The organism is Bosea sp. (in: a-proteobacteria) (assembly GCF_023953965.1).
Lineage (GTDB): Bacteria > Pseudomonadota > Alphaproteobacteria > Rhizobiales > Beijerinckiaceae > Allobosea.
In genome coordinates this window covers 845,045-902,152 of record NZ_JAMLIX010000001.1, presented here as the reverse complement: position 1 = coordinate 902,152, position 57,108 = coordinate 845,045, and the positions used below count along the sequence as shown (strand labels likewise).

Annotated in this window: 48 protein-coding genes and 1 pseudogene (2 of these 49 only partly in view); 16 read left to right on the top strand and 33 right to left on the bottom strand. The window is 69.7% G+C overall.

Annotation, left to right across the window (positions count from 1 at the left end; translation table 11 throughout):
• The 7 genes and pseudogenes from M9917_RS04245 to M9917_RS04215 form a co-directional block, all read right to left on the bottom strand.
• Positions 1–436, bottom strand: partial view of a Gfo/Idh/MocA family protein gene (locus M9917_RS04245; protein WP_297251142.1) — the start only. 710 nt of this gene lie to the left of the window's left edge; the window shows 436 of its 1,146 coding nt (coding positions 1–436); its start codon is at positions 434–436; the stop codon falls past the left edge of the window.
• A gap of 80 nt (positions 437–516) precedes the next feature.
• Positions 517–1,497 carry an arginase gene (rocF, locus tag M9917_RS04240; RefSeq protein WP_297251140.1) on the bottom strand — a complete coding sequence of 327 codons (981 nt, stop codon included), beginning with the start codon at positions 1,495–1,497 and terminating at the stop codon, positions 517–519.
• Between the two features lie 89 nt (positions 1,498–1,586).
• On the bottom strand, positions 1,587–2,411 hold the full coding sequence (gene efeO / locus M9917_RS04235; RefSeq protein ID WP_297251138.1) for an iron uptake system protein EfeO: 825 nt from the start codon (positions 2,409–2,411) through the stop codon (positions 1,587–1,589).
• Positions 2,408–3,727, bottom strand: a complete 1,320-nt coding sequence (gene efeB, locus M9917_RS04230; RefSeq protein ID WP_297251136.1) for an iron uptake transporter deferrochelatase/peroxidase subunit — start codon at positions 3,725–3,727, stop codon at positions 2,408–2,410. The genes efeO and efeB overlap by 4 nt, the downstream gene beginning before the upstream one ends.
• Complete coding sequence (locus M9917_RS04225) at positions 3,724–4,671, bottom strand: cupredoxin domain-containing protein (RefSeq protein WP_465246364.1); 948 nt, start codon at positions 4,669–4,671, stop codon at positions 3,724–3,726. Before M9917_RS04225 ends, efeB begins: the two co-directional genes overlap by 4 nt.
• Positions 4,672–4,734: 63 nt before the next feature.
• A pseudogene (gene efeU / locus M9917_RS04220) lies at positions 4,735–5,547 on the bottom strand (iron uptake transporter permease EfeU); the annotation flags it as partial.
• Between the two features lie 314 nt (positions 5,548–5,861).
• Positions 5,862–6,650 (bottom strand): class II glutamine amidotransferase, encoded by a 789-nt coding sequence (locus tag M9917_RS04215; RefSeq protein WP_297251134.1) that lies wholly within the window; start codon positions 6,648–6,650, stop codon positions 5,862–5,864.
• 39 nt (positions 6,651–6,689) lie between these two features.
• On the opposite strand from M9917_RS04215, the gene M9917_RS04210 reads away from it, so the two are divergent.
• The 4 genes from M9917_RS04210 to M9917_RS04195 all read left to right on the top strand — a co-directional run bounded on the left by M9917_RS04210 (position 6,690) and on the right by M9917_RS04195 (position 10,661).
• Positions 6,690–6,848 carry a hypothetical protein gene (locus M9917_RS04210; protein WP_297251132.1) on the top strand — a complete coding sequence of 53 codons (159 nt, stop codon included), beginning with the start codon at positions 6,690–6,692 and terminating at the stop codon, positions 6,846–6,848.
• Complete coding sequence (locus tag M9917_RS04205; protein WP_297251129.1) at positions 6,845–7,444, top strand: TRAP transporter small permease subunit; 600 nt, start codon at positions 6,845–6,847, stop codon at positions 7,442–7,444. The genes M9917_RS04210 and M9917_RS04205 overlap by 4 nt, the downstream gene beginning before the upstream one ends.
• Positions 7,445–7,581: 137 nt before the next feature.
• Positions 7,582–9,255, top strand: coding sequence for a TRAP transporter large permease (locus M9917_RS04200; protein WP_297254697.1), 1,674 nt, complete (start codon positions 7,582–7,584; stop codon positions 9,253–9,255).
• The gene (locus M9917_RS04195; protein ID WP_297251127.1) at positions 9,252–10,661 is read left to right on the top strand and encodes a sodium:proton antiporter; all 1,410 of its coding nucleotides are present in this window, start codon (positions 9,252–9,254) and stop codon (positions 10,659–10,661) included. Before M9917_RS04200 ends, M9917_RS04195 begins: the two co-directional genes overlap by 4 nt.
• Here M9917_RS04195 and M9917_RS04190 read toward each other — a convergent pair.
• From M9917_RS04190 to M9917_RS04180, 3 genes are all read right to left on the bottom strand, one after another.
• A complete protein-coding gene (locus M9917_RS04190; RefSeq protein WP_297251126.1) occupies positions 10,654–11,667 on the bottom strand; it encodes an Lnb N-terminal periplasmic domain-containing protein in 1,014 nt (337 codons plus the stop codon). The two genes, M9917_RS04195 and M9917_RS04190, sit on opposite strands and share 8 nt — an antisense overlap.
• A 34-nt stretch (positions 11,668–11,701) precedes the next feature.
• Positions 11,702–13,312, bottom strand: coding sequence for a phosphoenolpyruvate carboxykinase (locus M9917_RS04185; RefSeq protein ID WP_297251124.1), 1,611 nt, complete (start codon positions 13,310–13,312; stop codon positions 11,702–11,704).
• Positions 13,313–13,491: 179 nt separating this feature from the next.
• Complete coding sequence (locus M9917_RS04180; RefSeq protein ID WP_297251122.1) at positions 13,492–14,274, bottom strand: HugZ family pyridoxamine 5'-phosphate oxidase; 783 nt, start codon at positions 14,272–14,274, stop codon at positions 13,492–13,494.
• Between the two features lie 144 nt (positions 14,275–14,418).
• Between M9917_RS04180 and M9917_RS04175 the strand changes: the two genes are divergently transcribed.
• The 6 genes from M9917_RS04175 to M9917_RS04150 all read left to right on the top strand — a co-directional run bounded on the left by M9917_RS04175 (position 14,419) and on the right by M9917_RS04150 (position 20,870).
• Entirely contained in the window at positions 14,419–15,120 is a 702-nt protein-coding gene (locus M9917_RS04175) for a response regulator transcription factor (protein WP_297251120.1), read from the top strand.
• Positions 15,121–15,169: 49 nt separating this feature from the next.
• Positions 15,170–16,969 carry a sensor histidine kinase gene (locus M9917_RS04170; protein WP_297251118.1) on the top strand — a complete coding sequence of 600 codons (1,800 nt, stop codon included), beginning with the start codon at positions 15,170–15,172 and terminating at the stop codon, positions 16,967–16,969.
• Positions 16,959–17,417, top strand: coding sequence for an HPr kinase/phosphorylase (locus tag M9917_RS04165; RefSeq protein ID WP_297251116.1), 459 nt, complete (start codon positions 16,959–16,961; stop codon positions 17,415–17,417). The genes M9917_RS04170 and M9917_RS04165 overlap by 11 nt, the downstream gene beginning before the upstream one ends.
• A 108-nt stretch (positions 17,418–17,525) precedes the next feature.
• The gene (locus tag M9917_RS04160) at positions 17,526–17,927 is read left to right on the top strand and encodes a PTS sugar transporter subunit IIA (protein WP_297251114.1); all 402 of its coding nucleotides are present in this window, start codon (positions 17,526–17,528) and stop codon (positions 17,925–17,927) included.
• Between the two features lie 19 nt (positions 17,928–17,946).
• Complete coding sequence (locus M9917_RS04155; protein ID WP_297251112.1) at positions 17,947–18,261, top strand: HPr family phosphocarrier protein; 315 nt, start codon at positions 17,947–17,949, stop codon at positions 18,259–18,261.
• Between the two features lie 800 nt (positions 18,262–19,061).
• On the top strand, positions 19,062–20,870 hold the full coding sequence (locus tag M9917_RS04150; RefSeq protein WP_297251110.1) for a PAS domain-containing protein: 1,809 nt from the start codon (positions 19,062–19,064) through the stop codon (positions 20,868–20,870).
• 31 nt (positions 20,871–20,901) lie between these two features.
• On the opposite strand, the gene M9917_RS04145 is transcribed toward M9917_RS04150, so the two are convergent.
• Positions 20,902–21,936 carry an aldo/keto reductase gene (locus tag M9917_RS04145; protein ID WP_297251108.1) on the bottom strand — a complete coding sequence of 345 codons (1,035 nt, stop codon included), beginning with the start codon at positions 21,934–21,936 and terminating at the stop codon, positions 20,902–20,904.
• Between the two features lie 155 nt (positions 21,937–22,091).
• Here M9917_RS04145 and M9917_RS04140 point away from each other — a divergent pair, with 155 nt between their 5' ends.
• Entirely contained in the window at positions 22,092–23,288 is a 1,197-nt protein-coding gene (locus M9917_RS04140; protein WP_297251106.1) for a multidrug effflux MFS transporter, read from the top strand.
• Positions 23,289–23,300: 12 nt separating this feature from the next.
• Here M9917_RS04140 and M9917_RS04135 read toward each other — a convergent pair whose 3' ends face one another.
• Positions 23,301–25,457: a transglycosylase domain-containing protein gene (locus M9917_RS04135; protein WP_465246322.1), complete on the bottom strand. Its 2,157-nt coding sequence runs from the start codon at positions 25,455–25,457 to the stop codon at positions 23,301–23,303.
• A 249-nt stretch (positions 25,458–25,706) separates the two neighbouring features.
• Between M9917_RS04135 and M9917_RS04130 the strand changes: the two genes are divergently transcribed.
• Positions 25,707–26,093 (top strand): DoxX family protein, encoded by a 387-nt coding sequence (locus M9917_RS04130; RefSeq protein WP_297251103.1) that lies wholly within the window; start codon positions 25,707–25,709, stop codon positions 26,091–26,093.
• A 69-nt stretch (positions 26,094–26,162) separates the two neighbouring features.
• Here the strand turns inward: M9917_RS04130 and trxA are convergent, their stop codons facing one another.
• The 8 genes from trxA to ahcY all read right to left on the bottom strand — a co-directional run bounded on the left by trxA (position 26,163) and on the right by ahcY (position 40,536).
• Positions 26,163–26,483, bottom strand: a complete 321-nt coding sequence (trxA, locus tag M9917_RS04125) for a thioredoxin (protein WP_297251101.1) — start codon at positions 26,481–26,483, stop codon at positions 26,163–26,165.
• Between the two features lie 109 nt (positions 26,484–26,592).
• Positions 26,593–27,252 (bottom strand): DUF1345 domain-containing protein, encoded by a 660-nt coding sequence (locus tag M9917_RS04120; RefSeq protein WP_297251100.1) that lies wholly within the window; start codon positions 27,250–27,252, stop codon positions 26,593–26,595.
• Entirely contained in the window at positions 27,249–30,722 is a 3,474-nt protein-coding gene (addA, locus tag M9917_RS04115) for a double-strand break repair helicase AddA (protein WP_297251098.1), read from the bottom strand. The genes M9917_RS04120 and addA overlap by 4 nt, the downstream gene beginning before the upstream one ends.
• A complete protein-coding gene (gene addB / locus M9917_RS04110; RefSeq protein WP_297251097.1) occupies positions 30,719–33,826 on the bottom strand; it encodes a double-strand break repair protein AddB in 3,108 nt (1,035 codons plus the stop codon). The genes addA and addB overlap by 4 nt, the downstream gene beginning before the upstream one ends.
• Positions 33,819–34,559 (bottom strand): nucleotidyltransferase family protein, encoded by a 741-nt coding sequence (locus M9917_RS04105; RefSeq protein WP_465246321.1) that lies wholly within the window; start codon positions 34,557–34,559, stop codon positions 33,819–33,821. Before M9917_RS04105 ends, addB begins: the two co-directional genes overlap by 8 nt.
• 130 nt (positions 34,560–34,689) lie before the next feature.
• Complete coding sequence (gene tsaE, locus M9917_RS04100; RefSeq protein WP_297251095.1) at positions 34,690–36,246, bottom strand: tRNA (adenosine(37)-N6)-threonylcarbamoyltransferase complex ATPase subunit type 1 TsaE; 1,557 nt, start codon at positions 36,244–36,246, stop codon at positions 34,690–34,692.
• Entirely contained in the window at positions 36,243–38,654 is a 2,412-nt protein-coding gene (locus M9917_RS04095; RefSeq protein ID WP_297251093.1) for a sensor histidine kinase, read from the bottom strand. The genes tsaE and M9917_RS04095 overlap by 4 nt, the downstream gene beginning before the upstream one ends.
• A gap of 469 nt (positions 38,655–39,123) precedes the next feature.
• Entirely contained in the window at positions 39,124–40,536 is a 1,413-nt protein-coding gene (ahcY, locus tag M9917_RS04090; protein ID WP_297254693.1) for an adenosylhomocysteinase, read from the bottom strand.
• A 270-nt stretch (positions 40,537–40,806) separates the two neighbouring features.
• Between ahcY and M9917_RS04085 the strand changes: the two genes are divergently transcribed.
• On the top strand, positions 40,807–41,637 hold the full coding sequence (locus M9917_RS04085) for an N-acyl homoserine lactonase family protein (RefSeq protein ID WP_297251092.1): 831 nt from the start codon (positions 40,807–40,809) through the stop codon (positions 41,635–41,637).
• A 24-nt stretch (positions 41,638–41,661) separates the two neighbouring features.
• On the opposite strand, the gene M9917_RS04080 is transcribed toward M9917_RS04085, so the two are convergent.
• Positions 41,662–42,918 carry an NAD(P)/FAD-dependent oxidoreductase gene (locus M9917_RS04080; protein WP_297251090.1) on the bottom strand — a complete coding sequence of 419 codons (1,257 nt, stop codon included), beginning with the start codon at positions 42,916–42,918 and terminating at the stop codon, positions 41,662–41,664.
• Positions 42,919–43,156: 238 nt separating this feature from the next.
• Between M9917_RS04080 and M9917_RS04075 the strand changes: the two genes are divergently transcribed.
• The gene (locus tag M9917_RS04075) at positions 43,157–43,960 is read left to right on the top strand and encodes a DUF72 domain-containing protein (RefSeq protein WP_297254691.1); all 804 of its coding nucleotides are present in this window, start codon (positions 43,157–43,159) and stop codon (positions 43,958–43,960) included.
• Positions 43,961–43,963: 3 nt separating this feature from the next.
• Here M9917_RS04075 and M9917_RS04070 read toward each other — a convergent pair whose 3' ends face one another.
• The 7 genes from M9917_RS04070 to htpX all read right to left on the bottom strand — a co-directional run bounded on the left by M9917_RS04070 (position 43,964) and on the right by htpX (position 51,728).
• Positions 43,964–44,434 (bottom strand): YbaK/EbsC family protein, encoded by a 471-nt coding sequence (locus M9917_RS04070; protein WP_297251088.1) that lies wholly within the window; start codon positions 44,432–44,434, stop codon positions 43,964–43,966.
• Positions 44,431–44,709, bottom strand: a complete 279-nt coding sequence (locus tag M9917_RS04065; protein ID WP_297251086.1) for a hypothetical protein — start codon at positions 44,707–44,709, stop codon at positions 44,431–44,433. Before M9917_RS04065 ends, M9917_RS04070 begins: the two co-directional genes overlap by 4 nt.
• Positions 44,710–44,712: 3 nt before the next feature.
• The gene (locus M9917_RS04060) at positions 44,713–45,891 is read right to left on the bottom strand and encodes a low temperature requirement protein A (protein WP_297251084.1); all 1,179 of its coding nucleotides are present in this window, start codon (positions 45,889–45,891) and stop codon (positions 44,713–44,715) included.
• A 61-nt stretch (positions 45,892–45,952) separates the two neighbouring features.
• Positions 45,953–47,545, bottom strand: a complete 1,593-nt coding sequence (gene purH / locus M9917_RS04055; RefSeq protein WP_297251082.1) for a bifunctional phosphoribosylaminoimidazolecarboxamide formyltransferase/IMP cyclohydrolase — start codon at positions 47,543–47,545, stop codon at positions 45,953–45,955.
• Positions 47,546–47,630: 85 nt separating this feature from the next.
• The gene (locus tag M9917_RS04050) at positions 47,631–49,355 is read right to left on the bottom strand and encodes a heparinase II/III family protein (protein WP_297251080.1); all 1,725 of its coding nucleotides are present in this window, start codon (positions 49,353–49,355) and stop codon (positions 47,631–47,633) included.
• An 83-nt stretch (positions 49,356–49,438) separates the two neighbouring features.
• Entirely contained in the window at positions 49,439–50,800 is a 1,362-nt protein-coding gene (locus M9917_RS04045) for an RsmB/NOP family class I SAM-dependent RNA methyltransferase (RefSeq protein ID WP_297251078.1), read from the bottom strand.
• A 1-nt stretch (position 50,801) separates the two neighbouring features.
• A complete protein-coding gene (gene htpX / locus M9917_RS04040) occupies positions 50,802–51,728 on the bottom strand; it encodes a zinc metalloprotease HtpX (protein ID WP_297251076.1) in 927 nt (308 codons plus the stop codon).
• Between the two features lie 100 nt (positions 51,729–51,828).
• On the opposite strand from htpX, the gene M9917_RS04035 reads away from it, so the two are divergent.
• Both M9917_RS04035 and M9917_RS04030 read left to right on the top strand, forming a co-directional pair.
• Entirely contained in the window at positions 51,829–52,032 is a 204-nt protein-coding gene (locus M9917_RS04035) for a DUF1674 domain-containing protein (RefSeq protein ID WP_297251074.1), read from the top strand.
• Between the two features lie 88 nt (positions 52,033–52,120).
• On the top strand, positions 52,121–53,425 hold the full coding sequence (locus M9917_RS04030) for a class I SAM-dependent methyltransferase (protein ID WP_297251072.1): 1,305 nt from the start codon (positions 52,121–52,123) through the stop codon (positions 53,423–53,425).
• Positions 53,426–53,469: 44 nt separating this feature from the next.
• Here the strand turns inward: M9917_RS04030 and M9917_RS04025 are convergent, their stop codons facing one another.
• The 5 genes from M9917_RS04025 to M9917_RS04005 all read right to left on the bottom strand — a co-directional run.
• Entirely contained in the window at positions 53,470–53,787 is a 318-nt protein-coding gene (locus tag M9917_RS04025) for a DUF2853 family protein (RefSeq protein WP_297251070.1), read from the bottom strand.
• Positions 53,788–53,949: 162 nt separating this feature from the next.
• Positions 53,950–54,462 carry a L,D-transpeptidase gene (locus M9917_RS04020; protein WP_297251068.1) on the bottom strand — a complete coding sequence of 171 codons (513 nt, stop codon included), beginning with the start codon at positions 54,460–54,462 and terminating at the stop codon, positions 53,950–53,952.
• Positions 54,463–54,564: 102 nt separating this feature from the next.
• Entirely contained in the window at positions 54,565–55,389 is an 825-nt protein-coding gene (locus M9917_RS04015; RefSeq protein ID WP_297251066.1) for a heme ABC transporter ATP-binding protein, read from the bottom strand.
• Positions 55,382–56,461, bottom strand: a complete 1,080-nt coding sequence (locus M9917_RS04010) for a FecCD family ABC transporter permease (protein ID WP_297251064.1) — start codon at positions 56,459–56,461, stop codon at positions 55,382–55,384. The genes M9917_RS04015 and M9917_RS04010 overlap by 8 nt, the downstream gene beginning before the upstream one ends.
• 23 nt (positions 56,462–56,484) lie before the next feature.
• Positions 56,485–57,108, bottom strand: partial view of a heme/hemin ABC transporter substrate-binding protein gene (locus tag M9917_RS04005; RefSeq protein WP_297251062.1) — the 3' portion only. 324 nt of this gene lie beyond the right edge of the window; 624 of the gene's 948 nt are visible here — the last part of the coding sequence; the start codon falls outside the window, past its right edge; the stop codon is at positions 56,485–56,487.

Genomic DNA, 57,108 nt, shown 5'->3' with positions numbered 1-57,108 from the left:
AGATCAGCCGCGGCGCGCCGATCCGGCCCGAACGCAAGGCGTCCTCGACGAGGCGGTGCGCGTCGCTAAGGCCGTTGGCGGGGGCGGCGGCGAGCGTCAGCCCGGCGGCCTTCGCCTGCGCGACCAGGGCCTCGGCCTCGGCGAGCGCCATCGCCAGCGGCTTTTCGCAATAGACGTGCTTGCCGGCGGCGAGCGCGCGCCGGCTGATCTCGCAATGGCTTTCCGGCGTCGTCAGGTTGACGACGATCCCGACCGCCGGATCGGCGAGGAGCGCATCGAGGTCGCGATAGGCCGCCACGTCGTGGAAGGCGCGGAAGGCTTCGAGCCGCGCGGGATCGCGATCCCAGGCGCCGGCGAGCGACAGCGTCGGATGGTTCGCCAGCGTCGTCATGTAGTAGTCGGCGACGAACCCCGTGCCGACGAGCGCGATCTGCATGCCCTGATCCGTTCCGTCGGCCGCGCGCCGACAGGGCAGCCTCTATCAGGCAAGGGTGAAGATCGGCTTTCCGCGGTCGCTCAGGCCGGGCCGATCGCGTTGGACGGGGTCCGCCGGTCGGTGATCTGCTGGCCGAACAGGCTGCCGGCGAGCTCGACGGCCAGACGCGCCGTCTGGCCGCGATCGTCGAGGAAGGGGTTGAGCTCGACGATGTCCATCGAGCGCACCAGCCCGGAATCGTGCAGGAGCTCCATCACCAGATGCGCCTCGCGATAGGTCGCGCCGCCCGGCACGGTGGTGCCGACGCCCGGCGCCAGCGGCGGGTCGATGAAATCGACGTCGAAGGAGACGTGCAGCACGCCGTCGGCGGCGCGCACCTTGTCGATCACCTTGCGGATCAGCACGCCGACGCCGTGCTCGTCGATGGCGCGCATGTCGGCGACGTCGATGCCGCGCGCCTTCACCGCCGCCTTCTCGGGCGGGTCGATCGAGCGGATGCCGAACAGGCTGAGCTGCGCCGGCGTGACCGGGGCGCGCGGCTCCGCTCCGAGCAGGTCGTCGAGGCCCGCCTCGCCGCAGAGGAAGGCCGAGGACATGCCGTGCATGTTCCCGGAGGGCGAGATCGCCGGCATGTTGAAATCGGCATGGGCGTCGAGCCAGAGCACGAACAGCTTGCGGCCCTGCTCGCGCCAGTGGCGGGCGACGCCATTGACCGAGCCCATCGACAGGCTGTGGTCGCCGCCGAGGAAGATCGGGATGTCGCCGGAGCGCGCGATGGCGTAGGCGCGGGCGCTCAGCGCGCGGTTCCAGGCGGCGATCTCGTTGTAGAAGCGGGCGTTTTCGGGCGCCGGGCCGCTAACCGGCTCAAGGTCGCGCGGCAGGATGTCGCCATGGTCCTCAACCGTGTAGCCGAGTCCCTCCAGCACGCAGGCCAGGCCCGCGGTGCGCAGGCCCGCCGGCCCCATCAGCGCGCCGCGGCGCGAGGCGCCGACCTCGATCGGGCAGCCGAGCAGGGCGATGCGGCCCTGGGAAGCGGGAGCGTTGGCGGAGGAGGCGGTCATGCGGTGCCCCGTTTGCGCGATGTCGATGCGCCGTCCATGGCGTATCGGCCCGCACCTGTCGAGTGCCGTGCCGGCGCGACCGCCTCGCGTCAGCTGAGCCCGAGCACGCCGCGCAGCCTGGAGAGGTCTTCCGCCAGCGTCGTTATCATGGCGGCGAGCGCCTTGCGGTCGGCCTCGCTCAGCTTGTCGTAGGTCTCGAAGCCGCCATCCTTCAGCCGGTACTTGGCCAGCGTCTTGTCGACGGTCTCGAAATTCGCGTCGATCTTCGCCGCCAGCGCCTTGTCCTCCTTGGCGACGAGCGGCCGCAGCAGGTCGACGATCGTCTTGGCGCCGTCGACGTTCGCCTGGAAATCCCAGAGATCGGTATGGCTGTAGCGGTCCTCCTCGCCGGAGATCTTGGTGGCCGCGACCTCCTCGATCAGCGCCGCCGCGCCGCCCACCATCTTGTCGGGCGGAATCGTCAGCCCCTTGATGCGGCCCTGCAATTCGGTGACGTCGGCCATGAGCCCGTCGGCGAAGGGGGTAAGCCCCTCGGTGCTGTTCCTGGCGAAGAGCCCGTATTCGATGCGGTGGAAGCCGGTGAACTCAGGGTCCTCCTCCTTCTTCTCGTGATCGTCGGCGCGCGAATCGATCTTGCCGTCGAGATCGCTGAACAATTCCGCGACCGGCTCGATCTTCTCGTAGGAGACGCGCGTCGGCGCATAGAGCGCTTTCGCCCTGGCGAGGTCGCCGGCCTTGACCGCGTCGGTGAAGGTCCTGGTGTCCTTCACCAGCTGGTCGACGCCCTGCGAGACGTAGAGCTTGTAGGCGGCGACCGGCGCTACGAGGTCGAGCGGCGAGGCGGCGAAAGCCGGTCCTGCCGCGACGGTGGCGAAGAGGCCGGCTCCGGCCAGCCATGCGAAGCGCGAGCTCATCTTGAGTCTCCTGTCCTGCGGGGGGAAGTCGTGGCCGGGGCCGGCGCGGGCGCGCGCGCCGCCTGGATCAGCCCGGCGCCGAGATAGGTTCCGGTATCGGCCGCGCCGGGCAGGGCGAAGAAATAGCCGCCGCCGACGGGCTTGATGTATTCCTCCAGCGGCTCGCCATCGAGCCGCTTCTGCACCGCGATGAAGCTGCGCTCGAGATCCTGCTGGAAGGCGATGAACAGGAGCCCCATGTCGAGCTGGCCGGCGCGGGTGACGCCGTTCGAGTAGTTGAAGGGGCGGCGCAGCATGCGGCTCGATTCCGTCTCCGGCCGGCGCGGATTGGCGAGCCTGATATGGGCGTCGAGCCGGGTGCGCCTGCCCTCGGGGTCGTCGGCAAAGACAGGCTCTTCATATTCGCGGCTGCCCCCGATCGGCGCGCCCGACGCCTTCTCGCGGCCCATGATCGCCTCCTGCTCGCGCAGCGGCGCGCGGTCCCAGCGCTCGACGAAATTGCGGATGATCCGGACCGCCATGTAGCTGCCGTTCACCGTCCATTCCGGCTCGCCGGAGCCCGGCTGGACCCAGACCAGGGCGTTCATCAGGCCATCGTCGGCGGCGTCGGGATTGGCCGTGCCGTCGCGGAAGCCGAGCAGGTTGCGGGCGCTCGGCGCCGGCTCGCCCTCGGCGGGCTTGAGGACCGGCACGCTGCCCTCCTGCTTCCAGCGCAGCAGCAGGAGGTCGGGCGTGTTCTTCAGGATGTCGCGCAGCGCGTGGATATTGGTGTCGGCGGTGTTGGCGCAGAACTGGAGCAGGAGGTCGCCATGGCTGAGCGCGCCGTCGAGCGCGTCGTTGCGGAAGCGGGTCATCCGCTGCAGATGCCTCGGCTTCAGGGGCTTGAGCCCGAAGCGCCCGTCGAACAGCGAGGCGCCGAGCGCGACGGTGACGGTGAGGTTGTCGGGCGCGATGACGGGGCCGAGAATGCCGCTGTCCGGCGGCGGAAAGCTTGGATCGGCGGTCGGTGCCGGCCCGCCCTGCATCAGGAAGGCGATGCGCTCGCTGATGAGCCGCAACAGCCGGTCGAGCTCGTCGAGCGAGGTCGCGGTGACGTCGAAGGCCGCGACGAGCCCCGTCGCCGGGCGCGGCGTGACGATGCCGGGTTGACGGATGCCGTGGAAAGGCTGGCGCTGGGCGGTGGTGTCGCTCTCGGGCGCCGCCGCCGGGTTGCTGGCGGGCTCGCTCGCCGCCCGCGCCCATGAGGGGCCGCCAAGGGCCAATGCGCCGCCCGCCAGCAGCGCCCGCCGCGAGGGTGTGAAGCCCGGCCCGGTCATGATCTGCGCTCCGTTTCGGGCAGTGCGAGCGCCTTGCGCATGGCCGAAAGGTCGTCGGCCAGAGGCCTGAGCGCTTCGCCCGGCGGGGCCTCCTTCGGCAGGGCCGCCAGCGCAGCCCTGGTCCGTGCCGCCAGATCGGGGTCGATGCGCGCCGTCAGCGGCAGCAGCAGCCGCGCGATGCCGCTTGCGGCGGCGATGTCCTCGGGCGAGGCGGCCGGGGAGAGAAGCCCGATCGCGCCGGCCAGCATCGTGTCCGGCAGGATGGTGCGCCGGTCGAGCGCGGCGCTGAACGCCCCGGCCGCCTCCCCGAGCCCGGCAGGCGCGATGTCCGCCTCGCCGGCGAGCGCCGTCTGCATGCGGCCGAAGAGCGTCGCGAGTTCGGCATCGCCCGCGGTTGCGGGGCGCAGGCCCGCAAGCAGCGCGACGGCCTTCCGGCGGGCCTTGTCCGCGGCCGGGGCGTCGCCGGCACGGCCGGCCTGTTCGAGCACGTCGAGCGTCGCGGCGAGGGCGGCTCCCCGCTCGCTCAGGAAGGCGCGGTATTCGGCGGCGGGGCCGACCATGTCCATCAGCGTCAGGGCCGGATGCGGCTGCGCCGTCGAGGCTTGCACGACGAGCCGGCCGCGCGGCGCCGAGAGCAGCCCGCAGGTGATGGCGTATTCGCCCGGATCGAGCTTCGTCGTCAGCCGGCGCGACTGGCCGGGCGCGATGTTCTCGCGCTCCTCCAGCACCATGACGCCGTCGAGGATTTCCCATTCGAGCACGCGCTCGCCGCGATTGGTCACGACGAAGCTCAGCCTGCCGGCCGGAACCGTCAGCGTCGCGGGCTCGCAAGCCTTGTCGGTGATCGCGACGGCGATCTCGGTCGTGCCGGCCCCGGCGCCGCGCCTTGCGCCCGTGCCGGCTGCATAGACGAAGGCGCCGATGCCGGCGCAGGTCAGCAGCACAGTGACGATGCCGGCGAGCTTCAGCCGCGGCGAGCGCCGGGCTTCGGCGGAAGGCGCCGGGCCCGTGGCCTCGCCCCGCCGGCCTGCTCCGAGGAAGAGCGCGAGCATCGGGATGAGGAAGGCGAGATAGGCGACGACCTCGCCCAGCGCCGCCCGCTCCTGATAGCCGAGGAAGCCGGAGAGGATCGCGCCGAGCGGCCCGTCGGCGGGCAGGACGGTGCCGAGATCGTAGACGTTCTGCTGGAGGTGGTTCCACAGCCCCGCCTCGTGCAGCGAGCGCACGGCGTTCGCGACCAGCCCGGCTGCGACGAACAGGATCAGGATGCCGGTCCAGCGGAAGAAGGCGCGCAGATTGAGCTTCACGCCCAGCGCATAGATCGCATAGCCGACGACGCCCGCGAGCAGGAGGCCGGCGCCAGCCCCCAGCACCGGCGCCCAGCCGCCGCTCTGCTGGAAGACGGCGAGCAGGAAGAACACCGATTCCAGCCCCTCGCGCACCACGGCGAGGAAGGCGAGGCCGACCAGCGCCAGGCCCTGATGCTCGCCCGAGAGCGCGGCGTCGACCCCGGCCTGCAGCTCGCCCCTGATCGAGCGCGCCGCCTTGCGCATCCAGAACACCATCGAGGTCAGCATCGCGGCGGCGACGAGGCCGATGACGGCCTCGAACAGCTCCTGCCCGCGCTGGGGCAATTCGCCGACGAGGATGTCGAGCGCCGCGCCTGCCGCAAGGCTGACCGCACAGGCGAGGCCGACGCCGAGCCACAGCGCCGGAAGCCAGGCGCGCCGCCCTGTCCTGACCAGATAGCTCGCGACGATGCCGACGATCAGCGCGGCCTCGATCCCCTCGCGGAGCATGATGAGAAACGGAACGATCACGGCGGCCCGCCCGGTTGCGCGTCGCGGTCGACTATTCGCGGCGCAGGCAGACCGTGCCTAGGCAGTCATCGCGCAAGGGTCAATCGAATCCTGGCAGTTTAGAACGATCGTAAACTTCAGGGGGTCGCATGGATACTTGCAAAGCCCTGCTGCGACCATGCGTCGTCTTGTGCGGCCGCGCCGCCCTTTCCGGGCCGAGACGATGTTCCGAAAAGAACCACGGGTCATCCCGGGTCCCCCTGCGGTCGTCCGGGATGGCCTTTCATGAAACGACAGCCCGAACCCTCGAGATGGTTTGGCGGCGCCGCTTCGACTCAGGCCGCCTGCTTCAGCGCGATCTCGAAGGGGGAGAAGGCGACCGCGCCGCCCTGTACCGTGACGAGCGAGTTGCGGGGCAGGGCCTGCCAGCATTCGCGTGCGGCATCGACCGGCTCGGAGGCGATGACGACGCTGTCGGCCCGTGCGCAGACATAGAGGCTCGGCGGCCGGGCGTCGGAGGACCAGCGGATCGCATGGATGCTCTCGCCGTCGGCGAGCGCGGCCGCGCAGCGCAGCGGCTCGCGGATGCCGGCCTCGTCCATCAGCGAAAGCGCGTCCGAAAGCGCTGCGGCCAGCGCCTCGGCCGGCGCCATGCCGTCCGCCAGATGGGCGAGCGCGAGCAGGAAGACCGCTTCCGAATCGGTCGAGCCGGCGCGCGCGCCGTAGAGGGAATCGGGGATCAGCGCCTCGAGCCGCCGGCGGATCCGGCCATAGCCGCCGATCTGGCCGTTATGCATGAAGAGATAGCGGTCATGGACGAAGGGATGGCAGTTCGCCCGGGTCGTGGCGGTGCCGGTCGCGGCCCTGACATGGGCGAAGAACAGATGCGAGCGCACCTGCCTTGCGATCGAGAGCAGGTTCTCGTCGGACCAGGCGGGCCTGACCTCGCGATACTGGCCGGGCTCCGGCCGCTCGCCATACCAGCCGACGCCGAAGCCGTCGCCATTCGTGCCGGTCTTGGCCTCCTCGGCGTGGAGCGACTGGTGGATCAGCGAATGGCAGGGCGAGGCGACGAAGTCCTCGAGGAAGACGGGAACGCCCGAATAGGCGAGGAAGCGGCACATCTGCGCCTCGAATCGCGGTGGAAGGAGCCGGGAGGGATCATGGCCCGCGAAGATGAACGCGGTCATAACGCGCTGCCCTTTCGCCTAATGGATGAGACCCGCGCCGTCTTGCGTGGCGTGCAGCCCTCCTATACCGATCCAGCCGGTACAGCGGCGCAAACGGCACAAGACCGCGTGCTCACGGGAGAGGGAATGTGAAGGGTCTCCTCGCCATCAGCCGGGTCATCGATGCGGTGAACGGGTTCATCGGCAGGAAGGTCGCCTGGCTGATCCTGATCGCGGTGATCGTGGCGGCGGTGAACGCGATCGTGCGCAAGGTGTTCAACGTCTCGTCGAACGCCTGGCTCGAGCTGCAATGGATGCTGTTCGGCGCGGTCTTCCTGATGTGCGCCTCCTGGACGATGCAGGTGAAGGAGCACATCCGCATCGATATCGTGAACGCGATGCTGCCGAAGCGCGTGCGGCAATGGATCGAGCTTCTGGGCCACGCCCTGTTCCTGATGCCGTTCTGCCTGCTGATCGTCTACCATTCCTGGCCGTTTTTCATGCGCTCCTACGCGATCGACGAGCAGTCGCTCTCGGCCGGCGGCCTGCCGCAATGGCCGGCCAAGGGCCTCGTCTTCATCGGCTTCGTGATGCTGACCTTCCAGGCCGTCTCCGAGATCATCAAGCAGATCGCGATCATGCGCGGCGATCTGGAGGACGACGAGGCCGCGCTCGGCCATGCCGCGGCGGCTGAAGCCGAAGCCCAGCGCCTGCTCGACCAGGCCAAGGAACAGGGCCTCGCCTCGTGAGCCTTCCCATGCACGCTCCCCGCCTTGCACGCGCCGGCGGCCTCCTCATCGCGCTCACGCTCCTCGCCTTCCTCGGCCTCCATACCGGCGAGGCCCTGGCGGCGGATGGCGGCATCGGTGACTTCCTGCGCGTCAACATGGCGCCGGTGATGTTCGCCGCCCTCGTCGTCTTCCTGCTGCTGGGCTATCCGGTCGCCTTCGCGCTCGCCGCCAACGGCCTGCTCTTCGCGCTGATCGGCATCGAGCTCGGCCTGTTCCAGGAGAACTTCCTGCAGGCGCTGCCCGAGCGCATCTACGGCACGATGAACAACGACGTGCTGCTGGCCGTGCCGTTCTTCACCTTCATGGGGCTGATCCTCGAGCGCTCCGGCATGGCCGAGGACCTGCTCGACACCATCGGCCAGCTCTTCGGGCCGGTGCGCGGCGGGCTTGCCTATGCGGTGGTCTTCGTCGGCGCGCTGCTCGCCGCCACCACGGGCGTCGTCGCGGCCTCGGTGATCTCGATGGGCCTGATCTCGCTGCCGATCATGCTGCGCTACGGCTATGACCGGCGCCTCGCCTCGGGCGTCATCGCGGCCTCGGGCACGCTCGCCCAGATCATCCCGCCCTCGCTCGTCTTGATCGTGCTCGCCGACCAGCTCGGCCGCTCCGTCGGCGACATGTACGAAGGCGCCTTCATCCCCGGCCTTGTGCTCTCGGCGATGTATGCCGGCTACGTTTTCCTCGTCACCATGATCTATCCCAGCCGCGCGCCCGGCCTGCCGCCGGAGGCGCAGACGCTGCGCGATGCCGACGGCAAGACGAGGCGCCTGTCGCTGCTCGTCGTCACGCTGGTCTCCTTCGCCTGCGCCTATGCCTATATGAAGCTGTTCACCGGGCTGAAGGCGGGCGCCGATTTCGTCGTGCTGACCATGTCGCTGATGGTCGCGATCTCCTTCGTCATCGCGCTGGTCAACAAGTTCCTCGGCCTCAACCTGCTCTCGCGCATGGCCGAGCAGGTCGTCTTCGTGATGGTGCCGCCGCTGGCGCTGATCTTCCTGGTGCTCGGCACGATCTTCATCGGCGTCGCGACGCCGACCGAGGGCGGCGCGATGGGCGCGGCCGGCGCGATCCTGCTCGCCTACGGCAAGAAGCGCATGACCTTCGAGCTCCTGAAGCAGGCGACGGAATCGACCGCCAAGCTCTCGGCCTTCGTGCTGTTCATCCTGGTCGGCGCGCGCGTCTTCTCGCTGACCTTCTACGGCGTCAACGGCCATCTGTGGGTCGAGCATCTCCTGGTCGGGCTGCCCGGCGGCGCCACCGGCTTCCTGATCGTCGTCAACGTGATGGTCTTCCTGCTCGCTTTCTTCCTCGATTTCTTCGAGCTCGCCTTCATCGTCGTGCCGCTGCTCGGACCCGCGGCGGAGAAGCTCGGCATCGACCTGATCTGGTTCGGCGTCATCCTCGGCGTCAACATGCAGACCTCCTTCATGCATCCGCCCTTCGGCTTCGCCCTGTTCTTCCTGCGCTCGGTCGCGCCGAAGAACCCTTACAGGGACCGCGTCACCGGCAAGATGATGGAGCCCGTCACCACCGGCCAGATCTACTGGGGCGCGGTGCCCTTCGTCGTGATCCAGTGCATCATGGTCGCGCTCGTCGTGCTCTTCCCCAGCATGGTGATGCACTACAAGGCGTCCGCCGTGCAGCTCGACCAGAAGGAGATCGACAAGCAGTTCGAATCCATCCAGATCCCCGGCCTCGGCGGACCAGGACTGCCCGGCGGCTTCGACCTCAACGCGCCGCCGTCGATCGGCGCGCCGCCCAAGCCATGAGACGGGGCGCGATCGCCCTATTCGCGCTCCTCGCGACGCCCGGCGCCGCCCTGGCAGCCGGCGATATCGGCGGGGCGGGCATGGGCGTCGGCTGGGCCCTGCCCTTCGCCGGCATGCTGCTCTCGATCGCGCTCGGTCCCGTGCTGTTCCCGCATCTGTGGGAGCTTCACTACGGCAAGTTCGCCGCCTTCTGGGCCGGGCTCACGCTGCTGCCGCTGGTCTGGCTTCGCGGCTTCGATCCGGCGCTGGGGGCGCTGCTCCACACTGCTTTGCTCGACTATATCCCCTTCATCATCCTGCTCTTCGCGCTCTTCACCATCGCCGGCGGCATCCTGATCAGCGGCAACCTGCGCGGCACGCCGGCGACCAACACGGTGCTGCTGGCGATCGGCACCGGGCTTGCGAGCCTCGTCGGCACGACCGGCGCCTCGATCATCATGATCCGGCCGGTGCTGCGCGCCAATGACGACCGGCGCTTCAACGTCCATGTCGTGGTGTTCTTCATCTTCCTGGTCTCGAACATCGGCGGCTCGCTGACCCCGCTCGGCGACCCCCCGCTCTTCCTCGGCTTCCTGCGCGGCGTCTCCTTCTTCTGGACCACGACGCATCTGCTGCCGGAGACGGGCTTCGCCGTCGTCGTGCTGCTCGCGCTGTTCTATGCGCTCGACAGCGTCCTCTTCCGCAAGGAGGAGGGCTATCCCAGGCTCAAGGACCCGACGCCGGACCGCGCCGTCAGGCTCTGGGGCAAGGTCAACATCCTGCTGCTCGCCGGCGTCATCGCGGCGATCCTGATCTCGGCGAGCTGGAAGCCCGGCACCGCCTTCACCGTCCACGGCGTCGCGGTCGAGGGCCAGAACCTGCTGCGCGACCTCGCCCTGCTCGTGCTGGCCGGCCTGTCGCTGAAGCTCACGCCGCGCCCTGTGCGCGCCGGCAACGAGTTCAGCTGGGGGCCGATCCGGGAAGTCGCAAAACTCTTCGCCGGCATCTTCGTCTGCATCATCCCGGTGCTGTCGATGTTGCAGGCGGGCAAGGACGGCGCCTTCGCGGCGCTGGTCGGGCTCGTCACCCATGCCGATGGCAGCGCCAACACGGCGGCCTATTTCTGGCTGACCGGCCTGCTCTCCTCCTTCCTCGACAACGCTCCGACCTATCTCGTCTTCTTCGAGCTGGCGGGCGGCGATCCGCAGGCGCTGATGACGACGGGCGCGCTGACGCTGGCGGCGATCTCGGCCGGCGCGGTCTTCATGGGCGCGAACACCTATATCGGCAACGCGCCGAATTTCATGGTCTATGCCATCGCCAAGGACCGGAAGGTCGCGATGCCGAGCTTCTTCGGCTACATGCTCTGGTCGGGTGCGATCCTGATCCCGCTCTTCATCGTCCAGACCTTTCTCTTCTTCATTTAGGCCGCCCGGCCGGCACGTCTTCCCGGATCTTCGCCGAGAACAGCGGATCGTCGGGCGATAGCGTGCGGGCGTGCTCCCCGATGCGGGCGCGGCGCACGAGTTCGGTGAGCGGGATATCCTGCCGGATCGCGCCGATGCTCTGGAGATAACCCGGCAGATAGCCGGAAGCGAGTACGCGCGGATCGAGCGGCAGCGAGAACGCCCAGCCCGGCGAGACGCTGTTGACCAGATGGAAGACCACGGTCGTGCAGTTGGTCGTCAGCGTGTTGTACCAGCGCGGCTCGATGGCGAGCTGGTTGATGTCGGCGATATAGGCGATGAGGAGGTCGCGCGCCTGCTGCGCCGAGGCGGTGAGGCGGAAGAGCCTGGCATCCTCGCGCCGCGCATGGGTGCGCAAGACTACGATGTCGCGCTCGTCGGCGGCGACATAGGCCATCTCGTAGCTGCGGAAGAAGCCGGCGAGCGCCGACCACTCCTCGCCCTTCTCGCGCCTGACCTCGATCGAGACGACGAGCGGCACCGAATCCGAGAAGGTGAAGGAGACCATCAGATGCGCGATCGCCTCGCCCGACCAATAGGTCAGGAAGATATCGGCGCCGGTGATCGCCGAAAGGTCATAGCCCCGCGTCTCCCAGCGCTGGTCGTAATCGTCTTCCGTGCGCCAGCGGAAATGGCGCAGGTTCGTGACCGTCAGCGCATCGCCCTCGCGCGCGATCTGCGGCAGCCGCGCAAGCTCGGGGATCCAGTCGCGCTCATGCGAGGGCTTGAAGCCGCTCCACCAGGTGAGGAGCCCGGCGAAGACCGCGGCGAAGCCGAGCGGCAGGCGCGCATCGCCCGTCCAGATGCCGATGAGCCCGGCGAGCGCCGCGAAGCCAAAGCCGGCCGCGCCGATGATCGCGCTCGCGCCCGTCAGGCGAAACAGGAGGAAGCCCGCCCCCCAGAGCGCTGCACCGAGAACGACGAGGGTGAGAAGGAGTTTCAGCACGACGAGGAAGAGGCGGCCCATGGCCGCCTCTTAACACGGTCCGCGGGGTTTTGTTTCAGGCCGCGATCGAGGTCGTCGGCGCGGCCGCTTTCACGGCGTCGTCGACATGGTCCTCGAACCTGGCGAAGTTCTCGGTGAACATGCCGACGAGGTTCTTCGCGGTCTCGGCGAAGGCGGCTTTGTCGGCCCAGGTCTTCACCGGATAGAGGATGTGCGGCTCGACACCGGGCACCGAGCTCGGCACCGCGAAGCCGAAATAGGGGTCGCGGCGGAAATCGGCGCGGTTGAGCGAGCCGTCGAGCGCGGCCGAGAGCAGCCGGCGCGTCACCCGGATCGGCATGCGCCGGCCGGTGCCGTATCTGCCGCCGGTCCAGCCGGTGTTCACCAGCCAGCAATCGACATGGTGCTTGGCGATGAAGTCGCGCAGCAGATTGGCGTATTCCGACGGGTGCCGCGGCAGGAAGGGCGAGCCGAAGCAGGTCGAGAACTCGGGCTCGACGCCGGTGAGCCCCCGCTCCGTGCCGGCGACCTTGGCGGTGTAGCCGGAGAGGAAATGGTACATCGCCTCCGCCGGGGTGAGCTTGGCGATCGGCGGCATCACGCCGAAGGCGTCGGCGGTCAGCATCACGATGTTCTTCGGGATGCCGGCGCGGCCGGTGCGCGAGGCGTTGGGGATGAAGTCGAGCGGATAGGCCGAGCGGGTGTTCTCGGTCTTGCTCTGGTCGTCGAAATCGACCTCGCGCGTCAGCGGATCCATCACGATGTTCTCGAGCACCGTGCCGAAGCGCAGGGAGGCTGCGTGGATCATCGGCTCGGCCTCGGCCGAGAGGCGGATCGTCTTGGCGTAGCAGCCGCCCTCGAAGTTGAAGATGCCGTCCTTCGACCAGCCATGCTCGTCGTCGCCGATCAGCGTGCGCTCGGGATCGGCCGAGAGCGTGGTCTTGCCGGTGCCGGAAAGGCCGAAGAAGATCGCCGAATCGTCCTTGGAGCCGACATTGGCCGAGCAGTGCATCGGCACCACGCCCTTGGCCGGCAGGGTGTAGTTCAGATAGGTGAAGACCGATTTCTTCATCTCGCCGGCATAGGCCGAGCCGCCGATCAGCACGATCTTGCGGGTGAAGTCGATGGCGACCACGGTCTCGCTGCGGCAGCCGTGGCGGGCCGGATCGGCCTTGAAGCCCGGCAGGTCGACGATCGTCAGCTCGGGTACGTAAGCATCGATCTCGTCGCGCGCCGGGCGGATCAGCAGGTTGCGGATGAACAGCGAATGCCAGGCGAGCTCGGTATAGACGCGGGCCTTGACGCGATGGGCCGGATCGGCGCCGCCATAGAGGTCCTGCGCGAACAGCTCCCGGCCCTCGGCGTAAGCCTGGAAATCGGCGAGCAGCGTGGCGAAATGCTCAGGGCTCATCGCCCGGTTGTTGTCCCACCAGACGGTGCTCTCGGTCAGGGCGTCGCGCACCGTGAACTTGTCCTTGGGCGAGCGGCCGGTGTGGCTGCCGGTATCGGCGCACAGCGCCCCGCCCCGCGCGAGCCGGGATTCGCCGCGGGTGAGCGCCTCCTCGTAGAGCTGCGGCGCCTCCAGGTTCCAGTGCACGGCCTTCAGCTTGCGGAAGCCGAAGCCCTCGGCGCCGTGGGCGGCGTTGAACTGACCGATATTCTCCACTGGATTCCTCCGGAGGCCGCTCTTGCCGTCGGCGGCCCGTTGTCTTCACGAATGCGCAAGGGCCGCTGGCGGGGCCGCTTGCGTCGAAGGGTGCGGCCGATCAAGGCCAGCATGGTCTTTACGGCGATGCGGCTTTTCGCTCAAGCGGTCGGCAGCGTCCGGCCGCGCGCCGGCGCTCCTTAAATCGCTTGAATCTCACCCTGTGGTAAATCGCCGCGCGCCTTTACGGCGAGCTTCGCCAGGACGTCCCTGAGGCTGGCGGGACCGTCGACGGAGGCCGGGAAGGGCAGGCGCAGCGCCGTGCTGCCGAGCGCCATGTCGAGCCCGTCCGGATCGAGCCCGATCGCGCGCCACGCTCCCGTCTTCGCGCCGATGAGCCGCGTCGCATAAAGCCCGATCGCCTCGGCATGGTCTTCGTTCATGTGCTCCACCGCGCCCTCTTCGACCTCCGCCAGCGCGGCGGCATGGGCCGGGTCGCTCTTGAGATCGGCCGGCGTCGGCGCGAAGGCGCGGGCGAAGCCGCCATTGAGGCTCGCGCCCTCGATCTCCAGGGCGAAGAAGGCGAAATCCGGGAAATCGGCATAGAGCGCCGCCTTCGGCTGGCGCGCCAGATAGCGCCGGCGGATGCGCAGCCCCTCCTCGCTCTCGCGCACGACCTTGCGGGCACGGACCTTCAGCGTGATGCGCGCATGGGCGAGCGGGTCGCCCTTGCCGCCGGGCGAGATCAGGAGCGAGGCGCGCGGATCGGCGGCGAGATGGCCGGTATGGGCGGCAAGCCCCGAGACCAGGATGACCGGCGTGCCGTCGATGTCGGTGGCGAGCCCGACGAGGCTGGCGAAGGGATGGCCGTCGGGGCCGAGCGTGGCGAGCGTTGCCGAGCGCGCCCCGCGCAGCAGGCCCTTCGCCTCGGCCCGCACGGCCTCGTCCATCGGCTGAATCACGTCCTTGCCGTCCCTGGCCATGGAACCTCCTCCCGCTTTCCGGCTTGTCGATTTTGAGGACATAGGCAAATCGCCACGCCCCGGCTAGATTGCCGCCACGCTTTGGCCCCTCTCGCGCGAGAGGGGAACCCGTTTGTCGCAACCAGACCAAGAGATGAAAGCCCTATGCCAACGATCGCGCTGGTCGACGACGACCGCAACATCCTGACGTCGGTTTCGATCGCCCTCGAAGCCGAGGGCTATCGCATCATGACCTATACCGACGGCGCCTCGGCGCTGGACGGGCTGAAGCAGAACCCGCCCGACCTCGCCATCTTCGACATCAAGATGCCGCGCATGGACGGCATGGAGCTGCTGCGGCGGTTGCGCCAGAAATCCGACCTCCCCGTCATCTTCCTGACCTCGAAGGACGAGGAGATCGACGAGCTGTTCGGCCTGAAGATGGGGGCCGACGACTTCATCCGGAAGCCGTTCTCGCAGCGCCTCCTGGTCGAGCGCGTCAAGGCGATCCTGCGCCGGGCCGGCGCCAAGGATGCAACCGTCGCCGCCCGCAGCGAGGACGCCAAGGCGCTGGAGCGCGGCCTGCTGCGCATGGATCCGGAGCGCCACACCTGCACCTGGCGCGGCGAGCCGGTGACGCTCACCGTCACCGAGTTCCTGATCCTGCAGTCGCTGGCGCAGCGCCCCGGCGTGGTCAAAAGCCGCAACGCCCTGATGGACGCCGCCTATGACGACGAGGTCTATGTCGACGACCGCACCATCGACAGCCACATCAAGCGCCTGCGCAAGAAGTTCAATCAGGTCGATCCCGATTTCGACATGATCGAGACGCTCTACGGTGTGGGCTATCGCTTCAAGGAAGTCTGAAGGCAAGGAAGACGCCGCCGTCTTCCCGAGCGGAAAGCAAGCCGCAGCCATGGCAACCGTCGACAACGAGGCCAGAGCGTCAACATCGCCCGCAGGCTGGCGCGCCGCCTTACGCCGCCGCGCCGGCCTCGCCTGGCGCCGGCTGGCACGGGCGGTCTCGCTGCGGGCAGCGTCCAGCCTGACGCGGCGCATCCTCGTCCTCAATCTCGGCGGCCTCGTCGCGCTGCTGATCGGCTTTCTCTACCTCAACCAGTTCCGCGAGGGGCTGATCGAGGCGCGCGTCCAGAGCCTGCTGACGCAAGGCGAGATCATCGCCGGCGCGATCGCCGCCTCCGCCACGGTGGAGATCGACACGATCACCATCGACCCCGACAAGCTGCTCCAGCTCCAGGCCGGCGAGAGCGCCGGCATCGCCGAGGATCCGCTCGATTTCTCGATCAATCCCGAGAAGGTCGCCCCGCTGCTGCGCCGGCTGGTGACGCCGACCAAGACCCGTGCGCGGGTCTACGACAAGGACGGCATGCTCACCATCGATTCGCGCAGCCTCTATTCGCGCGGCGACGTCCTGCGCCTCGATCTGCCCCGCGTCGGCGAGCCCGACGAGCCGCCGCTGCTCGAGCGCACCTGGAACATGCTGCGCCACCGGCTCGGCCGCGCGGATCTCCCGGCCTATGACGATTTCGAGAACGCCAACGGAAAATCCTATCCGGAGGTTGCCCGTGCCTTGAACGGCGCGCCGGCGAGCGTGGTGCGCGTCAACACCCGCGGCCAGACCATCGTTTCGGTGGCGGTGCCGGTGCAGCGCTTCCGCACGGTGAAGGGCGCGCTCCTGCTCTCCACGCAAGGGGGAGACATCGATGCGGTGATCGCCTCCGAACGCTTCGCCATCTTCCAGGTCTTCGCGGTCGCCGCGGGCGTGATGATCGTGCTCTCGATCCTGCTCGCCGGCACCATCGCCGAGCCGATCCGCAAGCTCGCGGATGCCGCCCAGCGCGTGCGCCGCGGCGTCAAGTCGCGCGAGCAGATCCCGGATTTCAGCAGCCGCCACGACGAGATCGGCCATCTCTCCGGCACGCTGCGCGAGATGACCCGGGCGCTCTACAGCCGCATCGAGGCGATCGAGAGTTTCGCCGCCGATGTCGCCCACGAGCTGAAGAACCCGCTGACCTCGCTGCGCAGCGCCGTCGAGACCCTGCCGCGCGCCCGTAACGAGGAATCGCGCGCGCGCCTGCTCGCGGTGATCCAGCACGACGTGCGCCGGCTCGACCGGCTGATCTCCGACATCTCCGACGCCTCGCGGCTCGATGCCGAACTCGCCCGCAACGATTCAGCCCCCGTCGACGTGGCGCAGGTGCTCGCCGCCGTGGTGGCGATCCAGAACGAGACGCGCCGCGAGGGCCAGGCCAGGATCGAGCTGAGCAGCGACCGGCGCAGCCAGCGCCCGGGCGACGACGCCTTCCTCGTGCTCGGCCACGATTCCCGCATCGGCCAGGTCCTGGTCAACCTGATCGACAACGCCCGCTCCTTCTCAGCCCCCGACAAGCCGGTGAAGGTCGTGCTCTCGCGCGTCGCCAACGACGTGCTGGTCACCGTCGAGGACGAGGGGCCGGGCATCGAGCCGCATGCGCTCGAACGCGTCTTCGAGCGCTTCTACACCGACCGCCCGAACGAGGGCTTCGGCCAGAACTCGGGGCTCGGCCTCTCGATCTCGCGCCAGATCGTCGAGGCGCATCGCGGCTCGATCCGGGCCGAGAACCGACTCGGCCCCCTCGGCCCCGACGGCGAGGCGCCGCGGCTGGGCGCCCGTTTCATCGTCTGCCTGCCGGCGGCCCATCCCCATGCGACCTGAGGCGAAAACCCGCATCCATGCCACCGTCGTCGCGATCGGCGAGGCGGGCATCCTGGTCCGCGGCGCCTCCGGCAGCGGCAAGTCGTCGCTGGCGCTGGCGCTGATCGGGCTTGCCCGGCAGGCCGGCCGCTTCGCCAGGCTCGTCGCCGACGACCGGGCGGAACTGGCGGTGAGCGGCGGCCGGCTGATCGCGCGCCCGGTCGCGCCGCTGGCAGGCATCGTCGAGCGGCGTGGGCTGGGCCTCACGCCCGAGCCTCATATCGCGGCGGTCGTGGTCAGGCTCCTCGTCGATCTTGCGCAAGAGGAGCCGGCGCGGATGCCGGAACCGGAGGACCTCGTCGACACTCTCGCGGGCATCGACCTGCCGCGCCTGCGCCTGACGGGACGCGCCGGCGACGAGCGGCTCGCGCTTGCCGCCCTCGACTTGTTTACAGAGCCGGGCGGCTGACCATGATTTTGCCGGCTTTGACATAGGACAGCTTGCACATATCTCGCTCCTGCCGCATAAACCGCGACCTTCTCCGGGCGCTTGTGGCGCTCTGCGGTGCTGGATTGAATGATCGGACTGGTCCTTGTGACGCATGGGCATCTCGCGACGGAGTTCCGCGCCGCGCTCGAGCACGTCGTCGGCCCCCAGAAGAGCCTCGCCACCATCGCCATCGCCCCCGATGACGACATGGAGAGCCGCCGCCGCGACATCATCGCCGCCGTCGAGGCGGTCGAGGCCGGGGCCGGCGTCATCATCCTGACCGACATGTTCGGCGGCACGCCCTCCAACCTCGCGATCTCGGTGATGGAGCCCGGCCGCGTCGACGTCGTCGCCGGCGTCAACCTGCCGATGCTGATCAAGCTCGCCAGCGTGCGCGAGGAGAAGACCCTCGACGAAGCCGTCACCTGCGCGCAGGATGCGGGGCGGAAATACATCACCGTCGCCAGCCGCGTGCTGGCCGGCAAGTAACCGCGCGGAGAGGTGCGGGATGGACGAGGACTGCGACTGCCCCGAGATCGAGATTCCCGCCGGCGCCCTCTACGGCGAATTCCAGATCGTCAACAAGAAGGGGCTGCACGCCCGCGCCACGGCGAAATTCGTGCAATGCGCCTCCCGCTATGATGCCGACATCACGGTGAGCCGCTGTGGCGAGACGGTCGGCGCGACCTCGATCATGGGCGTGCTGACGCTTGGCGCCGGCATCGGCTCGACGATCACCATCGTCGCCGCGGGCGCGGAAGCGAAGCCGGCGCTCGACGCGCTCGCGGCGCTGATCGCCGACAGGTTCGGCGAGGGCGAATGACGCGCCGCCGGCCCCGCGCTTAGATCATCGCGCGCACTGCCGAACGCGGTAACGACGATCTATCCCATTGTCGGATAATCGGATTCTTCCGGAAAGTGGAATCCATCTTTCGGTCCGATGCTCGCGCGGCGCGGAAGCGGAAATCCCGTTGGATCGGGATGATCTTGCTCGGCAACACGCCGGGCCGCCCCGGGCTTGACCCGGAATCCATGCCGGAGCGCTCGCCGGATAGGTCCGGGCATGGATCCCGGCTCTGCGCCTCGCTGCGGCCGGGATGGTCCGCTGCTCCGGCAAAACGGCATGCTCATGCCCTCTCGGCGCGCACGGGTAATTTCGCTTTATCGTACGGGTTTTACAACTTATGCACGAAATTTCAATTTATCACTGGCGGAATCCCGTCAAGACTGTCATGGATGAGCGCTGCCGGCAGAAGTAAGACGAAGGCATTTTACGCCGGCTGACGGCCGGCAGAAGCATGGTGCTTCGATACTGCTGAGAATTGCCGCGATCATAAGGCCTCGAGTTGCGGATCATACCGGGATGCCTCTTCGGCAGGATCCAATACATGGCCGGTTCTATACCGGGCGTTTGATTATACTCTCGCCATAAGCGCTTGCGATATGGTGGATTCCCTGTGATAATCCAAAAAGGATCTCATGATCCCAGGTAGACTGGTTTTTTCGACGCATCGGAGGAAGCGGGGCCGGGGGGCAGCGCGATGCTGACGCTTGCTTCAAGCGACAGGGAGCGCGCGGGTGCCCGAATCTATTTTTGAGAGCCTTGCTCATGTGGATGCCGCAATGCTCGGCAGCATGATCAAGCCGGATCTGGTGCGTCAGTTCGATTGGGCAGCGACATCGGCCGGCCCGATCGAGCAATGGCCCGAACCGCTCAGGCATGCGGCGCGCTTCGCGCTTCTGTCGGCCGAGCCCATGGCGGTGCTGCTCGGACGGGAAGGGCTCATCGTCTGCAACGATGCGGTGCATCACCTGTTCGGCGCCCATTACGCCGGTTCGCTGGGCAAGCCGATCGAGGCGGTGTTCCCGGACTACGCCGCCTTCTGCCGCGAGGCGATCGACCTGTGCTTCGACGGGATCGGCAGCCAGTTCGACGACGAGCCGATGCGGATGTACCGCAACGGCGCGTGGGAGACCGCCTGGTTCCATGTCTGCTTCACCCCGCTCGCCGACGTGAACGGCACCGTCTCGGGCGTGCTCCTGAACATCAGCGAGACGACGGCCTCCGTGCTCGCCCTGCGCGATGCCCGCAACTCGCGCGAACGCCTCGAGATCGCGCTGGATGCCGGCGGCATCATCGGCACCTGGGATCTCGACGTCGCGGCGAACCGGCTGACCTGCGACGAACGCTTCGCCCGGCTTTTCGGCATGGGCGCGGAAACCGGCCGCGCCGGGATCAACAACAATGCGCTCGCCGGCCTCGTGCATCTGGACGACAGGGCACGCGTGCGCAACGCGCTCGCCGAAACCGTCCGCACCGGGGTCGACTACAAATGCCGCTACCGGATCATCACGGCGCAGGGGGATACGCGCTGGTGTTTCGATGCGGGCCGGGCGGTGCGCGACGAGAGCGGCGCGATCGTCAAGCTGTGCGGGGTCGTCATCGACCTCACCAGCCAGATCGCCGCCGAGGATGCCCTGGCGGACAGCGAAAGGCGCTTCCACGGACTGATCGAATCGATCCCCCAGATCGTCTGGAGCGCCGATCGTGAGGCGCGGCACGACTATTTCAACGCGCGCTGGAACGAGTTCACGGGGCTCGATCCGACCAGGCTGGACGCAGCCGCCTGGGAGAAGCTGGTCCACCCGGAGGACTGGCCGCGCGTGTCGCAGCGCTGGAGCGAATGCGTCGCGACCGGCCTGCCCTATGATATCGAATACCGGTTTCTCCATCATTCCGGGCAATATCGCTGGCTTCGCGTGATGGCGCTGCCGGTGCGCGGCGCCGATGGCGAGATCATGCGCTGGTACGGCACCTCCACCGATATCGAGGAGAGCAAGGCCATCGAAATGGAGCGCGAGCTCGTCGCCGACGAGCTGGAGCACCGGATCAGGAACCTGTTCGCGCTGGTCAACGGCCTGGTCACGCTGTCGGCGCGGGAGGACGCCGCCTCCGCGGCCTTCGCGGATCGGTTCCGGCGCCGTCTTTCGGCCCTGCACAAGGCGCATGAGTTCATCCGCGGCCGTGCGCCCGTCCATACGGGGGCGAAGTCCGTCCAGGCGCTCGCCCGGGCCATTCTCGCACCCTATGACGACCATGGGCGCATCGCGATCATGGGCGAGGATGTGACGCTGCAGGACCATCTGGTCACGCCGCTGGCGCTGGTCTTTCACGAGCTTGCGACCAATTCCGCCAAATACGGGGCCCTGGCGAGCGATGGCGGTTCGCTGTCCCTGACCTTCCGCTGCGCCGACGAGAAGACCATGCTCAGCTGGGTGGAGGCCGAGGTTGCGGCGCGCTGCCTCGAGGCCGACGGCGGCGGCTTCGGCTCGAAGCTGCTGACCCAGACCATCGAGCGCCAGCTCAAGGGACGTTTCTCGCGCGCGGTGACACCGGCGGGGCTGTCCTTCGAGATGGAGATACCGACCTGACCGATCCCGCCCGCCCGTCCGGGCACCGCCTTCAGCCTTCGGGGACCGGCGCCTCGGCGGCGATGAGCCCTTGCGCCTTCAATTCGCGCCAGAGCGCGGCCGGCACCGGCCGCGCGACGAGATCGAGATTGCGCCGGACCTCCTGCGGCGTGACGGCGCCGAGCACGATCGTCGCGACCGCCGGGTGCGCCGCGCAGAAGGCGAGCGCCGCCTGCGGCAGCGCCACGCCATGGGCGGCGCAGATCGCCTCGATGCGGGCGACGCGCGCCATGACCGCGGGCGGCGCCGGCTCGTAGTTGTAGAAGGCGCCGGGTTTCGCGCCGGTCGCCAGGATGCCGGAGTTGAAGACGCCGGCCAGCATCACCGCGATCTTTTTCTCCAGCGCCAGCGGCAGGAATGCGGCGAGCGCACCCTGTTCCAGCAGCGAGTAGCGGCCGGCCAGCATCATCACGTCGAAATCGCCGGCCTGCGCGAAGCGCACGCACATCTGCGCCTCGTTGACGCCGACGCCGATCGCCTTGACCGCGCCTGAGGCGCGCAGCTTCTCCAGCGCGCGATAGGCCCCCTCCATCGCCTCGGTGAAGCGCTGCTCCACGCCCGCGCCATGGGTCCAGGCATCGACGTCGTGGATCAGCAGGATGTCGACATGGTCGGTGCCGAGCCTGAGCAGCGACTGTTCGAGGGAGCGCATGGCGCCGTCATAGGAATAGTCGAACACCGCCGGATGGGGCAGGCCGCCGGCATAGCCCGAGCCGTCGTGCTTCTGCGCCCCCGCCTGCATCCAGCGGCCGACCTTGGTCGAGAGGATCACGCGCTCGCGCGGCAGGCTGCGCAGCGCGGCGCCGATGCGGTGCTCGGAGAGGCCATGGCCGTAGAGCGGCGAGGTGTCGACGAGGGTGATGCCGGCGGCAAGCGCGGCGCGCACCGTCTCCTGCGCCGTCACCTCGTCGAGATGGCCGTAGAGGTCGCCGAGCGGCGCGCCGCCGAAGCCGATCAGGCTGGGCGCGAGGCCGGCGAAAGGGCGGCCCGGCGGGACGGGAGCGGAAAGATCGGTCGCGTTCGCCATGGGGAGCAGCCTTGGGACGAGGACCGGCAGGGTCGCGGATCGGCGCTGGGCGCGCAAGCCCCGAAGGCCTGTCGAGCGCCTGAAGCATTGCCGGATCACCGGCGTCGGCGTAGCAGGGGCACGCGGTCCCGCTCCGGCCGCGCCGGAGGCCGTGCATGACGCTTCGTCCCGATACGCTGGCGATGACAGCCGTCCTCGCCATGCTGACGGCGCTCGGCCCGCTCTCGACCGATTTCTACCTGCCGTCGCTGCCGGAGATCGTGCGGGTGATGGAGACCGATGTCGCCGGTGCGCAGGCGACGCTCTCCTCCTTCCTGTTCGGCTTCGCCGCCGGGCAGATCGTCTGGGGGCCGCTGTCCGACCGGCTCGGACGCCGGCCGGTTCTGCTGGCGGGGCTTTCCCTGTTCGGACTGGCGACGCTGGCCTGCGCCTTCGCGCCCTCGATCGGCGCGCTGACGCTGGCGCGGGCGGTTCAGGCGCTCGGTGCCTCGGGGCCGATCGTGCTCGGCCGCGCCATGGTGCGCGACCTCTATGACGGAACGCGCGCCGGGCGCGAGCTCGCCCGCATGGGCATGATCATGGGGCTGGTGCCGGCGGTGGCGCCGGTGATCGGCGGCGTGCTGCAGACCGCCTTCGGCTGGCGCTCGACCTTCCTCGCCTCGCTCGTCTTCGGGCTGGCGCTCGCCGTCCTCATCGCCACGGTGATGCCGGAGACGCTACGCGCCCGCTCGTCGCAGCCTTTGTCCCTCGTGAGCATTTTCCGTGGCTTCGGGACGCTGCTGCACCACCGCGCCTTCCGTGTCTATGTGGCGCTGACGGCGCTGGCCTATGCGGGGCTCTTCGCCTTCATCTCGGGCTCGTCCTTCGTGCTGATCGGCGTCTACGGGCTGACGCCGGTCGAATACGGCTTCTCCTTCGGCTTCGCCGTGCTCGGCTACATCACCGGCACGATCATCGCCCAGCGTCTGGTCGGGCGGCGCGGCATGGACGGGGTGATCGCCATCGGCGTCGCCTGCCTCGCCGGGGGCGGGCTTTCCATGCTGGCCGGGGTCCTGACCGGCTTCGGCGGAGCGGCCGGCGTCGTCGTGCCGATGGCGCTCTATGCCTGCGGGGTGGGGCTCACCATGCCGCAGGCCCAGGCCTCGGCGATGATGCCCTTTCCGGACCGGGCGGGCGCCGCCTCCTCCTTCAACGGGCTGTGCCAGATGCTGCTCTCGGCCTGCGTCGGGCTTCTCGTCGGCCATCTCCTGAAGAACGCGGCGCTGCCGCTGCCGCTGGTGATGTCGGCGCTGGGCGTGGCGTCGCTGGTGATGTTCCACGCGACGCGGGACATCCGGGCGGCGAAAAGCTGAAGAGCCTGCCGCTCAGCCGCCGAACAGCCGCTCGAGGAAGTTGCGCTCCTGCGGCGCCGGCGGAACCCAGGCCCGGTCGCCGGCCGGCTGGACCGGCGCGGCGGGACTGCGCGCATCGGCGACCGGCGCGCCGTCGCCGATCGGCTTCGGCGCGCCTTGCCAGAAGCCGCCGGGCAGCGGCACCGGCTGCGCGCCGACATGGGCCGCCTTCATGTATTTGCCCCAGATCTCGGCCGGCAAGCCGGAGCCGGTGACGCGCCTCATCGCCGAATTGTCGTCGTTGCCGACCCAGACGGCCGTGACCAGCCGCCCGGTGAAGCCGACGAACCAGGCGTCGCGATAGTCCTGCGTCGTGCCCGACTTGCCGCCGACCTCCCAGCCGGGCAGGTTGACCTTGCTGCCGGTGCCGCCGGTCATCACCGCATGGAACATGGTGTTCATCATGGAAACCGTCTGCGGCTGGATCACCGGGCCGAAACTGTTCGCCTTGCGGGCATAGACGACCTTGCCGGCGGTGGAGCGGACCTCGCGGATCACGTAAGGCAGCACCGACTGGCCGCCATTGGCGAACGAGGCATAGGCCGCCGTCAGCTCGAGCGGCGTCACCTCCGAGGTGCCGAGCGCCAGCGACAAATTGGCCTGCAGGGGCGAGGTGACGCCGAGCCGCTGGGCCGTGCGCACCACCTCGCGCGGCGTGACCTCCTGGATCAGGCGGGCCGCGACGGTGTTGAGCGAATGCTGCATCGCGGTCCGCAGCGTCACCGGGCCGCGATAGCTGCGGGTATAGTTCTCCGGTTCCCAGCCCTTGATCGAGAACGGGGCGTCGTCGCGGATCGTATCCGGCGTCATGCCCTTCTCGATCGCCGTGAGATAGACGAAGGGCTTGAAGGACGAGCCCGGCTGGCGGTGGGCGGCGGTGGCGCGGTTGAACTGGCTCTTGGTGTAGTCGCGCCCGCCGATCAGGGCGCGGATCGCCCCGTCCGGCGCGAGCGAGACCAGCGCGCCCTGCGAGGCGTTGAGCTTGGACCCCTGCGCGGAGAGCGCATCGACTAGGATTGTCTCGGCCGAGCCCTGGAGCTTCGTGTCGATCGTGGTGAGCACGGTGACGTCGCCCTCGACCGCGCCGATGAAATCGTCGAGCACGTCCATGACGTAGTCGGCGGCGTAGTTGACCGAGCCAGCGCCGATGCGCTCGGGCACCTCGGCCGGCGCCGTCAGCGCGGCCTTGGCCGCGGCCTGCGTGATGAAGCCCTGATCGGCCATCGCGGCGATGACGAGCTGGGCGCGCTTCTCCGCCGCGTCGGGGTTGCGGTTGGGGGCGAGCCGCGACGGCGCCTGGACGAGGCCGGCGAGCATCGCCGCTTCCGCGATCGTCACCGCGCGCGCCGACTTGTTGAAATAGCGCTGCGCCGCCGCCTCCACGCCATAGGCGCCGGAGCCGAAATAGACGCGGTTGAGATAAAGCTCGAGGATCTGGTCCTTGCTGTAGGTGCGCTCCAGCCAGAGCGCCAGGATCGCCTCCTGGATCTTGCGGGCGGCGGTGCGCTCCTGCGTCAGGAACAGGTTCTTGGCGAGCTGCTGGGTCAGCGTCGAGCCGCCCTGCGCCACCCCGCGCCCGCGCAGATTGGTGACGAGCGCGCGGGTGATGCCGATCGGGTCGATGCCGAAATGGTCGTAGAAGCGCCGGTCCTCGATCGCGACGAAGGCGCGCGGCAGATAGGGCGGCACCTCGCCGATGGTGATGCTGCGCCCGCCGGTCTCGCCGCGATTGGCCAAGAGCGAGCCGTCGGCGGCGAGGATCGCGATGTTCGGCGGCCGCTTCGGCACGGTGAGCTGGTCGATCGGCGGCAGTTGCGAGGCGTGATAGGCGATCAGCCCCCCGAGCCCGATGACGCACCACAGGCCAAGCACCATCGTCCAGTAGAACAGCCCGCCGAGGAAGGAGCGCCGCTTCCGCCCGCGGCGCTTGCCGCCGCCTCCGCCGCCGTGCTTGCCGCGCTTGGGCGGGTTGCGCAGCGGCCGGCTCGGCTCGGGCCGGGCCGGGGCGGCGCTGAAGCGGGTGGGGCGGTCGTCTGGAGAAAGGCGCATGTCACCATCCGCATGGCCTTCGCCACGCTCATGAGCAAAGGAGGGCTCGCGGCGCTCGCCTCGTGCAATCCGGTCGTTCATCCTGCCCCGTTTCGGCCGCCATGCCGCCTCGCGATGCGGTCAGGTCACTCAGGATTCAAACATGGCGCTTTTAAGGGTTCGTAAAGCCTGCCATGCGGCTTCAGGCCAGCAGCCGTCGCGGGAACGTGATCCGGCTTGCAAACGCGCAAGCGAATCTTCGTCGATTTGGATATTGTGCAAAATGGACCGACTTGCCTAAAAGCGCGACACACGATCATTCTTCCGCAAACCGCGAACCAAGGACCCCGCATGCAGATTCTCTCCCGCTTCGAGCCCTATGCCCTCGCCCTGCTGCGCATCGCCACAGCGCTGACCTTCATCTCGCACGGCACGCAGAAGCTGTTCGGCTTTCCGGCCGCGGCAACCTCGAGCCTGCCGGCCGTGGCGTCGCTGCCCTGGGTTGCGGGCGTGCTCGAGGTCTTCGGCGGCGCGCTTGTCCTGGTCGGCTTCCTGACCCGTCCGACGGCCTTCGTCTTGTCGGGCCTGATGGCCGCCGCCTACTGGATGGCCCATGGCCCGCGCAGCTTCTTTCCGCTGCTGAACGGCGGCGAGGCGGCGATGCTGTTCTGCTTCATCTTCCTCTACATCGCCACGGCTGGTCCCGGCGCCTTCGCGCTCGAAAACCGCAAGGGCTGAGGGCTCCGACACGAAAAAGGCCCGCTTCCGGCAAGGAGGCGGGCCTTTTTCGATGAATGCACAGGCCGCTCAGACCGCGGCCGAGATCCAGCGCGAGAGATCGCTCTTGGGCGCGGCGCCGACCTTCTGCGAGGCGAGCTTGCCGTCCTTGAACAGCATCAGCGTCGGGATCGAGCGGATGCCGAACTGGGCCGGGACCTGCTGATTCTCGTCGACGTTCATCTTGACGATCTTGACCTTGCCCTGAAGCTCGGTGGCGATCTCCTCGAGCGCCGGGCCGATCATGCGGCAGGGGCCGCACCATTCCGCCCAGAAATCGACGACGACCGGCTCGGACGCCTTCAGCACGTCGGCCTCGAAGCTCTGATCGGTTACCTTGCTCGTTGCCATGACCGGCTGCCTTTCGGGTTTCAGCGGGCGGCGAAGCCGCCCTTCGCCAGCGAAGCTATGAACGCCGACCCCTCCGGTCAAGGCGCGCGCGCCGCAAGGGGGAGGCGCGTCACGACCCGCCCGAAACCAGGCTCGCCCCGACATTGACCGCCATCGCCAGGATCGAGGTGTTGAAGATGAAGGCCATGACCGAATGCGCCAGCACGACGCCGCGCGCCTGGCGCGTGGTCACGCCGACGTCGGAGGTCTGCGAGGTGCAGCCGATCGTATAGGCGAAATACAGGAAATCGACATAGGCCGGCTCGGTCTCGCCGGGAAAATCGAGGCAGGGCTCGGCCTTGCCGCCGCGATAGTAGAGGCCGGCATAGTGCAGCGTGAAGAAGGCGTGCAGCAGCGCCCAGGAGCAGAGGATCGTGACGGCGCCGAGCGCCAGATGCGCGCCGCGCACCTCCGCCGGCTCGGCCCCGATGCCGGTGAGCTGGATCACGATGGCCGCGAGGCTCGCGCTCGTGGCGAGGCAGGCGATGACGAGGATGGCGAGCGCGCCTTCGTCCTCCCTTCCGGCGCGGGCCCGGATCTCGTCGACCGTTTCGCCGAATATCGTGGCGGCGAGCAGGCTCAGATAGGCGATCGCGCCGACATCCCAGGCGACGAGCAGCCGCGTCGCCGAGCGCCAGTCGCCCGGCAGCAGCAAGGCGGGCAGAGCGCCGGCGACGAGCGCCGCCAGCAGGCGCGGGCGAAGGGTGAGCGAGCGCGGCAGGAGCTTCATGGCGGAGGATCCATCGGCGGCGCGGCGAGGCCTGCGAGCGCGGCGTCGAGCCGGGCCGCGTCGAGCTCGAAGCAGGAAAGGCTCGCTGTATAGATCACCAGCGCCCTGACTGCCCGGCCCGGATAGATCTCCCGCATCAGCGCGGCATAGGCGGCAAGCTGCGCGATCGTCGCGGGCGGAATCGCATCCGCCTCGCGCGGGGGCCGGGCGGAGGTCTTGAAATCGGCGACGATGACGCTTTCCGCCGTCACCGCCAAGCGGTCGATCCGCCCGGAGACGGCGCGCGGCTCGCCATCCGGCAGCCGGATCGAACCGGCCACGGGCACTTCCGCCAGGGCGTCAGCGGCAAACAGCCCGGCAAGGGCGGGAGCTGCCAGCAGGCGCAGGGCGTCCGCGACGATGCGGACGCGCCGCTCCGGCGCCAGGGCCGCGCCGCGCGCTTCGGCGAGCGCCTGCGCCGTCGCGAGCCGGCGCGCTTCCGGAACGCCCGGCAGGATCTGCAGCAGGAGATGCGCCAGCCGGCCGGCCGCCGCCGCCTCGGCCAGGAAGGGGCCGTCGCCCGGCCGCTCCTCGCCATCGGCGGCGGAAAAGGCGCTCGACGGCTTCAGCGGCGGCAGGGGCGCGGCCTCGCGCGCGACCCGCCTGGTCAGCCAATCCGGCACGGCGACGGGCGCGGCCTCGCCCTCCGGCCGGCTCGCCTCGGTTGCCGGCACCGGCGCCGAGACCATGAAGCGCGCCGTCGCCTCCTCGCCTTCGCCGAGGAGCTTCAGGCCGGCTTCCGACTGCATCAGCCCCTGCTCGATCATCGCATACCAGCTTCCCGGCGGCGCCTCGCCCCTGGCTTGCGCACCGCAGACGATCAGCCGGTCCTCGGCGCGGGTCATCGCGACATAGAGCAGGCGGTGATGCTCCTCGACCATCTGCGCGATCACGGTTTCCTTGGCTGCGGCCGTCGCCCGGACATCCTCCGCCGCGGCCGGCGGCCAGAGCGGCACGAGCCCGCCCGGCGGCGCCGGCACGGCCAGGATCTTCGGCAGGCGCCGCGCACCGGGCTCCGGCCCCAGATCGGCGAGGATGACGACCTTCGCCTCCAGCCCCTTCGCGCCGTGCACGGTCATGACGCGGACCTCGCCGGCGCTGGCCGAGAGGTCGCGCTTCACATCCGTCGCGCTGCCGGCGACATGCTGGAGGAAGCCGGCGAGCGAAGGGCCGTAGCGGCGCTCATGGTCGAGCGCGGCGTTGAGGAAGGCGTCGAGCGCGTCGCCCGCTTCCGCGCCGAGCCGGGCGAGCGCGAGGCTGCGCCCGCCGCCGGGGCCCAGCAGATCGGCGAAGAAGCGGAACGGCCCGCAGCGCCCGGCCTCCCGCGTCCAGTGGACGAGCTTCGCCTCGGCGGCGGCATAGCGCGGCTCGCTCGCGGCGGCCTCCCGCAAGGCGGCGCGCAGCGAACCGTCGCGGCCGGGTGCGAGGCGCAGGAGATCGTCGTCGTCAAGGTCGATCAGCGGCGTCTTGAGCGCGGTGGCGAGCGTCAGGTCGTCGTCGGGCAGGAGCAGGGCGCGGCCGAGCACGATCAGGTCCTCCACCGCCGGATGCTCGGCGAGCGTCAGCCGGTCGCGGCCGGTAACGGGCACGCCGGCATCCTTCAGCGCCTTGACGATCGCCTCGAACAGGCCGCCGCGCTGGCGCAGCAGGATCATGACGTCGCCGGCCGCGAAGCGGTTGCCGAGATCGTCGCGGCCGGCATCGTGCCAGCGCCGCAGGGTGCGGGCGATGCGCAAGGCGAGCTTCACCGTGCCGCTGCGCCGCTCCGGCGCGTCGACCGGCGTCGTCCAGGCATCGGGCGCCTTGCCCGTGTCGTTGGCGGCGAGCGGCCAGATGTCGACGGTTCCGGGCGCGTTGCGGCGCACCGTGTCGTGGATCTCCGGCCGGGCCGCACCGTCGAAGACGAGGCCGCGGGCATGCTCCGGCAGGGCGAACACGGCATCGACCGCCTGCATGATGTCCGGCGCCGAGCGGAAGGAGGTGTTGAGGCTGATCGACTCGAACGCCCGCTGCGCCGCCCGGATGCGCTGGCCGAGCGCGCGGCGCTCCTCGCCGAAGGCGGAGGGCGCCGCCCCCTGGAAGCCGTAGATCGACTGCTTCTCGTCGCCGACGACGAAGACGGTGCGCGGTTTTGCCGCAAGATCGCCGCCGCTGGTGAACTCCTCGGCGAGCTTGCGCAGGATCGCCCATTGCGCTTCGCCGGTGTCCTGCGCCTCGTCGAGCAGGATGTGGTCGATCCCGGCATCGAGCTTGTAGAGCACCCAGGCGGCCTCGACCCGCTCCAGCAGCGAGCGCGTGCGCGCGATCAGGTCGTCATAGTCGAGAGCCGAACGCAGGCTCTTCTGGCGCTGGTAGGAGGCGAGCATGCGCGTCACCAGCAGCGCGAGCGCCGCGCTGCGGTCGCGGATCGCGACGGCGTTCAACTGCTCGGCCGCCTCCAGCAGGCAGGCGGCGAGCGCTTCCAAGGTCGCAAGCAAGGCGCCGTCGAACTCGGACTTGCCCTTGCCGCGGATGTTGGCGTTGACCGTGCCGGCCTCGGTGATGAAGCCGCGCCGGCAGAACCCGACCGGATTGCCGTCGTCCTGCCCGGCGAGCAGGGTTCGCAGGGTCGCCGCGAAGGTCTGGCGCGTGGCGCTGCCGGCCTGGAGCGCGTCGATCAGCGCAGGAAGGCCCGGCAGTGTCGCCAGCTCCGCCCGGAAACGGAAGCGGACGTCGTCGGCGGCGAGATCGGGCGCGATGCCGAGGAAGGCGGCGATGCCGGCCCGGACCGCGGCGGGATCGCGGGCGCGGCCGCCTTCGTCGCTGAACAGCGCGCGCTGGCGCAGCGCCTCCTGGACCATCGACTCGAAACTATCCTGCGCGGCGAGCCTGGCGAGCAGGTCGAGCGCGCGCGCTTCCGGCCCCTCCGGATCGGCCGCGACGCGGGCGAGCAGCTCGCGGCGGGCGGCGCGCAGCATCTCGGCCTGCGCCGGCTCGTCGGCGACCTCGAAGCGGGGCGGCACGTTGGCCTCGAAGGGGGCCGCCTGCAGGACGCGCGTGCAGAAGGCGTGGATGGTCTCGATGCGCAGGCTCCCCGGCGTCTCCAGCGCCTGTGCGAACAGCCGGCGCGCCTTCGCCCGTTCGGCCGCGTTTGGCGCCCGGCCGGTGAGGTTGGTCAGGGCCCGGCCGAGTTCCGCGTCGGAGAGCGTCGCCCAGTTCCCCAGCGCCTTGAAGATGCGGTTCGCCATGTTGGCGGCCGCCGCCTTGGTATAGGTGATGCAGAGCATGCGGCTGGCTGCGACATCGTCGAGCAGGAGCCTGAGCACCCGGTTGACCAGCACATGGGTCTTGCCCGAGCCGGCATTGGCCGAGACCCAGGCGGAGAGGCCGGGATCGGCGGCCTGCGCCTGGCGCTGCTCGGTCAACGGCGGGACGATCCAGCCCGGCTTCACGATTCGCCCCCCTCGTCTCCGCCGGGTGCGGCCGACCATTCCTTGACGCGGGCGAGGTGATCGTAGGGGCTGGCGTAGCGGATATAGTCCGGCGCGCGGCGCGAGACGAAAGGTTCGCGGCCGGAGCGCAGGGCGTCGAGATATTCCAGCAGGCGTTCGAGATGGCGCGCTGCGACATCGGCCAGCGTCTCGTCGTCAAAGTCGAGGGGCTTGTCCTTGGCCCAGCCCTTCGGATCGTGGTGGAGCTTCATGTAGAGGACCGCCGCGACCGGCGCCGGACCGCTGAGCCCCTCGAAGCCGGCGCGGGCGGCGAGTTCCGCTTCGAGCGTCAGTTGCGGGGCGAAACCCTTCTCCACCTGCGCCTTGCTCGGCGGCGCGCCGGTCTTGAAGTCGATGATCCTGAGCGCTGGCTCGCGTGTCAGCTCGACCCGGTCGGCCCGGCCGCTCAGGCGAAAGGCAGCGCCGTCCGCAAGCGGGAAGCTCGCGCCGGTGAAGAGCTCGACGCCGACGCGGGCGATGTCGCCGCGCCGGCGCTCCTCCCAGGCGACGAAATGCCCGGCCGCGAGCAGGAAGCGCGGCCACCAGAAGGCACGCACCTCCGGCACGTCGTCATAGGCGCGGAAGAGCCGGGCGCCGATCTCGACGAGCCGCCCATGGGCGTCGGCCGGCAGCCCTTGCGGATAGGTCGTGGTGAACTCCTCGACGATGCCGTGCAGCAGCTTGCCGCGATCCTGGGCGGTCGGGTCCGCCACCAGCTCGTCGAGCGCGTCGAGCTTCAGGATCTTGCGGGCATGGATCTGGTAGGGGTCGCGATAGAGCGTCTCGACCTCGGTGACGCTGAGCGAGAGCGGCTGGAGCGCGCGCGGCGGGCGCGGCGCCGGGCGGGCGACGGGCTTTGCATCCGCGGGCGCGCTCAGCGCGGCGGCCAGCGCCCTGAGCCTCGCGCCTTCCTTCACGGCTTGCGCCCAGACCGGCTGCGGCGTCACCGCCTGCAGGCGCTGCCAGAAGCGCGAGGCGATGGTCTCGGCCTCGCCCGCCTTGCGCGGACGCGTCAGCGTGACCTCGCGCGCCAGGGCCGCCATGACGAAATCATGCGCGGTCTGGCCGATGCGGCGCTCGGGCGACGACAGGCCGAGCTCCGCGCGCATCGGCCGGTTGACGAAGGAATCGGTCACGGTCTGCGGCGGCCAGACGGTCTCGGTGAGCCCGCCGAGCACGACATGGTCGGCCTCCAGCAGGCGCGCTTCGAGCAGCCCCCAGATCGCGACGCGCGGATAGCCCGGCGCCTTGCGCGTCACGGCACGCTCGTTCATGAGGCCGTCGAGGATCGCGACGAAATCCTGCGCCCGCCCGCCCGGCGGCATCGCGGCCTCGGCGGCGGCGAGATCGTCGAACAGCGCCGACAGCGCTTCCCCGTCCGGGCCGACGAAGGCGAGCGGCTCGCTGGCCTCGCCTGCGCTGAAGGCGGCGACAGCCGCGCGGGCCGCCTCCGCAACGGCCGCGAGCGACGGCGCGTCGAGAAAGAACGCTTCGAGCAGCGGGGCGGCGGCACGCTCGATCGCGTTGAGCAGCGTGGTGGCGGCAGCCCGGCCATCCGCCGAGAGCCGCCTGCGCGGGCCGGGTACGTGCCGTCCTTCCCGCAACTCGCCCCATTGGCCGAGCGCGACATGCAAACCCGCCAGCCCCTGGCCGACGGCGTTGCCGCGCCATGTCCCGATCTCGAGTGCCGCCGCGCCGCGCGTCACCGCCTCGCGGCTCAGGCCCAGCCGGCAGAGCGGATGGGCGAGGAGCGGCACCAGCGTCGCCGGCGACATCTGTGCCAGCGCCGCTTCAAGGATCAGCCGCATGAGCGAGCCCGCCGGCCAGCGTCCCAGCGGCAGGCCGGCGGAATCGTCGACCTCGACGCCCCAGCGCCTGAGCTCGACCGCGACGCGCTCGGCGAGGCCGCGATCGGGCGTCACCAGCGCCGCATGGGCGCCGGGCCGTTCCAGCGTCTCGCGCAGCGCGATGGCGACGATCAGCGCCTCCTCGCGCTCGTCGGCGGCCTCGACGACGCGCAGGCCCCGGAAACCTTCCGCCGCCATCGCCTCGGGGACGCGGGCGGCGACATCGGACCAGAGCTCGGTGACCGAGGCCGGCAGCATCGCCTCGCGCAGCAGCGCGGCCCGCGCGGCGCGCGCAGGGTCGGGCTCGGACAGTTCCCGCACGTCGTCGCGGACCGCCTGGAGCGTCTCCATCAGATGGTGCAGGGCCGCCTGCGGATGCGAGGGCGCGGGTTCCCTCGCGATCGCATCCCAGGCGCGCCGGTCCAATCCGAGATCGATGCCGGGCAGGACGACGGCCCCGTTCGGCAGCCGGGCGATCGCCGCGAGCAGCCGTGCGGTCGCGGGCACCGTTCCGGTCGAGCCGGCGGCGATGATCGGCCCCGTCGCGCCGCCGGCGACGAGCCTGTCACGCTCGGCCGCGAGCATGCGGTTTCGGAAGGCGGCCGGGTCGCAGGCGCCGCGCTCGGCCAGGATTGCGGGCCAGGCCTCGCCGAGAATGGCGAGGAAGCCGGCATTGAGCTGCCAGACCTTGTCGAAGCGGGCGGCATCGAGCGTGGCCAGCCTTTCGACGGGCACGCCCTCCGTCTGCATCTGGTCGAGCAGGGCGGCGAGATCGCCGGCGAGCCCATAGGCTTCGGCCAGGGTCGCCGGCACCAGCGCGGGCTCGGCTGGGTCGAGCCTCAGATGGCTGCGGTTGGCGCTGCGGCCCCAGGCATCGACGAGCCGCGTCAGCAGCATGCGGCGTTCGAACGGCGCGACAGGCGCGACGCGCCCTTGCGCCCAGGCGCCGGCGCCGATCAGCGCCGTTTCGGCCTCGTCGAGATCGCCGAGCGGGACGATGCGCGGCAGCAGCAGCGGCCGGCCGTCGAGCTTTTGGGCGAGGATCGCGGCGAAGGCGCGCGCGGCCCGGCGCGTCGGCAGGTAGAGCGTGGTCCGCGCCATAGCGGCGGGATCGGCCGGGTCATGGACCGGTCCCAGCCGGCCGTGGAGCATCGCCTGCGCCAGCACCTCCAGGAAGGGGGCGCCGGCCGGGATGCTGAACAGGTTGAGCTCAGGCATCGACCGGCTGGGCGGCGAAGGCGGCCTCGGCCGGGGCGATCGCGCCCGGCGTGCCGACATGCAGCCAGCGCCCCTCCAGCCGCTCGCCGTAGAGGCGGCCCTGCGCAATGGCGCGGTCGAACAGCAGGTTGAGGGAGAACGGCCCCTCGGGCGTGTCGGTGAAGAGCTCCGGCTTCAGGATGGCGACGCCGGCATAGATATGAGGAGCGCTCACGGCGCCGCCGCGCCGGGTGAGCCGCCCGTCATCGGCCAGGAAGAAGTCGCCGGCACCGTCGAAGCCGAGGCTGGTCTCACGGTCGGCGAGCAGGAGCAGCATGTCCATCCGCTCCGGGTCCCAGGCTTGCGCCATCGCCTGCATGGCGGGCCGGCCGGTCTCGCGCCAGAGCGCGTCGGAATTGACGTGGAAGAAGGGTGCAGGCCCCAGCAGCGGCAGCGCCTTCTTCACGCCGCCGCCGGTCTCCAGCAGCTCGGCGCGCTCGTCGGAGATCGCGATGCGCGGATGGGAGCGGGCGGCGAGATGCGCCTCGATGAGCCCGGCGAGGTGATGGACATTGACCACGGCCTCCGCGATGCCGGCATCGGCTAGCCTGTCGAGCATATGGTCCAGCATCGCCTTGCCGCCGATCCTGACCAGCGGCTTCGGCAGCGTGTCGGTGATCGGGCGCATGCGCTGCCCGAGCCCGGCCGCCAGCACCATCGCCCGGCGGATCGGCGGCGAAGCGGTTGAGGTCACGCGAATCTCCGTATCGTTCGGCTCGAGACTAGAGCATTTTCAAGCGAAGTGGACACCGGTTCGCGTGAAGAAAATGCGACAGAACAAGGAGCTGGAGTATGTCCGCGCTTCGGAGAAACGCGGAAATACTCTAGTCCGCCGCGCCGGTCTCGAACAGCTTCGGCATATGCGCCTGGTACCAGCCCTTCAGCTCTTCGAGGGCGGGGTGCTCGAGGTTGCGGCGCAAGTAGGCTTCGACGCGCGGCAGGTGCTTCAGATAGTCCGGCTTGCCGTCGCGCTTGTCGAGGCGGGCGAAGATGCCGGCGATCTTGGTGTTGCGCTGGGCGCCGAGGATCGCGTAGGCGCGGGCGAAGCCGGCGAGGTCGAAATCCGGCGTCTCGGCCCGCCGCGCCGCGCCATAGGCCGCGAGCAGTCGCAGTTCCAGCGCGGCCGGCACGTCGATGCGGGCATCCTGGCCGAGCGAGACCAGGTCATAGGCCGGGTGGCCGTTGACCGCGTCCTGGAAGTCGATCAGGCCGAGCCGGGCATGGCCCAGGCGGTTTTCCAGCCAGATCAGATTGGGCGAATGGACGTCGCGCAGCGTCCAGGTCGTCGGCGCGGCCAGAACCTCGTCGAAGAGCCTGTTCCAGATCCGGGCGAACTCGGCCTGCGTCACCGCGGGCAAGGTCACGCCGGCGATGTGGGGCGCATACCATTCCAGGATCAGCTCGGTCTCGATGGCGAGCGCCTGGCGGTCGTATTCGGGCAGCGTGTGATCGCGCCCCTCGGCCACCGGCAGGATCGACGGCAGGGTGTGGCGGTGGAGATCGGCGAGCCAGAGCGCCGCCGCCTCGTAGCGCTCGGGGATCGGCCGGCGCTGCGCATCGATCACGCCTTCGTGGCCCAGATCCTCGATCAGCAGGAGGCCGGTGGTCAGGTCCTCGGCGAAAATCTCCGGCGCCGAATAGCCGAGCGAGCGCAGGCCGCGATCCATCGCGACGAAAGCCTCGATGGTCTCGGCGAGATGGGCGAGCGCGCTGTAGGGCTTGCCGAGCCTGACCGGCGGCCCGTCCGGGCGCGGCGGCGAGATCATCAGCACGGCGGTCTCGCCTGAGGCTTGCGTCAGGCGCTCATAGGCGCGCGTCGAGGCGTCGCCGAGCATGAAGTCGCGGCGCGCTGCACCCCAGCCGGCGGCGTCGACCAGCCGGCGCGAGGCGACCGCGATGGCGAGCCGCTGCTTCCAGAGGACGCCGCCCGAAAGAGCGGCGATGCGGCCGGTCTCGGGATTGTCCGGGTCGACGTCGAGCACGATGTCGAGGCGCCGTCCCGCCGGCAGGCGGGTGCCGGCCCGGTCCGGCCATTCGACCAGCAGGATCAGCCGGTCGATATCCTCGACGAGCCCGAGATCGTCGAGCTCGTCGGGCGAGCGCACACGGTAGAGATCGGCATGCAGCACGGTGCCGCGCGCCGTCTCGTAGCTCTGGACGAGTGTGAAGGTTGGGCTCGGGGCTTCCAGCGCCGGGTCCTGCGCCAGCTCGCGCAGGATGGCGCGCGCGAGCAGCGACTTGCCGGAGCCGAGATGGCCGGAGAGCGCGACGATGTCGCCGGGCTTCAGGATCGCGGCGATGTCGGCGGCAAGCCGCACTGTTGCCGCCTCGTCCGCCAGCAGGAGGCGGTGGGCCCCGGCCTTGCGGGCTTCCTCCGTCATTCGGCGGCGTCCGAGAGCGGCACGCCCTGGGCCGGGAAGACGGCCGTCACCCGCGTGCCCTGGCCGGGCGCCGAATCGAGCTCGACATGGCCGCCATGCAGCTCGACGATCGAGCGGACGATGGAGAGCCCCAGGCCGACGCCGCGATGGCTGGAGCCGAGCGAATGGCTCTCGAAACGCTCGAACACCTTTTCGATGACCTCGGCCGGGATGCCCCGGCCCTGATCGGCGACGGTGATGCGGATCTCGTCGCCCGTGCGCGTCGCGCCGACCGTGACGGTCTGGCCGGGCGAGGAGAAGCCGATGGCGTTGGAGAGCAGGTTGAAGATCACCTGGCGCAGGCGCTTGCCGTCGGCGCGCAGCGGGCCCGTGCCGGGGTCGATCGCGACCTTGAGCTCGAGCTTGGTGTCGGCCAGCCGGTCTTCGAGCCCGGAGGCCGCCTGCGCGATGGCCTCGGTGACGTCGACATCGCCGATCTCGAGCGTCAGCGCGCCGTTGTCGATGGTGGCGAGGTCGAGGATGTCGTTGATGATGGCGAGCAGCGCGCCGGACGAGCGGACGATGTGGGAGGTGTAGTCGCGCTGCTTCTCGTTGAGCGCGCCGACCGTCTCGGTGCCGAGCAACTGCGCGAAGCCGATGATGTTGGTCAGCGGCGAGCGCAGCTCGTAGGACACGTGGTGGACGAAATCCTCGCGCAGCCGCGAGACCTTCTCCAGCGCCTCGTTCTTCTCGGTCAGCGCCCGCTCGACATTGACGCTCGCCGTGACGTCGGCGAAGGAGATCAGCGTCGCGCCGTCCGGCAGGGGCGCGGCGGACATGTCGAGCACCGTGCCGTCGCGCCGCTCGATGCGGCAGCTATAGTCCTCGCGCGCGTCGCGCACGCCGGTGACGACGCTGTGCAGCTCGGTCCAGACCTCGTCCTGCGGGAAGAGCGGGCGGCAGAGCCGGATGACCTCGTCGATATGCGGCGCCCCCGCCGCGAGATCGCCGCCCTGGATCCGCCAGGACTGGGCGAAGGCCGGGTTCGAGAGCTTGAGCCGCCCGTCCGAGCCGAACACCGCGACGCCCTCGCGCAGCGAATCCAGCGTCTCGCGCTGGGTGCGTGACAGCGCGTTGAAGCGCGATTCCAGCGTGAAGCGCTCGGTCACGTCGTCATAGAGATAGGTGACGCCGCCCTGCGGATTGGGGCTGGCGACGACATGGATCGTGCGCCCGTCGGGCAGATACCACCAGTCCTCGCTTGCGCGTGTCGCCGCATAGGCCGCCTGCGCCGCCGCCTTCCAGCTGCGGTAGTCGCCGAGCTCGGGCAGGCGGCGCTCGGCGCGCAGCCGGTCGAGGATCTCGCCGTCGCTGGGCTGGGCATCGAGGAAGCCCGCTTCCAGCGACCAGAGCGCCTCGAAGCCGGCATTGCGGTAGACCAGGCGCTGGGCGCCGTCGAAGACGGCCACCGCCGTCTTGAGCCGGTCGAGCGTGCGGACATGAGCGTCCATCTGGCGCTGGAGATCGGCGCGGATCGCCTCGAGCTCGCTCATGTCGATGGCAAAGCCCGCATGGCCGACCGCGGTCGGCAGTTCCATGATATCGAGCGTGCGCCGCTGGCCGCAGACGACGGCCGGCGCCCGAAGCGCGAAGGTCGTGCCCTCGCGCCGGGCGCGGGCGGCGGCGTCGCGCTCGCCGCGGTCGAGCAGCTCGACCCCGCTCTTGACGGCCGCGGCGGCGTCGGCCGCCTCGACCGCGCGCGCATAGGCGGCGTTGACCCAGGTCAGGCGGCCCTCGCCGTTGCGCATCCAGGCCGGATGCGGCAGCCCGGTGAGCAGGCTCGAGAGCGCGGCATGGTCGGCTGCGATGCGCTGAAGCTCGCCGCGCAGGCTCATCACCTCGGCGCGCTCGCCCGTCACCTCCCGGAAGCGGATCACCGCGCGCCCGGCGACGGGACGGCCCTCGACGTCGATGAAGGGGCCGGCCTTGCTGCGCAGCGTCAGGGCGAAGGCCTCGCCACGCTCCTTCAGCGCGTCGGTCGCCAGCTCCAGCCGCTTGGCGTCGGCCGGCGGCGCCCAGCTGCCATAGGCGAGGGCGAGCGCCGCGCCCGGCGCGCCGAGAAAGCCGCTGTCACCCTCGAAGACGGGCTCGGCGTCGCGGCCCTTCCAGCTCACCACCACCTGCGGGTCGGCTGAAAGCAGCATGGACAGCCGCTCCTGATGGCCGCGCGCCGCTTCGAGATCGGCCGCGAGCTTGGCCTCGCGCTTGTGCCAGCGCGAGCGCTCGCGCACATAGATCAGCGAGGTCGTCGTGGCGAAGACGGTGAGGCCCGCCAGGATCAGCGACAGCCCGCCGGAGCTCAGCGCGTCGATCGAGGCCGGCGCCAGCCATTCGCCGCGAGCCATGGTCGGGACGGATGCGGAAGCCACCGCCAGGCCCGGCAACACTGCGCGCGGACGCCAGCCGCCATCTCGCCCCTGTCGCCTCGCCCGTCCCATCCTCGCGCCCGTCGTCTCTGCGGCGGCCGAAGCCGCCTTTGTCCATCGTGCCTGCCGGAATCGGCCGGGAGGAGCGCGGCGGCACTGCCGTCTCCACGGGGCCGATCACGCTCGCCACCACGCCAATCACATCAGAGCTGCGATCCGGCCCGCGCATGGCGGAACGCCGAATCAGCCCCACTCTAATCATCGCCGGAGTCCGTCAGGAAGTGCTTAATGGCCGGTAAATCGTCCGATTTTCCGAACGCGCGCGGGTACGTTCCGAAGTTGTCTACCAGTAGAGGCAGCAAGCCGGACCGACACAATCCGTAGTGTCTGCGGAGGTGATTCCCGGAAGGCACAGCCATGAAAAAAGGCCCGGCGGGTGCCGGGCCTTGGGGTGGCAAGCGCCTTGCGCCTGTCAGTAGCGGTAGTGCTCGGGCTTGAACGGGCCCGCCTGCGGCACGCCGATGTACTTCGCCTGGGCGTCGTTGAGCCTGGTGAGCTTCGCGCCGACCTTGGCGAGGTGGAGCGCCGCGACCTTCTCGTCGAGGTGCTTGGGCAGGGTGTAGACCTTGTTCTCGTATTTTGCGTGGTGGTTCCACAGCTCGATCTGTGCGAGCGTCTGGTTCGAGAACGAGCAGGACATCACGAAGGACGGGTGGCCGGTGGCGTTGCCGAGGTTTACGAGGCGCCCTTCCGAAAGCAGGATGATGCGCTTGCCGTCGGGGAACTCGATCTCGTCGACCTGCGGCTTGACGTTGTCCCACTTGAAGTTCTTCAGGCCGGCGACCTGGATCTCCGAGTCGAAATGGCCGATGTTGCAGACGATGGCGCGGTGCTTCATCGCGCGCATATGGTCGACGGTGATGACGTCGAGATTGCCGGTGGCGGTGCAGAAGATGTCGCCGCGCGGGGCGGCGTCGTCCATGGTCACGACCTCGTAGCCTTCCATCGCCGCCTGCAGCGCGCAGATCGGGTCGATCTCGGTGACGAGGACGCGGCAGCCGGCCTGGCGCAGCGAGGCGGCCGAGCCCTTGCCGACGTCGCCATAGCCGGCGACGACCGCGACCTTGCCCGACATCATCACGTCGGTGCCGCGGCGGATGGCGTCGACCAGCGATTCGCGGCAGCCATAGAGGTTGTCGAACTTCGACTTGGTGACGCTGTCGTTGACGTTGATCGCCGGGAAGGGCAGGCGGTTCGCCTTGGCGAGCTCGTAGAGGCGGTGGACGCCGGTGGTGGTCTCCTCCGAGACGCCCTTGATCGCGGCCCGCGTCTTGGTGAACCAGCCGGGATTGGCCTTGAGCTGGCGCTTGATCAGGGCGAAGAAGATCGTCTCCTCCTCATTGCCCGGCTTGTCGAGGAAGGCTGCGTTGCCGGCCTCGGCCTCGGCGCCGAGGATGATCAGCATGGTCAGGTCGCCGCCGTCGTCGAGGATCATGTTCGGCGTGCCGCCGTCGCCCCAGGCCGCGGTCTTCAGCACATATTCCCAATAGTCCTCCAGCGTCTCGCCCTTGATGGCGAAGACGGGGGTGCCGGTCGCGGCGATCGCGGCGGCGGCATGGTCCTGGGTCGAGAAGATGTTGCAGGACGACCAGCGGACATCGGCGCCGAGCTCCTTCAGCGTCTCGATCAGCACAGCGGTCTGGATGGTCATGTGCAGGCAGCCGGCGATGCGCGCGCCCTTGAGCGGGGCCTTGCCCTTGTTCTCGGCGCGAACCGCCATCAGCCCCGGCATCTCGTCCTGGGCCATGTTGATTTCCTTGCGGCCGTAATCCGCAAGCGAGATGTCCTTGACGATATAGTCCTGCGACACGGGGGTTGCTCCAATCTGAATGTGGCGGCTCTCTAGCAGCGGGCGCGGCGCAACGCAATCAAAGACATAAAGATGTCTTTATATGACAGGCATGCGCCGGCGTCGTCATGCCGCCGTGCCGGCCTGATCGAAAACGCTTCCAAAGCCCATGACAGCCTCTAGAGTATCGCCGAGCGAAGCAGCCGCCGGCTCACGGGGTTTCAGACCCCGGCCGGCGCGGCTGTCCTCGCCAATCGGCCCCTTGGCGGACCTCAGATCCCGCGAGCGAACACGGAACATGCAGGCATGACCTCACTCGACAGCTATTTCGACTTTCCCTCGTTGGCTGGAAAACCCGACTGTGCCCCTTTCGAGGTCTATGCCCTGCGCTATGCGACGCGCACGGGCACGCGCAACGACTACTTCCTGGAGCGTGACCCCCATGACGGGCCGGCTACGCTCGACTACTACGTCTGGCTTGCCCGGTCCCCCGACCGGACGATCCTGATCGATACCGGCTTCTCGCGCGAGAGTGCCGAGCGCCGTCGCCGCGACATGCTGCGCTGCCCGATCGATTCCCTGAAGCTCCTGGGCGTCGAGCCGTCCGAGCTGCGCGACGTCGTGCTGACCCATCTCCATTTCGATCATTCCGGCAACCTCGACATGCTGCCGAATGCGACGATCCATCTTCAGGATGCCGAGATGGCTTTTGCGACGGGGCGTTACATGCGGTTCTCCTGCTGCGGCGGCCCCTACGAGCTCGAGGACGTGGTTCGCCTGCTTCGCCTCAACTATGCCGGGCGCATCGCGTTTCACGACGGCGCCGGGGAGCTTTGCCCGGGGGTTTCCCTCCATCGCGTCGGCGGGCATAGCGCGGGGCAGCAATTCGTCAGGATCTGGACGCGCAAGGGCTGGCTCGTCGTCGCTTCGGATGCGAGCCATTTCTATGAGAATTTCGAGACGTACCGGCCCTTCTTCCTCAATGTTCACGTCGGGCAGGCGCTGGATGGGTACACGGCGCTGCGGCGGCTGGCGAGCGCGCCGGAGATGATCGTTCCCGGCCATGATCCGCTGGTCATGGAGCGTTTTCCGCCGGCGCGAGAGGATCTCGCCGGCATCGCCGTGCGTCTCGATTGACGCGCGGCGATCTCGCCGCGGGCCTTACGAAAACCGGGCCGGGGAATAGGCGGCCGGGTCGATCGTCGGCCGTTCCCCCGCCATGAGCTCGGCGAGCAGGCGCCCGCTCGCCGGGGCGGCCGTCATGCCCGAATGGCCGTGGCCGAAACAGGCGTAGAGGCCAGGCTGCCCGGGAATTTCGCCGATCGCGGGCAGGCCGTCGGGAATGGAGGGCCGGTGCCCCATCCAATAGGCCTCCTCGTCGAAGGTCAGGTCGGGAAACAGCCGCTTCGCCTGCGCCGTCAGCACCCTGGCGCGCGCCAGCGTCGGCGGGGCGTCGAGGCCGGCGATCTCGACCGTCCCCGAGACGCGCAGGCCCTCCGACATCGAGCTCATGCCGAAATAGCGGCTCTTGTTGAGGATCGGCATGCCCAGCCGCACGGATGGATTGCTCAGCATGACATGGTAGCCCCGCTCGGTTTCGAGCGGGATGGCGACGCCGAGCGGGGCGAGCAGGCGCCCCGACCACGCGCCGGCGGCGACGACCACCGCCTCGCCGCCATGGTTCCCGAGATTCGTCATCACCGTCCAGCGGTCGCCCTCGCGCCAGATGCGCAGCGCGCGTTCATGCAGGAGCGCGCCGTCCCCCTCGCGCCGGAAGGTCTCGGTGAGAGCGCCGACCAGCCCCCGCGGGTTCACCGTATGGCCGTTGCCGGGAATGAGCAGCCCATGCGAGACCTCGCGCGAGATGCCGGGGAAATACTGCCGGATCCGGTCCGATCCGAGCGCGTCGGATTCGATGCCGAAACGAGCCCGGACCTCGTCCTCGAGGCTGCGGGCGGGCGGTGCCTTCATCCGCTCCCAGAGATAGACCTGGCCGTCCTGCCGGGTCAGCCGCGCCATCGCCTCGTCGCCGATATTGTCGCGCCAGCCGTCGAGCGTGTAGCGATGCAGGGGCCGCAACGCCTCCGCCGTCTCGAGGACGTTGGCGCGCGTGCCCAGGCGCAGATAGCGCCAGAGCCAGGGCAGGGCGCGGGGCAGGTAGGCGGCCTTGACGGTGAGGGGGCCGAGCGGGTCCGCGAGCCACCCCGGGACCTTCCAGATCATGCCGGGCTGGAAGGTCGGGATCGCGGTATCGGCGACGAGCATGCCGGAATTGCCATAGGAGGCGCCCGAGCCCGGTGAGCTCTCCTCGATCACGGTGACGGAAAAGCCCCGCCGCTGCAGCTGGAGCGCCGCGCTCAGGCCGGCCGCGCCGGCACCGACGATCAGGACGCGCCGCTCTGCTGATGTCTTCCTCAAGGGACAGCGCCTTATCCATCGCGCCGGCCGCCGGCCGCGGCCTTCCTCCCGATCTCGCGCTTCCATCGGTTGACATGTCAGCAAGCGGCGGGGCTGTCGGGCCTCCGCGCCGCCCGTTCTGGGCAATCCGCCGTGCATCGGAGGGCTGCCCCGGGGAGGGATCGCCGCGCCCGCGTCCCGAAAACGGGTGGCGCGTCCCGTCGGGCCGGGGCAGGATCGGCTCGTCAGGGAGGGCATCATGGCGAAGGCGGCGGGAGCGATCCGGATCGGCATCGGCGGCTGGGTGTTCGAGCCCTGGCGCGGGAGCTTCTATCCCGCGGGCCTGCCGCAGAAGCGCGAGCTCGCCCATGCCGCGGGCAAGCTGACCTCGATCGAGATCAACGGCACCTGTTACGGCGCGCAGAAGCCGGAAAGCTTCGCGAAGTGGCGCGAGGAGACGCCGGACGACTTCGTCTTCGCCCTGAAGGCGTCGCGCTTCTGCACGAACCGGCGCGTGCTGGCGGAAGCCGGGCCTTCGATCGAGAAGTTCCTGACCGGCGGCCTGACCGAGCTTCGGCACAAGCTCGGGCCGATCAACTGGCAGTTCATGCCGACGAAACAGTTCGATCCCGCGGATTTCGAGGCTTTCCTCAAGCTCCTGCCCGGGGAGCTGGACGGGATCGCGCTGCGCCATGCCGTCGAGGTCAGGCATGACAGCTTCCGCTCGCCCGATTTCATCGCGCTGCTGCGGGAATACGGTGTCGCGGCGATCACCGCGGCCGATGCCGCCTATCCGCAGATCGCCGATGCGACGGCGCCCTTCGTCTATGCGCGGATCATGGGGACGAAGCAGGCCGAGCCCAAGGGCTATTCCGAGGCCGGGCTCGAGCGCTGGGCGAGGGCCGCCCGGGCCTGGGCCGGGGGCGGCGTGCCGGAGGGGCTGGAAACGCTGGCGCCGCCGGCCGGCAATGAGCCGCGCGACGTGTTCCTCTATGTCATCAGCGGCGACAAGCTCCGCAATCCGGCCGCCGCGATGGCGTTGATCGCGCGCACCAGGGGCTGACGCCTATTCCGCCGCCTCCTGGCAGACATCGACCCATGTCGCGCCCGTCAGCTGCGCCATGCGTCCGGGCGCGATGCGCAGCGCGCTATGGGTCGAGCCCGCCGCCGGCACGACGATGTCGAACGCTTGAAGCGAGACGTCGCAATAGACCCTGAGCGGCGTCTTGAGCCCGAAGGGGCAGACGCCGCCGATGGGGTGGCCGGTCAGCGCCTCGACCTCCTCGGGGCCGAGCATGCGCGGCTTGCCGCCGAGCGCCGCCTTGGCCTTCCTGTTGTCGAGCCTTGCATCGCCGCGGGTGACGACCAGCACGACCTCCTCGCCGATGCGCAGCGACAGCGTCTTGGCGATCTGGCCGGGCTCGACGCCGTGCGCCGCGGCGGCGAGCGGCACGGTGGCGCTGCTGTCCTCGGTGACGATGACGGCGATGTCGGGGGCGTTGGCGGCGAAGAAGGCGCGGACGGAATCGAGGCTCATCGGGCGATTCGCGAGGTCATCCACAGGATCAGCAGGGCGGCGAGTGCCGGCACCGCGAAGACGACGAGGAAGATCGGCGCTTCCTCCATCACGGTATAGCCCGCGCGGCTGACGCCGATCCAGAGATTGACCAGCGCGCCGACGAACCAGAGCGGCAGGAACAGCCTGACGGCGAAGGGTATCGGCCGCCCGGAGGAGATGGACAGGCGCGGCGCGAGGAAGAGCAGCAGGCCCATGAGGGCGAAGCCGAGGCCGATGACCTTGATCGTATGCATGGCTCAGGCGTCCTTCGGTTGCAGCGCCAGCGCTTCCCAGGACGCGACGAGGATGAGGATCGCGGTCGCGCTGAGGCTGTAGCCGAGCGGCGGCAGCAGGCCGGAGCAGAAGCCCAGCATGACGAACAGCCCGAGCCCGACGAGATGGGAGAGCGGATACCAGCCGGCCGTCACCCGCTTGAACAGGAGATTGCCGAGGAGATAGCAGGCCGGGCCGGCGGCGACCGCGATCGCGGTCTTGGTCTCGGTATGGCCGAGCGGGTGGGCGATGACGAGCTCGTCGCCGACCGCGACCAGGATGATGCCGGCGACCAGCAGGATATGCAGATAGGTATAGGCGATGCGGGCGATCCGGCCCGGATCGTCGGAATGGGCGATGAGCCGGCTGCCGCGATCGGCACCGATATGGAAGTAGATCCACCACATCGCGACCGAGCTGACGAAGGCGTTGACGAAGGCGGTCAGGTTGACCGCGGTCACGGGCAGCTTGGCGGCCGTCGCTCCGGTCATGATGACCGACTCGCCGAGCGCGATGATGATGAAGAGGGCGCAACGCTCGGCGAAATGGCCGCCCTCGACATCCCAGTCGTTCGTGGTCGAGCGGCCGAGCCCGGCGACGCGGAAGCCCAGTGCCGGGCCGGCATATTCGATGCCCAGCGCCGTAAGCCAGAGGCCGAAGCGCAGCGGGCCCTCGCTCAATCCGCCGGCGATCCAGAACAGGCCGGAGATGCAAAGCCAGATCGTGATGCGCTGGAAATTGCGGTAATTGGCGGGGGAGGCGCCCTTGAGGCTCGCCATGGTGAACAGCGAGCGGATCAGATGCATCGCGACATAGGCGCCGGCGAAGACGAGCCCCCTGTCGCCGAAGGCGTCGGGCAGGCTCGACGACATCGTGAGCCCGAGGAACATCAGCCCGAAGAGCATGAGCCTCACCGGCGTCGTCTCGGGATCGAGCCAGTTCGTCACCCAGCTCGTATAGATCCAGACCCACCAGACGGCGCCGAGCAGGAAGGCGGCCTGCGCCAGGCCGAGCCCGCTGAAATGCTCCAGCAGCGTGTGCGAGATCTGGGTGATCGCGAAGACGAAGACGAGGTCGAAGAACAGCTCGACATAGGAAACGCGCGCATGCTGGTGTCCGACGCGCTCCCTCAGCAGCGCGCCGGGCTTTCGTGCTTTCTCCATGCGGACCCTCGTTTCCTGACGCCCAGCTGCCGGCGAAGCTGTCCTGCCCCCGGTGCCGCCGTCAATGGCGGAAGTGGCGGTGGCCGGTGAAGACCATGGCGAGGCCGGCCTCGTCGGCGGCCTTGATCACCTCGTCGTCGCGCATCGAGCCGCCGGGCTGGATCACCGCCGTGGCGCCGGCCTCCGCCGCCGCGATGAGCCCGTCGGCGAAGGGGAAGAAGGCGTCGGAGGCGACGACCGAGCCCTTGGCCAGGCTTTCGGCCAATCCCGCCGTCCTCGCCGCTTCGGCAGCCTTCCAGGCGGCAATGCGCGAGGAATCGACGCGGCTCATCTGGCCGGCGCCGATGCCGACGGTCGCGAGGTCCTTCGCATAGACGATGGCGTTCGACTTGACATGTTTGGCGACGCGGAAGGCGAAGCGCAGATCGTTAAGCTCGCGCGCGCTCGGCTCACGCTTCGTCACGACCTTCAGCTCCATGTCGTCGACGACGGCGTTGTCGCGCGACTGGACGAGGAAGCCGCCGGAAACGGTACGCAGCGACAGCCCCGGCGCGCGGGCGTCCGGCAGGCCGCCGGTCAGCAGCAGGCGCAAATTCTTCTTGGCGGCGATCAGCGCGATCGCCTCCTCCTCGGCCTCGGGCGCGATGATCACCTCGGTGAAGATCTCGACGATCTTCTTTGCTGCCGCCGCGTCGAGCTTGCGGTTCAGCGCGACGATGCCGCCGAAGGCCGAGACGGGATCGCAGGCCAGCGCCCGCTCGTAGGATTCCAGCAGCGAGCCGCCGGCCGCGACGCCGCAGGGGTTGGCGTGCTTGACGATGACGCAGGCCGCGCTCGCCTGCGGATCGAACTCGGCGACGCATTCGAAGGCGGCGTCGGTGTCGTTGATGTTGTTGTAGGAGAGCTGCTTGCCCTGGACCTGGCGGGCGGTCGAGACGCCGGGACGGTTCTCGGGCGTGCGGTAGAAGGCGGCCCATTGATGCGGGTTCTCGCCATAGCGCATCGTCTCGGCGAGGGCGCCGCCGAGCGCCCGGAAGGCGGGCGCCGTGTCGCCGAGCTCGGCCGCGAACCAGTTCGAGATCGCGGCATCGTAGGCGGCGGTGCGGGCATAGGCCTTCTGCGCCAGCCTGCGGCGCAGCGTCAGCGTGGTCGCGCCCTTCTGGGCTTCGAGGTCGGCGAGGACGGAAGGGTAGTCGGCCGGCTCGACCACGACGGCGACGTCGTGATGGTTCTTGGCGGCGGCGCGGATCATCGCCGGGCCGCCGATGTCGATGTTCTCGATGCAGTCGTCATGGCTGCGCCCGGCCGCGACCGTCGCCTCGAAGGGGTAGAGGTTCACGACCAGGAGGTCGATCGGCTGGATGCCGTGACCGAGCATCGAGGCCTGGTGCTCGGGGTGGGAGCGGATGGCGAGCAGCCCGCCATGCACCTTCGGATGCAGCGTCTTGACGCGGCCGTCCATCATCTCGGGGAAGCCGGTGAGGTCGGAGACGTCGCTGACCGGCAGGCCGGCCTCGGCGATCGCCCGGGCGGTGCCGCCGGTCGAGACCAGCGCGATGCCGAGCCTGTGAAGGGCGCGCGCGAAGTCGATCAGCCCGGTCTTGTCGGAAACGGAAAGGAGCGCGCGTTCGACGCGGCGAAGCTCATGCGGCATCGGGATCAGGGTCCGGCTTGGATGGCGAAGGAAGGCCGCGCGGGGCTATCATGCTGCGTTGCAAAAGGCAAAGCCGCCGGGCGGATCAGTCTGGCGTCGCCGGGTCGGGCTCTGCCGTGTCGCGTTCGGCCAGCGCCGCGGCGAGCGTCTGCCTCGCGCGCGGATTGGCGGTGCTGATCCGGCCGAAGCGCCAGGCGACGCGCGGCGTCGCGACGGCGTCGAAGGCGACGACGAGCTGTTCGATGCGCCGCCTGCCGTCGGAGGCGGCGAGGAAGATGCTCTCCTCGACGGTGATGGCAAGCCCCTGCGCCTCGAAGCTCCAGACCTCGCCCGAGGCGAGCGCCAGCATGGCCCCGCTCCCCTCGCGCACGAGGCTCACGCGGACGTTCGGATGCAGGTGGAAGCGCAGCGCGGCGGGAAGCGTCGCGTGCGCGCCGTTGAGCGCGATCTCGTCCTCGCCGGCAAGCGAAGCGCCGTCGCGGGCGAGCAGGAGGCGCCGCGTATGGACCGCGCCGAGGCTGCGGCGATAGCCGTCATGGCTTGCGACCCATTCCGGGCCGTCCGCGCCGTCCTGGCGCGCGACGCGGACGTCGCGGGGACCGGCGACGATGCGCATCTGCCCCAGCACCATGCCGAAATTCGCGCTGGAGCGATCGGCGAGCACGAGCGTCGAATGGGCGGCGGTGGAGCGTGCCGCGAGCTTCAACTCGGGCGGGCCGAAGCGGCTGGCGCCGCAATTGACGACGATCCGCTGCGCGCCGCTGGAGAATTCGAAGGCGAGGCAGCCGGCATGGGCCTCGACCGAATAGGCGCCGCGCGGCGGGGCGCCGGCGTCCACGACGACGATGCTGCGTTCGGCCGAAAGCCGGCTATAGCCGGAATAGGCGGCGTGCTCGGTCGGGCGCCCGCGCGCGTCGTCATAGGCCGCGAGCGTCGCCATCAGGTCGGGCGGGGTCGTGCCCATGCCGTTGAACAGGGCAAGCGCACCGTCGCCGTGCCTGAACAGGCGCAAATGCGGCATCATCCGCTCGATCGCGGTCAGGACGCCGCGCGGCGGCTCGAGCCCGCGGGCGGCGAAGGTCTCGCGCAGGGGCAAAAGGTCGAGCAGGAATTCGATCAGCAGGCGCGGATTGCGCGAGAGGTGGCCGCCATCGGGCAGGATCTGCTCGTCGAGCGCGTCGGAGAGCAGGCTCTCGATCCGGCGCCGGCGCCCGTCCTGGCCGTCGAGGCAGATCGCGGCGAAGGCCACCGCGATCAGGCCGTTGAGCCGGTCCGCCCCTTCGACCGCGCCCGCCAGCGCCAGCCCGACCCGGTCGGACAGGCGCGAGACATGGCGCAGATAGCGCTCGTAGAAGACGTGGTCGGCGCCTTCCAGCAGGAGCGGGGAATGCGACAGCAGCGAGATCAGCCGGCGGGCCGCCACCGTCGGGCGCCGGGCGATCTCGTGGCGGTGGCGGCGCTTGGCGATGAAATCCTCGACCAGGCTGCGGGCATTGGCGCGGGCGATCGCCGTGTCGGCGGCGCGCATGTGGCGCAGCCAGCCGAAGCCATAGAGCGCTTCCGCCCAGGCCTCGCTCGGTGGCATGGCGTCGAAGGGCGATTCGCCGTGGCTGCGCAGCGTCCGCCCGGCGAAGGCGTAGTAGCCGGCATAGAAATCGCCGGCCGTGGTCGGATCGGCCGTGCGCAGATCATGCGGGGCGAAGAGCAGGCGGGTGGCATGGCTGCGGCCGAAGGGCCAGAGCTTTCGCGTCGCGCCGACGAATTGGCCGCGCGTCCGCCGCGCCGCGCGGCCGATCGCGGCCTGGGCCAATCCCCGTCGCTCAGACCAGCCGCTCAAAGGCGCGTAAGCTCCGTCCTCCGGCGCGGCATCGTGCCACGCGGATCCCGATCCCGTCATAGCCTGATCAGGCGGGTTGCGTAAAATCCCGCCCATCCCGACAGGCGCGGCGTTTCGCCGGGCAATTGCTGCGGCAGGGTGCGGATATCGCCGTTGCCGTCGATCGGATCGGTCAAACCGCCGATTTCGGCGGGGCGCACCGGCTCGCGACGAAACTGGGGATGACGGGCGAGGAAGGCGGAAGTCTGCTCCTCGCCCTCCTGCTGCTCGAGCGAGCAGGTGCAGTAGACGAGGCGCCCGCCGGGCTTCGTCAGCGCGGCGGCGGCGTCGAGCAGGCGCGCCTGCAGGGCGGCGAGCCGGTCGCGGTCTTCAGGGAGCTTTGTCCAGGCGACATCGGGATGGCGGCGGATGGTGCCGGTCGCGCTGCACGGGGCATCGAGCAGCACGGCGTCGAAGGGGTCCGCCTTCCAGCTTGCGGCATCGGCGGTGACGATTTCCGCCGCGAGGCCGAGCCGGGCGAGATTGGCCTTCAGGCGGCGCAGGCGCGGGCCGGAACGGTCGAGCGCGGTGGCGCTGGCGCCGGCTGCCGCGATCTGGGCCGTCTTGCCGCCGGGCGCCGCGCAGAGATCGGCGATGCGTTCGCCGGGTTGGGGTGCCAGCAGCCTGACCGGCAGCGCCGCTGCTGCGTCCTGCACCCACCACGCGCCCTCCTCGAAGCCCGGCAGGCCGGCGATGGCCTGCCGCTCGCGCAGGCGTACCGAGCCGGTCGGCAGGACGATGCCGCCGAGCTTGTCGGCCCAGCCGGCGGGATCGGCCTTGACGGAAAGGTCGAGCGGCGGCTCCTCGCGATGGCTCATGGCGATGGCGGCTGCCGTCTCTTCGCCATAAGCCGCTGACCAGCTTTCGATGAGCCAGTCGGGCGTGTCGCCGAAGGCGTCGGCTTGGGCTTCCGCAAGGACCGCGTCGCGCTCGCGGGCAAGACGGCGCAGCACGGCATTGCCGAGCGCGGCATAGCGGGCCGAGCGCTGATCCTCGTGCAGATGGCGGATGGCGAGGTCGACGGCGGCGTGGTCGGGCACGTCGAGGAACAGGATCTGCGCCGCCGCTGCCGTCAGGATCGGCTCGAACGGGCCGGACTGGCGCGGGCTGCCGCGGTCGAGGCGGGCGTCGATGGCGTGGCGGATCGTGCCGAGCCGGCGGAAGGCCGTGACCGCGATGGCCCGCGCCAGGCTCGCATCGGCGGCGTCGAGCCCGGATTCGGGCAGGAGCCGCTCCAGCGTCTCGTCGAGCGCGACGCGGGCGCGCAGCACCTCGTCGATGACGGCGGCCGCGAGCCGGCGCGCCGGCAGGCCCGGCGCGTCCTCGCGTTCGGGGGCCGCCGCCCGGGGCGGGCGGCGCGGGGCAAAACGATCGGCCATCTCAGCCCCAGGGGCCGGGCTGGCGCGGGGCGCTGCCCCAGGGGCCGGCGCCGGCCCCGGCGGTGAAGCTCGCGGCATTGCCGCGGCCGATGCCCAGCGCGCGGGCCTGTTCCATCAGCGCGGCGATGCGGTTGCCGGTGTCGGGATGGGTCGAGAACAGATTATCCATGCCGCCGCCGGTCAGGGGATTGATGATGAACATATGCGCCGTAGCAGGCTTGGCCTCGGCTGTCTCGCTCGGGATGTGGGCGACGCCGGCCGCGATCTTGGCGAGCGCGTCGGCGAGCCAGACCGGATTGCCGCAGATCTCGCCGCCGAGCCTGTCGGCCTCGTATTCGCGCGAGCGCGAGATCGCCATCTGGATCAGGGCGGCGGCCATCGGCGCCAGGATCGAGAGCAGGATCTGGACGATCAGGTTCGGGCGGTTGTCACGCGAGCCGAACAACATGCCGAAGGTGACGAGCGAGGAGATCGCGCCGGCGAAGGTCGCGGTGATCGTCATGGTCAGCGTGTCGTGGTTCCTGATATGCGCGAGCTCATGCGCCATCACGCCGGCGAGTTCCTCATAGGTCAGCGTGCGCAGGATGCCGGTGGTCGCCGCGACGGCGGCGTTCTGCGGGTTGCGGCCGGTGGCGAAGGCGTTGGGCTGGGCCTCGTCGATCAGGTAGACGCGCGGCATCGGCATGTTCGCACGCGCTGCGAGGTCGCGCACCATCCCGTAAAGCTCAGGCGCGGTCGCAGCGTCGACCTCATGGGCATTGTGGGCCGCGAGCGCGAGCCGGTCGGAGTTCCAGTAGCTGAAGAGATTGGTGACGGCGGCGAAGCCGAGCGCCATCACCATGCCGCCGCCGCCGCCGATCAGATAGCCGACCGCGCCGAACAGCGCGGTCAGGCCCGCCATCAGCATGCCGGTGCGAACGTAGTTCATCGCTTTCCCTTCCCAGGCTCTCGCATCGGCGAGCGTCGTGCCCTATGTGGTGAGGGCGATCCAGATCCTGCAAGAGAATCCCGCGAGGAAACCAGCCGCGATGTCCGACGACGCCGAGCAGCATGCCACAAAGCCGCTCACGCCTGCGGCGCAACGCGCGCTGGCGGAAGCGGCGGCGCGGCGCGCGGCGATCGACGCCCATGCGGCGGAGGTCGCCGGGCAGCGCGAGCTCAATGGTCGCGGCGGGCTCGAGCCCGTGCGCTACGACGATTGGGAAGTGAAGGGCATCGCCAGCGATTTCTGACGGGCCGGAACCGCGCGCAACCCCCCGAAACATTGCCAATCGGTGGCCCAGCGTCCAAACAGCAGCCGGACTCAAGCGGATTCGCCTCATGGACAGTACCGACAAGCGCCTCGCGGCCCTGCGCCGCCTTCTTGCCGAGGCGCATGGCAAGCTTGGCCTGAAGCTCGGCTTCCGGCTCTGGGACGGCAGCGCCGTGCCGGCTTCCTGGCCGTCGCAGGGGCTGGCCATCGCCATCGCCGATCCCGGCGTGATCGCAGCCCTGATCCGCAAGCCCAGGCTCGACACGCTGCTCAACCTGCATATCGCCGACCGCATCGCGATCGTGAACGGCTCGATCTTCGATCTCGCCCTGGCCCGGCCGGAGGGCAAGGTCGGCAGGCTCGCGCGGAACATCCCCAAGGGCGCGGTCTTCGACGTCGTCCGCCGCTTCCTCTTCGCGCCGGGCAAGGCGGCGGATGCTGTCAGCCACCGCAAGGGCGACGAGATCGCCCGCGACGGCGATCCTGAGACCAACAAGGCCAATGTCGCCTATCACTACGACGTCTCGAACGCTTTCTACCGGCTCTTCCTCGACGAGGAGATGGTCTACACCTGCGCCTATTTCACCGAGGATCACGGCGATATCGGCCGGGCGCAGCAGGACAAGCTCGACATGATCTGCCGGAAGCTGCGCCTGAAACCCGGCGACCGCTTCCTCGACATCGGCTGCGGCTGGGGCGCGCTGGTCTGCCATGCCGCCCGCTATTACGGCGTCGAGGCGCATGGCGTGACGCTGGCCGAGGAGCAGCTCAAATATGCGCGCGAGAAGGTCGAGCGCTGGGGCTTGCAGGACAAGGTCACCCTGCATCTGCGCGACTACACGCAGATGCAGGGCGAGTTCGACAAGATTTCCTCGATCGGCATGTTCGAGCAGGTCGGCATCCGCAATTACCCGACCTATTTCGGCACGGTGAACCGGCTGCTCAGGCCGCGGGGGTTGTATCTGCACCACACCATCTCGCGCCGGGCCAAGAGGACCGAGAAGGCGTTCAACAAGATGCCGGCGGAATACCGGGCGCTGGTGCGCTACATCTTCCCCGGCGGCGAGCTCGACCATCTGGGCATGTCGATCACCAATCTCGAGCGCCACGGCTTCGAGATCCACGACGTCGAGGGCTGGCGCGAGCATTACCAGCGCACGACGAGGCTGTGGTGGGAAAGGCTGGAGGCCAACAGGGACAAGGCCGAGGCCGAGATCGGCCCCGAGCGGACGCGGATGTGGCTGCTCTATCTGGCGGGCTGCTCGCTCGCCTTCGAGCGCGGCGGGGCGCTGATCAACCAGACGCTGGTCTCGAAGCGGCGCAAGGGAGCATCAGGCCTGCCGCTGACGCGCGCAGACCTCTATCGTTCCTGATCGGGTGCGGGCCGGCCTCAGGCGCCGGCCTTCCGACTGTGGGGTTACTTCTTGACGAAGAGGTCGAGCTTTCCGTGATGCTCGGCCAGGAGATAATAGAAGGTCAGGCGCGACTTGGTCCTGTCGGCCTTCATCTGCTCGCAGATCGTCTTGATCGAGCCGTCGAGATCGCCGGACTTCAGGCCGAGCTTCTTCTTCAGGAAGTTCTCACGGACGCGATCGAGCTCGGCCGGGTCGGAGCAGGCGACGTAGCGGGTATCGGGTTTGCTCATCACCAGAGCATAGGCTTTCGACATGCCGGCGAAGGCCGCTTCGTTGAGCGGCTTCTTGGCGAATTTCTTCACGTCGACGAGATGGTCCATCTTGTAGCCCCCTTCCTGGCCCGCGCCACGGCACGAGCGGATCAAGTGTCGCGAGGCGGAGGTTAACGCGGTTCTGTGTGGGGGGCGAGGGGCAATGGCCAGGATTTCGGGATTTCGGACCGGCGCCGGCCCGCTTTTGGTCGAAGGTGCGGCTTTGCGGCCTCAGGGCAGCACGACGACCGGCGTTCCCATCCGCACGCGGGCATAGAGGTCGATCACGTCGCGGTTGTGCATGCGAAAGCAGCCATAGGAGGCGGCGGTGCCGACGGTCGCCGGCATGTTGGTGCCGTGGATGGCGTATTGCCCGCCGGGCCCGAGCCCGATCACGCGCGCGCCCATCGGGTTGCGCGGCGAGCCGCCGGGGATGACGTCGGGCAGGCGCGGATTGTCGCGCTTCACCTCGGCCGGGGGCGCCCAGGCCGGGTCGACCTGCATCTCCTCGACATATTTGACTCCGCGCCACTGCTTGCCGGCCTTGCCGACGGCGACGGTGTAGCGGATCGCCGCGTCCGGCGCGACGACGAAGTAGAGCTTCCGCTCGCTCGTGCGGATCACGATGGTGCCGGGCTCGAAGCGCCCGTCCTGCAGGCCGACGATCTCGCGCGCCTCAGCCGGAAGTGCCGATGCGCCGGCGATGGACAGGGCAAGGGCCGCAACCGCGATGGACCTCGGCATGTTTGAGAACTCCCGCTCGAAACCGGGGGAGTTGTGGCGCCGCAGCCGTGAAGCGCGGGTTGAGCGATATGGTGAAGCCGCGATTCAGGATGAATCGCCGCTTTACGCCGCCGGCCGCGCCCGGTGCTGCTGCGGCAGCAGGAAGGGCAGGCCCGGCGCCGGCGCGCGGCTCAAGCTGAGGTCGACCTTGAAGACCTGGCGCAGCAGCGCGTCGTCCAGCGTCTGCGCCGGCGGCCCCTGCGCGATGATCCGGCCCTGGTCCATCACCACGAGATGGTCGGCATAGGTCACGGCGAGATTGAGGTCGTGCAGCACGATCAGGACCGCGACGCCCCGCGCGGCGATGGCGCGCGCCATGTCGAGCAGCGCGAGCTGGTGGCAGAGGTCGAGGCTGGCGATCGGCTCGTCGAGGAAGAGCACCTGCCGCTCAGTGACGCTGCGGCCGGCTTCGAGCTGGCAGAGCACGCGGGAAAACTGCACGCGCTGCTGCTCGCCGCCCGAGAGCGTCTGGTAGCGCCGGCCGGCGAGCTCGATCACGCCCGCGGCGGCGAGGCTTTCGGCGACGATCGCCTCGCGCCGCTGGCGCGTCAGCGCCCGGCCGATGCCGTCGGTGCCCAGCCGCGCGACCTCGTAGACGCTGAACGGGAAGGCGAGTCGCGCATGCTGCGCCATCACCGCGCGCAGGCAGGCGAGCCGCCAGGCCGGCACCGCCGCAAGCGGCTCGCCGGCGATGCGGATCTGGCCTCCGGCCGGCCTGATCTCGCCGGTCAGGAGCTTGAGCAGGGTCGATTTGCCGGCGCCGTTGGGGCCGATCAGGATCGTGGTCGTGCCGCCGGCGAGCGCGATGTTCGCCTCGGCGACGAGGCTGCGCCCGCCCGCGCGGAAGCTCACGCCCTGGCCGGAGAGGATCGGGTTCGGTTCAGACATCGATCAGGCTCGTGCGGCGCAGCAGCAGCCAGAGGAAGAAGGGCGCGCCGATGGCGGCGGTGACGATGCCGATCGGCAGTTCCGCCGGGACGACGATGAGCCGGGCGACGATGTCGGCGCTGACCAGCAGCATCGCCCCGCCCAGCGCCGAGAGCGGCAGCAGGAGCCGGTGGTCCGGGCCGACCGAGAGCCGGATCAGATGCGGCACGACGATGCCGACGAAGCCGATCAGCCCGGCCGCGGCGACGCTGGCGCCGACGGCGAGCGCGACGAGCAGGATCGCCAGCGCCTTGATCCGCTGGACGGGAATGCCGAGGTGATAGGCTTCCGCCTCGCCGAGCATCAGCCCGTTGAGGCCGCGTGCCAGGAACGGCATCAGCATCAGGATCGGCAGGATGATCGGCGCCACGACCGAGAGCTTGGTCCAGCTCGCGCCGCCGAGGCTGCCGAGCGACCAGAAGGTCAGGTCGCGCAATTGCCGGTCGTCGGAGATGAAGGCGAGCAGGCCGGTCAGCGCGCTTGCGAGCGCGCCGAGCGCGACGCCGGCGAGCAGCATCGTCGCGACCGAGGTGCGCCCGCCGCGCGTCGCGATCAGGTAGAGCGCGAGCGTCGTGACGAGGCCGCCGCAGAAGGCACCGAGCGGCAGCGCGGCGAAGGGCAGCTTCATCATCGTGCCGGCGAGGAAGCGGTCGCCGAGCACGATGGTGGTTGCCGCGGCGAGAGCCGCCCCGCTCGACACGCCGACGAGGCCGGGATCGGCCAGCGGGTTGCGGAACAGCCCCTGCATCAGCGCGCCGGAGACGGCCAGCCCCGCGCCGACGAGCAGGCCCAGCAGCACGCGCGGCAGGCGGATGTTGAGGACGACGAGCACGTCGCGCGCCTCGAGCAGGCCCGCATCGCCGGAAAGCTTCGCCAGCAGGATCTCGGCGATGCGGGAGGGCGCGATCGCGATCGCGCCCTGGCCGACGGCGACGACGGCGAGCAGCAGGCAGGCGAGCGCGAAGCCGACGATGGTGACGAGGCCGGCGCGGCGGCGCCCGGCGATCAGCGTGGCGAGCGCCGGCGAAGTCATGGCCGGGGACGGGGCCGCGAGGCTCACGGGGCGGCGGCCGTCTTGAGCGGCGGAATCGCCGCTTCCGGATAGATCGCGGCCATCAGGTCGCGCGCCGCCATCGGCGTGCGCGGCCCAAAGCCGAGCAGGTAGAGCCCGTCCATCTGGATCAGCCGCCGCTCGCTCGCGGCCGGCGTCCGGGCGAAGGCGGGCAGCGCGAAGAGATCGTCGGGCTTGATCGCGTGGTCGCCGGCGCCGCGGCGCATCATCACCACGATCTCGGGCTGGGCGGCGGCGATCGATTCCTCCGTCATCGGCTTGTAGCCCTCGATCGTATCGGCGACGTTGACCGCGCCCGCGAGCCTGATGATCGCATCGGCCGAGCTGTTGCGGCCGCCGACCAGCGCGCGGCCGTTCTGCAGCGCCAGCACGAAGAGGATCCGCCGCTTCTGCGTGATCGCGGCGCGCAGTGCGGAAAGCTCCTCGAACCGCGCTTTGGTTTCAGCCGCCAGCCGCCCGGCCGGCTCGGCCGCGCCGAGCGCGGCGCCGATCGCGGCGATCTTGGCGACGACGCCCTCGGGCGTCTGCCCGTCGTCGATGGTGACGATCTTCACCCCGGATTCCTTCAGCAGCGATACCGCGTCGGGCGGGCCGGCGCCGTCGACGAC

Bases quoted from the DNA above. Each gene is read 5' to 3' on its own strand.
- rocF (WP_297251140.1), bottom strand. From the start codon at position 1,497: ATGACCGCCTCCTCCGCCAACGCTCCCGCTTCCCAGGGCCGCATCGCC.
- efeO (WP_297251138.1), bottom strand. From the start codon at position 2,411: ATGAGCTCGCGCTTCGCATGGCTGGCCGGAGCCGGCCTCTTCGCCACC.
- efeB (WP_297251136.1), bottom strand. From the start codon at position 3,727: ATGACCGGGCCGGGCTTCACACCCTCGCGGCGGGCGCTGCTGGCGGGC.
- M9917_RS04215 (WP_297251134.1), bottom strand. From the start codon at position 6,650: ATGTGCCGCTTCCTCGCCTATTCGGGCGTTCCCGTCTTCCTCGAGGAC.
- M9917_RS04210 (WP_297251132.1), top strand. From the start codon at position 6,690: ATGGCCCGCGAAGATGAACGCGGTCATAACGCGCTGCCCTTTCGCCTA.
- M9917_RS04200 (WP_297254697.1), top strand. From the start codon at position 7,582: ATGGCGCCGGTGATGTTCGCCGCCCTCGTCGTCTTCCTGCTGCTGGGC.
- M9917_RS04195 (WP_297251127.1), top strand. From the start codon at position 9,252: ATGAGACGGGGCGCGATCGCCCTATTCGCGCTCCTCGCGACGCCCGGC.
- M9917_RS04190 (WP_297251126.1), bottom strand. From the start codon at position 11,667: ATGGGCCGCCTCTTCCTCGTCGTGCTGAAACTCCTTCTCACCCTCGTC.
- M9917_RS04180 (WP_297251122.1), bottom strand. From the start codon at position 14,274: ATGGCCAGGGACGGCAAGGACGTGATTCAGCCGATGGACGAGGCCGTG.
- M9917_RS04175 (WP_297251120.1), top strand. From the start codon at position 14,419: ATGCCAACGATCGCGCTGGTCGACGACGACCGCAACATCCTGACGTCG.
- M9917_RS04170 (WP_297251118.1), top strand. From the start codon at position 15,170: ATGGCAACCGTCGACAACGAGGCCAGAGCGTCAACATCGCCCGCAGGC.
- M9917_RS04165 (WP_297251116.1), top strand. From the start codon at position 16,959: ATGCGACCTGAGGCGAAAACCCGCATCCATGCCACCGTCGTCGCGATC.
- M9917_RS04160 (WP_297251114.1), top strand. From the start codon at position 17,526: ATGATCGGACTGGTCCTTGTGACGCATGGGCATCTCGCGACGGAGTTC.
- M9917_RS04155 (WP_297251112.1), top strand. From the start codon at position 17,947: ATGGACGAGGACTGCGACTGCCCCGAGATCGAGATTCCCGCCGGCGCC.
- M9917_RS04150 (WP_297251110.1), top strand. From the start codon at position 19,062: ATGCTCGGCAGCATGATCAAGCCGGATCTGGTGCGTCAGTTCGATTGG.
- M9917_RS04145 (WP_297251108.1), bottom strand. From the start codon at position 21,936: ATGGCGAACGCGACCGATCTTTCCGCTCCCGTCCCGCCGGGCCGCCCT.
- M9917_RS04140 (WP_297251106.1), top strand. From the start codon at position 22,092: ATGACGCTTCGTCCCGATACGCTGGCGATGACAGCCGTCCTCGCCATG.
- M9917_RS04135 (WP_465246322.1), bottom strand. From the start codon at position 25,457: ATGAACGACCGGATTGCACGAGGCGAGCGCCGCGAGCCCTCCTTTGCT.
- M9917_RS04130 (WP_297251103.1), top strand. From the start codon at position 25,707: ATGCAGATTCTCTCCCGCTTCGAGCCCTATGCCCTCGCCCTGCTGCGC.
- trxA (WP_297251101.1), bottom strand. From the start codon at position 26,483: ATGGCAACGAGCAAGGTAACCGATCAGAGCTTCGAGGCCGACGTGCTG.
- M9917_RS04120 (WP_297251100.1), bottom strand. From the start codon at position 27,252: ATGAAGCTCCTGCCGCGCTCGCTCACCCTTCGCCCGCGCCTGCTGGCG.
- addB (WP_297251097.1), bottom strand. From the start codon at position 33,826: ATGCCTGAGCTCAACCTGTTCAGCATCCCGGCCGGCGCCCCCTTCCTG.
- tsaE (WP_297251095.1), bottom strand. From the start codon at position 36,246: ATGACGGAGGAAGCCCGCAAGGCCGGGGCCCACCGCCTCCTGCTGGCG.
- M9917_RS04085 (WP_297251092.1), top strand. From the start codon at position 40,807: ATGACCTCACTCGACAGCTATTTCGACTTTCCCTCGTTGGCTGGAAAA.
- M9917_RS04075 (WP_297254691.1), top strand. From the start codon at position 43,157: ATGGCGAAGGCGGCGGGAGCGATCCGGATCGGCATCGGCGGCTGGGTG.
- M9917_RS04070 (WP_297251088.1), bottom strand. From the start codon at position 44,434: ATGAGCCTCGATTCCGTCCGCGCCTTCTTCGCCGCCAACGCCCCCGAC.
- M9917_RS04065 (WP_297251086.1), bottom strand. From the start codon at position 44,709: ATGCATACGATCAAGGTCATCGGCCTCGGCTTCGCCCTCATGGGCCTG.
- M9917_RS04060 (WP_297251084.1), bottom strand. From the start codon at position 45,891: ATGGAGAAAGCACGAAAGCCCGGCGCGCTGCTGAGGGAGCGCGTCGGA.
- purH (WP_297251082.1), bottom strand. From the start codon at position 47,545: ATGCCGCATGAGCTTCGCCGCGTCGAACGCGCGCTCCTTTCCGTTTCC.
- M9917_RS04045 (WP_297251078.1), bottom strand. From the start codon at position 50,800: ATGGCCGATCGTTTTGCCCCGCGCCGCCCGCCCCGGGCGGCGGCCCCC.
- htpX (WP_297251076.1), bottom strand. From the start codon at position 51,728: ATGAACTACGTTCGCACCGGCATGCTGATGGCGGGCCTGACCGCGCTG.
- M9917_RS04035 (WP_297251074.1), top strand. From the start codon at position 51,829: ATGTCCGACGACGCCGAGCAGCATGCCACAAAGCCGCTCACGCCTGCG.
- M9917_RS04030 (WP_297251072.1), top strand. From the start codon at position 52,121: ATGGACAGTACCGACAAGCGCCTCGCGGCCCTGCGCCGCCTTCTTGCC.
- M9917_RS04025 (WP_297251070.1), bottom strand. From the start codon at position 53,787: ATGGACCATCTCGTCGACGTGAAGAAATTCGCCAAGAAGCCGCTCAAC.
- M9917_RS04020 (WP_297251068.1), bottom strand. From the start codon at position 54,462: ATGCCGAGGTCCATCGCGGTTGCGGCCCTTGCCCTGTCCATCGCCGGC.
- M9917_RS04015 (WP_297251066.1), bottom strand. From the start codon at position 55,389: ATGTCTGAACCGAACCCGATCCTCTCCGGCCAGGGCGTGAGCTTCCGC.
- M9917_RS04010 (WP_297251064.1), bottom strand. From the start codon at position 56,461: ATGACTTCGCCGGCGCTCGCCACGCTGATCGCCGGGCGCCGCCGCGCC.